This is a genomic window from Pantoea sp. UBA6567 (genome assembly GCF_002434165.1).
In the GTDB taxonomy this organism is placed as follows: domain Bacteria; phylum Pseudomonadota; class Gammaproteobacteria; order Enterobacterales; family Enterobacteriaceae; genus Pantoea; species Pantoea eucrina.
On record NZ_DJJN01000003.1, the window covers coordinates 288,356 to 345,085 of the forward strand.

Sequence of the window (56,730 nt, forward strand, 5' to 3'; positions counted from 1 at the left end):
TCCAGCGTGCAAACGCCTTTTGACGCCAGGCGATAGGCCAGCGCACGATCCAGGCCTTCAAGATTCAGCAAGTCCTCAGCGGGCTCCTGATTACCAAGGCTTTCTTCTTTCGCTAATGCCAGGGTGGTTAACGCATTTTTGGCTCGTTCACGCAGGGCTTCAATGGTCTCTTCGTCGAGGCCGTCAATTTCCAGCAGCTCGTTCATTGGCACATAGGCCAGTTCTTCCAGCGAAGAGAAGCCCTCTTCCACCAGTATGGTGGCGAACTCTTCGTCGATGTCGAGATGTTTCGTGAACATATCGATTGCTGCGTGGGCTTCAGCCTGATGCTTAGCCTGCAGATCGTCGACGGTCATCACGTTCAGCTCCCAGCCGCTCAGCTGGGAAGCCAGACGCACGTTTTGGCCATTACGGCCGATCGCCTGAGCCAGATTACCGGCCTCAACAGCGATATCCATGGTGTGATTATCTTCATCCACCACGATTGACGCCACATCGGCAGGCGCCATGGCGTTAATTACAAACTGTGCCGGATTATCATCCCACAGCACGATATCGATACGCTCGCCGCCCAGTTCACTGGAAACAGCCTGCACGCGTGCGCCGCGCATACCGACGCAGGCACCTACCGGATCGATACGTTTATCGTTGGTTTTTACCGCAATTTTAGCGCGTGAACCCGGATCGCGGGCAGCCGCTTTAATTTCGATAACTTCTTCACCAATTTCCGGCACCTCAATGCGGAACAGTTCGATCAGCATTTCAGGTTTGGAACGGGTAACAAACAGCTGAGCACCACGCGCTTCAGGACGCACGGCATACAGCACGCCGCGAATACGGTCGCCCGGACGGAAGTTCTCACGTGGCAGCATATCTTCACGTACGATCACCGCCTCGGCGTTGCTGCCCAGGTCCAGCGTGATGTTGTCGCGATTCACTTTCTTCACCTGACCGGTGATGATGTCGCCTTGCTGCTCGCGGAACTGGTCCACAACCATTGCGCGCTCAGCTTCACGTACTTTCTGAACGATAACCTGCTTCGCAGTCTGTGTAGTGATACGGTCAAAGGTGACAGATTCAATCTGATCTTCAACGTAATCGCCCAGATTGAGCGCTTCATCTTCGAAGCGAGCCGCGTCCAGCGTGATTTCACGCGTAGGCTGAGTAACTTCATCAACGATTACCCAACGACGGAACGTGTCGAAATCGCCGCTGCGACGATCGATACTGACGCGCACGTCGATTTCCTGCTCATACTTCTTTTTGGTCGCAGTGGCCAAAGCGCTCTCCAGCGCTTCGAAGATTTTCTCACGCGGCAGAGCTTTTTCATTAGAAACGGCTTCTACTACAGCTAAGATTTCTTTATTCATCCTGGTTAGCCTCAATCCGGACTTTTAAAAGTGGGGGACCAGGTTCGCTTTCTGAATATTGCTCAGTGCGAACACTTCATCGTTACCCTCGACGGTCACAGTGATCATCTCGCCTTCCACCGACTTGATGATGCCCTGCCATTTGCGACGGTTCTGTACCGCCATCCGCAGGACCAGGCTGACTTCCTCACCCGCAAAGCGCGCATAGTGTTCTGCAGTGAAAAGTGGACGATCGAGACCCGGCGAGGAAACTTCAAGGTTGTAAGCCACCGTAATTGGATCTTCCACATCCATCACAGCGCTCACCTGGTGGCTAACATCGGCGCAATCATCAACATTGATACCCTCTTCGCTATCAATATAGATGCGCAAGGTTGATGTGCGACCACGAACGAATTCAATACCGACCAGTTCGTAGCCAAGCGCTTCTACCGGAGCAGAGATCAACTCTGTCAATTTTTGCTCTAATGTGGACAAGCCCACCCCCAAGACATAAAAAAAGGGCCTAAAGCCCAGTGTTACGATTTCCTGATAACAAAAAACCCCGAAAAATCGGGGCTTTTTATGACTGGACCCTGTATGCCGCAGTGCGGCTTCGGCGCACAATCCAGAAGAATTTTTTTCAAAAACTCACTGATAGTGCGTCCGTCGATGCATACAGTATATTTGAAAAAGAACTCTAAGGGAAAGTGGTTGCGGGGGCCGGATTTGAACCGACGACCTTCGGGTTATGAGCCCGACGAGCTACCAGGCTGCTCCACCCCGCGTCCGAAAACGTGGCGAATATTACGCCGATCTTGCGAAAATAGCAAGTTTTACTGAGAATTGGTACCGAGGACGGGACTTGAACCCGTAAGCCCTTTCGAGCACTACCACCTCAAGGTAGCGTGTCTACCAATTTCACCACCTCGGTACTGCACTGACTGCGACGATAGTATAGTCGCTTAAGCGTTGACGATTTACTGCTTACTGCGGGATATCATTGCCCGGGGTTGCCGGTTTAGCTGGCTGAGTCTGCTGTTCAGACTGAGCTGGCGCAGTGAGGTTTTCCCACTCGCTTCCTTTGGAAGTCTTATTGCTGTTCAGGTTACCCAGAATCAGACTGATAATGAAGAACAGCGAAGCCAGTATCGCGGTCATACGTGTCATAAAGTTACCTGACCCGTTTGAACCAAACAGCGTACCGGAAGCGCCTGCACCGAATGAGGCTCCCATATCAGCGCCTTTGCCTTGCTGCAGCATGATCAGACCAACCAGGCCAATCGCCACAATAAGGAAAACAACTAACAGAGCTTCGTACATAATCAACCTGTTTCCTTGCGCGTAACCGCACAGTTAAAGCTTCAACCAATACAGACGGGTAGTCTCGTCATTACCCATCAGAAGCGGGTGTGAATACTAACCAAAGGCGCCTGGCTCTGCAAGTGCAATTTTAGCCATAAAATTCAATTGCAGAAAAAAGCGCCAGCATGATGATTTACCAGGCGAAAAGGCATCCCGCCTGCCGCCTGGCCGGGTTTAAACTGCTTTTACCGCTGCGGCAATATTATGCGCCAGCGCGGTTACCTGCGCTTCATCTTCGCCTTCCACCATCACGCGGATCAGCGGCTCCGTGCCTGATTTACGCAGCAGTACCCGCCCGCGCCCTGCCAGCGCCTGCTCTGCTTCGGCAGCCGCAGCTTTCACTCTTTCACTCTCCAGCGGATCGTGGCTGCCGGTAAAGCGCACGTTAACCAGGATTTGCGGCAGCATTTTCATACCGCTGCACAGATCGTGCAGACTCATGTGGTTGCGCACTATGGCAGTAAGCACTTGCAAACTGGCTACAATTCCGTCGCCGGTACTGATTTTATCCAGCAGAATAACGTGCCCGGAGTTCTCAGCCCCCATGCGCCAGCCTTTCTCCTGCATTTTTTCCAGTACGTAGCGGTCGCCCACTTTGGCACGGGTGAACGGAATGCCCAGCTGTTTCAGGGCCAGCTCCAGCCCCATATTACTCATCAGCGTCCCGACCACGCCGCCGCGCAGCTGTCCCTGACGCAGCGCTTCGCGCGCAATGATATAGAGAATCTGGTCGCCATCCACTTTCTGTCCCAGATGATCCACCATCATGATGCGATCGCCATCTCCGTCATAGGCGAGACCAAGGTTAGCCTGCTCTTCCAGGACGCGCTGCTGCAGCTGACGCAGGTCAGTCGCTCCGCACTCCTTGTTGATGTTCATGCCGTCCGGCTGCACGCCAATCGCGATGACCTGCGCACCCAGCTCACGCAGCACGTTAGGGGCGATGTGATAGGTGGCACCATTCGCGCAATCGACCACAATTTTCAGACCGTTGAGACTCAGCTCGCCGGGGAAAGTGCCTTTACAGAATTCAATATAGCGACCGGCGGCATCCACGATACGGCTGGCACGCCCCAGTTCAGCAGATTCCACGCAGGTCAGCGGTTTTTCCAGCTCGCGCTCAATCGCTTCTTCCACATCATCCGGCAGCTTGGTGCCTTCGGCTGAGAAAAATTTAATGCCGTTATCATCAAACGGATTGTGAGAGGCGGAGATCACGATCCCCGCTTCCGCACGAAACGTTCGCGTCAGGTAGGCGATTGCCGGGGTTGGCATCGGTCCGGTAAAAGCTGCCGAGAGGCCTGCTGCTGCCAGCCCCGCTTCGAGCGCCGACTCCAGCATATAGCCAGAAATGCGCGTGTCTTTGCCAATCAGTACTTTTCTTGAACCTGAACGCGCCAGCACTTTGCCTGCGGCAAAACCCAGCTTCAGTACAAAATCGGGCGTGATCGGCGCTTCGCCTACTTTGCCGCGGATGCCATCTGTACCAAAATATTTACGCTCACTCATGCCTGTTATCCTTTTGCTCTCTGGGTCGCTTCCACGATGCGCATCGCTTCAACTGTCTCTTTCACATCATGCACGCGAATAATCTGGGCGCCCTGCATCGCAGCAATGACTGCGCAGCTCAGGCTGCCGGTAAGACGCTGTGCCGGGCCGACATTAAGCAGCTGACCAATCATCGATTTACGCGACATTCCCACCAGCAGCGGTAAGCCGTAATGATGAAAATGGCTCAGGTGGGCCAGCAGCTCATAGTTATGGCTGAGATTCTTACCGAAACCAAAGCCCGGGTCGAGCAGCAGTTGCGCTTTTTTGATGCCCGCCGCCTCACAGCGCGCAATTTGCGCAGCGAAGTAAGCGTCCACTTCGCTGATCACATTGTTATACGTGGGTGTCTGCTGCATGGTGCGGGGTTCACCCTGCATATGCATCAGACAAACCGGTAAACCGCTCTCTGCCGCCGCATCGAGCGCGCCAGGCTCTGAAAGCGAGCGAATATCATTGATGATGTGAGCACCCGCTCTCGCTGCTTCACGGATGACGTCAGGCTTTGAGGTATCTACTGAGATCCAGACTTCAAACCGCTGTGCAATGGCCTCCACGACCGGGATAACCCGCTCCAGCTCCTCCTCAACGCTGACCTCGTCCGCTCCGGGCCGGGTCGACTCGCCGCCGACATCGATGATTGTCGCGCCCGCATTTACCATCTCATTGGTATGCGTCAGCGCGTTTACCAGAGAGTTATGCGCGCCGCCGTCAGAAAAGGAGTCGGGCGTTACGTTCAGAATACCCATTACATGGGGGAAGGAGAGATCGAGAAAGGAATCACGCGCGTGGAGTTTCATGGCAGGTATGGTCCTGAAGTGGTCAAACGTTAAATGTAAAAAACCCCGGACTGGCCGGGGTTTTTGCTGAGGTGATGGCCTCTTATTTATTGAACTGCTCAGACATGGTATTACCCGGATTCGGCGTACGCGGTTCATCAACCGGACGTGGCGCCTTTGGCGTACCGTTGCTGTCAGAGTTGTTGCTGCCGGGATCTTCCCAGCCAGCTGGCGGTCGCACATCGCGGCGCGCCATCAGGTCATCAATCTGCGGAGCATCAATGGTTTCATACTTCATCAGCGCATCTTTCATCGCATGAAGAATATCCATGTTCTCGCCCAGAATACGACGTGCACGCTGATAGTTGCTGTCGATCAGGTGTTTAACTTCCTGATCGATGATGCGCGCAGTCTCATCTGACATATGCTTGGCTTTCGCTACGGAACGGCCAAGGAACACTTCACCCTCTTCTTCCGCATAGAGCAGCGGGCCAAGCTTCTCTGAGAAGCCCCACTGCGTCACCATGTTACGAGCCAGATTGGTCGCCACTTTGATGTCGTTAGATGCACCGGTAGAGACATGTTCTGCGCCGTAGATGATCTCTTCAGCCAGACGACCGCCATAGAGCGTGGAGATCTGACTTTCCAGCTTCTGACGGCTGGCGCTGATAGCATCACCTTCCGGCAGGAAGAACGTCACGCCCAGCGCACGGCCGCGCGGAATGATCGTAACTTTATGTACCGGATCGTGTTCTGGCACCAGACGGCCGATAATCGCATGCCCGGCTTCATGGTAAGCGGTTGACTCTTTCTGCGCTTCCGTCATCACCATGGAGCGGCGTTCTGCACCCATCATGATTTTGTCTTTGGCTTTTTCGAACTCGACCATCGACACTACGCGCTTGTTGCCACGAGCGGCAAAGAGTGCGGCTTCGTTGACCAGGTTTGCCAGGTCAGCTCCCGAGAAGCCCGGTGTACCGCGTGCGATAATAGCCGCATCGATGTCGGTTGCCAGCGGCACACGGCGCATATGCACTTTCAGGATCTGTTCACGACCGCGCACGTCCGGCAGGCCAACGACAACCTGACGGTCAAAACGGCCCGGACGCAGCAGCGCAGGGTCGAGTACATCCGGACGGTTGGTTGCGGCGATAACAATAATGCCTTCATTGCCTTCAAAACCATCCATCTCAACCAGCATCTGGTTCAGCGTCTGCTCACGCTCATCGTGACCACCGCCTAAACCGGCACCACGCTGACGTCCTACCGCATCGATCTCATCGATAAAGATGATGCACGGCGCAGCTTTTTTCGCCTGTTCGAACATGTCACGCACGCGGGATGCGCCCACGCCGACAAACATTTCTACGAAATCGGAACCGGAAATAGTGAAGAAAGGCACTTTCGCTTCGCCGGCGATAGCTTTAGCCAGCAGCGTTTTACCTGTACCCGGCGGGCCCACCATCAGGACGCCTTTCGGGATTTTACCGCCCAGCTTCTGGAAACGGCTTGGTTCACGCAGATACTCTACCAGCTCACCTACCTCTTCTTTCGCTTCATCACAGCCAGCGACGTCGGCAAAGGTGGTCTTAATCTGGTCTTCCGTCAGCATGCGGGCTTTGCTTTTGCCGAAGGACATCGCGCCCTTACCACCGCCGCCCTGCATCTGACGCATAAAGAAGATCCATACGCCAATCAGCAGCAACATCGGGAACCAGGAAATGAAGATAGAAGCCAGCAGGCTTGGCTCTTCAGGCGGTTCACCCACTACTTTGACGTTTTTGGTCAGCAGGTTATCGAGTAACTTGGGATCGTTGACAGGAATGTAGGTGGTATATTTATTACTGTCTTTTTTGGTTACGTTAATTTCACGCCCGTTAATACGTGCCTCGCGGACCTGATCCTGGTTCACTTCCGACAGGAAGGTTGAATAATCAACCCTACGGCCATTCGACTCGCTGGGCCCAAAGCTCTGGAATACTGACATCAGCACGACCGCGATGACTAACCAGAGAATCAGGTTTTTCGCCATGTCACTCAAGGGATTAACCTCATATTACAACGGTGTTAACAGACAGCGTAGGGTACTATATATCCTTCATACCTGGAATCGCAGCATGGATGAATTTGCTGGTTTACCCTGAAACTCAGAATCAGGCCGGGATAAACGCACTATTCAGCTTGCTTTGACGCCGGTATTCGGGCCTACAGTTTGCGCCCTGTCGCCACAATATACACTTCACGTGAACGTAACCGCGAAGCGTCTGGCTTACGAATTTTCACTTTCGTAAATAGGGAGCGAATTTCCCGGAGGTATTCATCGAAGCCATCTCCCTGAAACACTTTCACAACAAAACTGCCGCCGGGAGCCAGTACATCCCGACACATTTCCAGCGCCAGTTCAACTAAATACATTGAACGAGGAATATCCACAGCTGGCGTACCGCTCATGTTGGGTGCCATATCTGACATCACCACCTGAACTTTCTGGTCCCCTACCCGCTCAAGCAGCGCTTTCAGCACGGCCTCGTCACGGAAGTCACCCTGCATAAAATCCACGCCGACAATCGGATCCATCGGCAGCAGGTCGCAGGCAATCACCCGCCCGCTATTGCCAATCTGCTGTACCACATATTGTGACCAGCCGCCGGGTGCCGCGCCTAAGTCCACCACGGTCATACCGGGTTTAAACAGCTTGTCACCCTGCTGAATTTCATCAAGTTTAAACCAGGCGCGCGAACGCAGCCCTTTTTTCTGTGCCTGAAGCACATATTTATCGCTAAAGTGTTCCTGAAGCCAGCGACTGGAACTGGCCGAACGCTTTTTACCCGTCATAATTTTTCCAGTTAAATCGTCATCGTAGCGATAAATCAGCGCGCAATGGGTAGCGATGATTTGGCGATATACCCGAGATGGCGGTAGAATGACCCGTTTTCAATCCCTGAGTAAGCAAAAAATACGATGAATCTGAGTACCAAACAAAAACAGCACCTGAAAGGCCTGGCCCACCCACTGAAGCCGGTGGTCATGCTGGGCGGCAACGGCCTTACTGAAGGCGTGCTCGCCGAAATCGAACAGGCGCTTGACCATCACGAACTGATTAAGGTGAAAATTGCCTCAGAAGATCGCGAAACCAAGCAGCTGATCGTCGAGGCCATTGTGCGTGAAACCAAGGCCAGCAATGTGCAGGTTATCGGCAATGTGCTGGTGCTGTACCGCCCGGCGAAAGAGCGCAAAATCACGCTGCCTCGTTAAGCTCTATACTAAGCGCGGCGCAGCGGGCAGAGAAAGTGCCACGCTCACGCATGCGATAAAAGGCCGCCATGCGGCCTTTTTCCTTTCTTTACATTGTGCCCGGCATAACAGCAGCGGGTGCTTACAGATATTCAACCTTCAGCACTTCATACTCCACGTCACCGCCTGGCGTTTTCACAATGGCTACGTCATCGGCCTCTTTGCCCACCAGACCACGCGCCATTGGCGAGTTAACTGAGATCAGATTTTGTTTAAAATCTGCTTCATCGTCACCCACAATGCGGTAAGTAAACTCTTCGTCGGTATCTACATTCAGCACAGTTACCGTGGCACCGAAAATGACGCGACCGGTTTTTGGCATAGATGTGATGTCGATCACCTGCGCATTAGAAAGTTTAGCTTCAATCTCCTGAATACGCCCTTCGCAAAACCCCTGCTCTTCACGCGCAGCATGGTACTCGGCGTTCTCTTTCAGGTCGCCATGCTCACGAGCTTCAGCGATGGAGGCGATGATGCGCGGACGCTTTACGGTTTTCAGTTCGTTCAGCTCTTCACGCAGCTTCTCAGCGCCTTGTAACGTCATCGGAATCTGATTCATTTTGGCTCCTCGTCTCTATCCTGGTTAACGGTGTCATCCTGACTGGTGACAGCAGAATAATCGCTTCTGCGGCACACGGCCCCTTTTCAAAAGCAAAAGAACCCTGACCCGGAAAGCTTTCCGGGTCAGGGATCGGTTTTGCATTTTGATACGTATTTTACCCCAGAGTTCCCTGTGGGTCATCGTTTACTTTGCCCTGCCCGGGGACGTAGTATTGACGCCCCATCCGTCAGTTACCGCGAGATTATGCGATTTTCACGACTTGTTACCGGATTAACCTGCGCGGTAATGCTGCAGGCACAAGCGGCCCCCGTTGAAGAATACATGCAGTATTTACCTGACGGCGCGAACCTGGCGCTGATGGTACAGAAAGTGGGCGCATCAACCCCTATTATTGACTACCACGGAAAACAGATGGCTTTACCGGCCAGCACCATGAAAGTGATCACGGCGCTGGCGGCACTTCTGGAGCTGGGACCCGACTTCCGCTTTCAGACCACGCTTGAGACACGCGGTGCTATTACCGACGGCACGCTGAACGGCGATCTGGTGGCCCGCTTTGGCGGCGATCCTACGCTGAGCAGGCAGAATCTGCGCAATATGGTCGCCGCGCTGAAGCAGCAGGGTATCACGCACATCAAAGGCAACCTGGTGATTGATACCTCCGTATTTGCCAGCCACGATATGGCTCCCGGCTGGCCATGGAACGATCTGACCCAGTGCTTCAGCGCACCACCTGGCGCGGCGATTGTCGACAAAAACTGTTTCTCGGTTTCGCTTTACAGTGGCAAAACCGCTGGTGAAACCGCCTTTGTGCGTATTGCGTCTTACTATCCGGCCCATATGTTCAGCCAGGTCCGGACGCTTGCCCCTAACAGCGGCGAAGGTCAGTACTGCGAGCTGGATGTGGTGCCTGGTGAGCTTAACCGCTATACGCTGACAGGCTGTATGCGCCAGCGGGCAGAACCGCTGCCGCTCGCCTTTGCGGTTCAGGATGATGCCGCCTGGTCAGGTGAAATCCTGAAAGGGATGCTGCGTGCGGCTGATATTGATTATAGCGGTCATCTGGTACGCCAGACGCAGGTTACGTCGCCGGGTACCGTGCTCGCCTCGACCCAATCCGCGCCGCTGCATACGCTACTGCGCATGATGCTGAAAAAGTCGGACAACATGATTGCGGACACCGTGTTCCGCACCATCGGCCATCACTACTTTAACGTGCCGGGTACGTTTCGTGCCGCCTCTGACGCCGTGCGTCGTATTCTGCGCGAAAAAGCGGGTATTGATATGGGCAACAGCATTCAGGTTGATGGTTCCGGCCTGTCGCGTCACGATTTGATCTCGCCAGAGACAATGATGCAGGTGCTGCAGTACATTGCTAAAAACGACGCCACGCTCGACTATATCTCTATGCTGCCACTGGCCGGCTACGACGGCACGCTGCAGTACCGTGGCGGGCTCCATGAAGCGGGCCTCGATGGCAAAGTCTCAGCAAAAACCGGTTCTCTGCAGGGCGTCTATAATCTGGCAGGGTTTATTACCACGTCCAGCGGTGCGCGCGTTGCCTTTGTGCAGTTTCTGTCAGGCTATGCCGTGCCCCCGGAAAATCAGAAAACGCGGCGTATTCCGCTGGTTCGCTTTGAAAGCCGCCTCTACACGGACATTAACAAGAACAACTAATGAAATTGTTGATTGTTGAAGATGATGCGCTGCTGCAATCGGGCCTGGCACAGGCGCTGGGCGCTAAGGGTTATGCAACAGATTGCGCCAGCAGCGCCGCAGAGAGTAATGCGCTATTGCGCAGCGGTCAGTATACGCTGATCGTGCTGGATCTTGGCCTGCCGGATCGCGACGGCGCTTCGCTGCTGCGCCAGTGGCGGCGCGAGGGCGTTGCGATCCCGGTGCTGATCCTTACGGCGCGTGATGCGCTGGAGGATCGCGTGGAGGGCCTGGATGCCGGCGCGGATGATTATCTGATCAAGCCTTTTGCACTGGCAGAACTGCAGGCGCGGGTTCGGGCGCTGATCCGCCGCTATCAGGGGCAGAGCGATAACCAGCTGCAACAGGGCGATCTGACGCTCAATCTCAGCACGCAGCAGGTGCTGCTTGAAAATCAGTCGGTGGATATTACGCCTAAAGAGTTTGCGCTGCTGACGCGCCTGCTGATGCGCATCGGACAAAATGTGCATCGCGAAACGCTGCAGCAGGATCTTTATAGCTGGAACGACGATCCTGGATCGAACACGCTGGAAGTGCATATTCATAATCTGCGCCGCAAGCTGGGAAAAGATCGGATTAAAACGGTTCGCGGTGTGGGTTACCGGCTGGAACTGCGCGAATGAACAGTATGCGGCAGCGCTTACTGATCATGCTGGCGCTGATCCTGCTTATCTGTCAGGTCATGAGCGTGATCTGGCTCTGGCACGAGAGCCGGGAGCAGATCAGCTTTCTTGTCAATGAGACGCTTTCGGCTCAGGCGCGCAATCAGCGGGTTGAGAATGAGATCCGCGAAGCGATCGCTTCGCTGCTACTGCCCTCACTGGTGATGGTATGCCTGACGCTGCTGCTCTCGTTCTGGGCGATTAACTGGATTATTCGCCCGCTTAAGCTGCTGCAGGATAGCCTGGCGCATCGTTCCGCCGACAACCTCACTCCCCTGCCGGTGTATGCGGATATGGATGAAATTGTTGCCGTCACCGGCGCGATAAATCAGCTGTTTTCCCGTCTGGACCACACGCTGCAGCAGGAGCGGCTTTTTACTGCCGATGCTGCCCATGAACTGCGTACGCCCCTCGCCGGGCTGCGGCTGCATCTGGAACTGCTGCAGCAGCAGCAGGTGCCGCAGAGTGAAATGCTGATTAGCCGTATCGATCAGCTGATGCACACCGTAGAGCAGCTGCTCATGCTGTCACGTGCCGGCCAGGCGCTGGCGGGCGGACACTATCAGCAGCTGTGGTGGCTGCAGGATATCATGCAGCCGCTGAAACCAGAGATGGACGAGCTGCTGCTACAGCGTCAGCAGCGGCTGCGCTGGCCAGAGGGGAGTGATATCCCGCAGCAGGGCGAAGCGGTGCTGTTGCGCCTGATGCTGCGCAATTTGCTGGAGAACGCCTCGCGCTATAGCCCGGAAAACAGCGAGGTGCAGGTTAAGCTATACCGGGATGCGCAGCAGGTAACGGCAGAAGTATGGGATGAAGGGCCGGGTATTGATGCCGGAGCCGCAGAGGAGTTAACCCAGGCCTTTCGCCGTCGCGATCAGCGCTACGGCGGCAGCGGACTGGGTCTGAATATTGTGCTGCGTATTGTACAAATGCACCGCGGTACGCTGACGCTGGAAAACCGTGAAGACCGCAGCGGACTGATTGCCCGCTGTACGCTGCCGTATCAGCTCAACGGCTAGCTCTGCAGATAAAAAAAGCGGCCCGAAGGCCGCTTTTAGCTGCGATTAACGCTGATAGATAATTTCGACGCCTTCGTCGTCTTCATCATCCCAGTCGTCATCCCAGTCATCATCTTCTTCCACTTCCTGAGCGGTCTCCAGCGCTTCACGATGGTAATCATCCCACATGAACGCGACCTTCTCAGGCTGCTTCTCTTCCAGTTCTGCTTCTTTAGGATTAGCAATGATAAAGCTCATCACATCCCAGCAGAGTTCATTAACGCCGGTACGGCTGGCGGCAGAGATAAGATAATATTTGTCATCCCAGCCGAGCGCCTCTGCAATCGCTTTAGCGCGGCTTTCAGCTTCTTCCTGACTCAGCAGGTCAGTTTTGTTAAACACCAGCCAGCGCGGCTTCTGATAGAGCTTCTCGCTATATTTTTCCAGCTCGCCAAGAATGATGCGGGCGTTTTCAACCGGATCGGTTTCGTCGATAGGCGCAATGTCGATCAGGTGCAGCAGGACGCGACAGCGCTCAAGATGCTTCAGGAAACGAATGCCCAGCCCGGCGCCTTCCGCTGCGCCTTCAATCAGCCCCGGGATATCGGCCACGACAAAGCTTTTTTCGCTGTCCATGCGCACAACGCCCAGGCTGGGAACCAGCGTGGTAAACGGATAGTCCGCCACTTTTGGCTTCGCTGCAGAGACGGCGCGAATAAAGGTCGATTTACCCGCATTCGGCAGACCCAGCATGCCGACATCGGCCAGCAGCATCAGCTCCAGCTGCAGATCGCGTTTCTCGCCTGGCGTACCCATGGTTTTCTGGCGCGGGGTGCGGTTAACCGAGGATTTAAAACGCGTGTTACCAAGACCGTGCCAGCCGCCTTTCGCTACCATCAGCTTCTGCTCATGGCGCGTCATATCGCCCAGCGTTTCACCGGTGCCCTGATCGATTATGCGCGTACCGACCGGCACTTTGATGGTGACATCTTTACCACGTTTGCCGGTGCAGTCGCGGCTCTGACCATTCTGACCGCGCTCAGCGCGGAACGCTTTTTCAAAGCGATAATCGATCAGGGTATTGAGGTTTTCATCTGCCAGCAGATAGACGTCACCGCCATCACCGCCGTCACCGCCGTCCGGGCCGCCTTTAGGAATATATTTCTCGCGGCGGAAGCTAACGCAACCGTTGCCGCCATCGCCTGCGACCACAAGGATCGTCGCTTCATCAACAAACTTCATTCTATTTCTCCGTCACACTGTCGTCTGTCGCTGCAGAGAGCGGCAGACGGGTCCGCCAGGGTCTTCTGTGCTGACCGGCGGCGGATAATGCAAATCTGGTAATATGAGATGTACAGAAAGTGTACAACAAACCGCGCAGCTCAGTTAGCGGGGATTCGATAACCGGCGGCAGAATGTAAAAAGCCCCGCAAAGCTGCGGGGCCTTTCCTTCGTGTGTTCAGACGATTATCGTCTGCAGCACGACAACCTTACTCAGCAACGATGCTGATATATTTGCGGTTGTTCGGGCCTTTCACTTCGAATTTAACTTTGCCGTCTGTGGTAGCAAACAGGGTGTGGTCACGACCACAGCCTACATTGGTACCGGCGTGGAACTTGGTGCCACGCTGACGAACGATGATGCTACCTGCCAGAACAGATTCACCACCGAAACGCTTAACACCCAGACGTTTTGCGTTGGAGTCGCGACCGTTACGGGTCGAACCACCAGCCTTCTTATGTGCCATTTGTCAGATCTCCTCTTACGCGCTGATCGTCGTGATTTTCACATCAGTGAACCACTGACGGTGACCAGCTTGCTTACGGTAGTGTTTACGACGACGAAACTTAACAATCTTGATTTTTTCGCCGCGACCGTGAGCAACAACTTCTGCCTTGATCATTCCGCCTGAAACCAGTGGCGCGCCGATTTTCACGTCTTCGCCATTTGCAATCATCAGAACCTGGTCGAACTCAATGGTTTCGCCGGTTGCGATGTCCAGCTTTTCCAGGCGAACGGTCTGACCTTCGCTTACTCGGTGTTGTTTACCACCACTTTGGAAAACCGCGTACATATAAAACTCCGCTTCTGCGCTTGCCTTTCTGTGTAATCAGGCGGCGCGATAATATTCACAATAGGGCGCGAATTCTACGCAAATATCCAGCAGAAAACAAGCGCACTTTGCACTCTCCTGCAGAAAAAAAGCGCAGAGTGAATGCAACCGTTTCTCATCCTGAATTTTCAAGTACAATCAGTAACAGATTACCTGAACTCACGCTGGGTAAAAGCGCCTACCATGCAAAAAACGAGTCAAAGCTGAACAGACGAATGAACCTAGAACAAATTAACGAACTAACCGCGCAGGACATGGCGGCCGTCAACCAGACCATCCTCGACCAGCTGAATTCAGATGTCTCACTGATCAACCAGTTGGGCTACTACATTGTCAGCGGCGGAGGTAAACGCATTCGTCCGATGATTGCCGTGCTTTCAGCGCGTGCGCTCAACTATCAGGGTTCGCTGCATGTTACGAACGCAGCACTGATTGAATTTATCCACACGGCAACACTACTGCATGATGATGTGGTGGATGAGTCTGACATGCGTCGCGGCAAAGCGACTGCGAATGCGGCGTTTGGTAATGCCGCCAGCGTGCTGGTAGGTGATTTTATCTATACGCGCGCTTTTCAGATGATGACCAGCCTCGGATCCTTAAAGATCCTCGCGCTGATGTCAGAAGCGGTGAATGTGATCGCAGAAGGCGAAGTGCTGCAGCTGATGAACTGTAACGATCCTGACATCACTGAAGAGAGCTACATGCGCGTGATCTACAGTAAAACGGCGCGTCTGTTTGAGGCTGCTTCTCAGGCCTCAGCGATTCTGGCAGAGGCTTCGCCTGCTCAGGAGAAAGCGCTGCAGGATTATGGTCGCTACCTTGGCACCGCTTTCCAGTTAATTGACGATTTGCTCGACTACAGCGCAGATGGCGAGACGCTGGGTAAAAATACCGGTGACGATCTCAGCGAAGGGAAACCGACGCTGCCCCTGCTGCATGCCATGCATCATGGCACCCCCGAGCAGGCCGCTATGATCCGCAGCGCGATAGAGGAAGGCAACGGACGCCATTTGCTGGAGCCGGTGCTGGCCGCTATGCAGCAGACGGGTTCACTGGAATGGACGCGCAAACGCGCTGAAGAAGAAGCGGATAAAGCGATTGCTGCGCTACAGCTGCTGCCTGAGAGTCCGTGGCGTACTGCGCTTGAAGCGCTGGCGCATATGTCAGTGCAGCGCGACTTTTAATCCCGGACGGAGCCGCCCGGCTCCGTTTTTTATTTTCCCGCCGTTTCCTGCGCCGTTTGCATAAGTTTGCACGCTTTTTGCGAATACCCGCCAGATTTTGCTACCTGGGTGTAACAATTACTGGAAATTAATGGAACCTTTTTGCTATATAGAGCCGTTAATTTCCAGTTTTACCCTTCACTGCCACAGCAGCGATTACGCATTACATGGATATGGAGAACAAGTTATGCAGACAAGGAAAGAGGATTGGCATCCTGCAGATATTATCGCAGCGCTACGCAAACGTGGTACTTCACTGGCGGCTCTGTCACGTGCGTCAGGACTTTGCTCCTCAACGCTCGCCAATGCGCTGTCACGCCCCTGGCCCAAAGGCGAGTGGCTTATCGCTATGGCGCTTGAGGTACATCCGGCAGAAATCTGGCCAAGCCGCTATTACGATCCTGACACCCTGCTTCTGCTGGATCGCAAAAAGCGGATCCGATCGCCCGATAGTCTGAAAAAGATCCCGGAAAAAAAATAAAAAAAAACCAGCCACGCTGCTGTGACTGGTTCTGGTCCATCATACTGACTGGCTTATTCGCCGCTGATACGCTCAATGTTCGCGCCCATCGCTTTGAGCTTATCTTCGATATGCTCATAGCCGCGATCGATATGGTAAATCCGGTCAACAACCGTAGTGCCTTCAGCAATACAGCCTGCCAGTACCAGACTCGCCGAAGCACGTAAATCGGTCGCCATAACCTGTGCACCCGAGAGCGTTTCCACACCGTGACAAATCGCCGTGTTGCTCTCGATTTCCGCATGCGCACCCATACGGATCAGTTCCGGGATGTGCATAAAGCGGTTTTCAAAGATGGTTTCTGTGATCACGCCCGTGCCTTCCGCCAGCAGATTCAGCAGAGTGAACTGCGCCTGCATATCGGTTGGAAAACCCGGATGCGGTGCAGTGCGGATATTCACCGCTTTTGGCCGCTTGCCGTGCATATCAAGACTAATCCAGTCATCACCGGTTTCAATCTCTGCACCCGCGTCGCGCAGTTTAGCCAGTACCGCATCCAGCGTATCCGGCTGTGCATTGCGGCAGATGACTTTGCCGCGCGAGATAGCCGCAGCCACAAGGAAGGTGCCGGTTTCGATACGATCCGGCAGCACGCGATAGACACCGCCACCCAGACGTTCCACACCTTCAATCGTAATTTTGTCCGTGCCTGCGCCAGAAATTTTTGCACCCAGCGTATTGAGGAAGTTTGCCGTATCAACAATCTCCGGCTCGCGCGCCGCGTTCTCGATTACCGTGGTGCCGGTTGCCAGCGTTGCCGCACTCATAATGGTTACGGTAGCGCCGACGCTGACTTTATCCATGACGATGTGCGCGCCTTTCAGGCGGCCATTGACTGAGGCTTTAACATAGCCCTCTTCCAGCTTAATTTCCGCGCCGAGCTGTTCCAGACCAGTGATATGCAGATCGACCGGACGGGCACCAATCGCGCAGCCGCCTGGCAGTGATACCTGACCCTGACCAAATCGTGCCACCAGCGGCCCGAGCGCCCAGATAGAAGCACGCATCGTTTTAACCAGATCGTAAGGAGCGCTGAAGACGTTAACTTCGCGCGCATCAACATGCACCGAACCGTTACGCTCTGTGCGTGCACCCAGCAGGCTCAGCAGCTTCATGGTGGTATCAATATCACGCAGCTGCGGGACATTCTGAATTTCTACCGGCTCTTCTGCCAGCAGCGCGGCAAACAGAATCGGCAGCGCTGCATTTTTTGCGCCGGAAATGGTCACTTCACCACTTAAGCGGGTGGGGCCTTGCACACGAAATTTGTCCATTAACACGGCTCTCAATTATCTATCAACAAAACAACCAGACTGGTACTCAGAATCCGTTAAGTTTACGGTCGCGAGCCCACTCGGCGGGAGTATAAGTCTTGATGGAAACCGCATGAATGCGATTATCCGCAATGTATTCCATCAGCGGCGCATAAACAGCCTGCTGTTTTTTTACCCGGCTCAGTTCGCCAAACATTTCGCCCACGGCGATCACCTGGAAATGGCTGCCGTCGTTGCTCATCACGTGGACTTCATCTAATGACAGCGCCTGCATCAGGACTGCCTGAACTTCACTATTTTCCATGGTTTATAACTTCACTTGATAATAATAAGGCGGATATCTTAGAGGAAAGCGGCTGAGTCTTAAATATGCAAAAGCCCCTGAACGCATCAGGGGCCTGGTTTTTCAGCCGTCAGATCAGACGCTTTTCTCCGCAGAAACAATAATCTGCTGAAGATTATAAAGCGTAATAAGAGAATGGAGTTTATCTGTCACACCCGTGAACAGCGGCGTACTTCCCTGCGCGCGTACCATCTCGCGCAGATGCACCAGCAGCGCCAGCCCGGCCGAATCGACCCGCTCCAGAGCCGCCACATCAATGACGTTTATATTCTGCATAACCGTTTCACGCTGCTGCCATAGTGTCAGCAGCGTATCCCGGTCAAGCTTGCCGCTCAGTACCAGCGTATCAGTACTGCGCTGCCAGCGTAACGATTCACTCATTATTGCTGTTTATCCAGTGTAATAGGTTGTGCCGCATAGGTTTTCAGCTGTGCAGTCAGGCCATCAATGCCTTTAGTGCGCAGCAGATCGCTCCACTCATTCTGCTTGGTGGTGATCATACTGATCCCTTCGGCAATCATATCGTAAGCCTGCCATTTTCCGCTCTGGCTGTTTTTACGCCACTGAAAATCGAGACGCACCGGCGGACGGCCGTTAGGATCAACAATGGTGACGCGAATAGCCACAATATTGGCATCGCCCAGCGGTTTTTCCGGCTGAATCTGGTAAGTCTGACCGTGATACAGCGCCAGCGCCTGCCCGTAAGCCTGGGCCAGGTAGTCACCGAATGCGGCAAAGTAGGCGTCGCGCTGTGCCGGCGTCGCTTCACGATAGTAACGGCCTAAAACCAGCGCGCCGGCATATTTAATCTGCACATAGGGCAGCAGCTCCTGGCGCACAATATCGCGCAGATAGTTGGGATCCTGCTTGATTTTCGGCTGTTCATTTTTCAGCCGGGTAAAAGTTTTGGCTGCGGCTTCATTCATCAGCTTATACGGGTTGCTCTGATCCGTATCCGCTGCTGTGGCGGCCAGGGGAGCGATTGCCAGCAGGGCAACCATCAGAAAACGTTTCAACATCGTGTTTTACCTCTCTGGATTATTCCGTTGTGGCAGGCGCAGGTGCACGCTCGCCATCCTGTGACTGATTCTCTTTGCTGCCGTCGCCGCTTTTGTAAAGGAACTGACCAATCAAATCCTCAAGCACCAGGGCAGATTTGGTGTCGCGCAACGTTCCGCCATCTTTCAGCATAGCTGAACCGAGATCCGGATCGTCAAAGCCCAGATTCAGCGCCAGAAACTGTTCGCCCAGCAAACCCTGCGTACGAATAGCCAGAGAACTGGTATCCGGGATTTTGTCGACATACTGTTCGCTGATATCCATGGTCACGCGCGGCGACAGGCTTTTCTCATCCAGTGAAATATCCGTTACGCGGCCAATGACGACGCCGCCAATTTTCACAGGTGAACTGATTTTCAGGCCGCCAATATTGTCAAAGGTAGCGTAGAGCTTCCACGTGGGCTCGGTGCCCAGCGATTTGAGATCGGCCACGCGCAGACTGAGAAACAGCAGCGCCACCAGCGCCGCCAGCATAAATACCCCTACCCAAATTTCATTTTTCTTGCTTTGCATTGCATCAGTTCCCAAACATCAGTGCGGTCAGCACAAAATCAAGCCCAAGCACCGCCAGTGAAGCGTGTACGACGGTACGCGTTGTTGCCCGGCTGATACCTTCCGACGTCGGAATCGCATCGTAGCCGTTAAACAGCGCAATCCAGGTTACCGTAATGGCAAAAACTGCGCTCTTGATCAGGCAGTTAAGGACATCATTATGAAAATCTACCGCGCTTTGCATCGCGGACCAGAAAAAGCCGGGATCGATACCTTTCCAGCCAACGCCAACCAGTGCACCACCGGCAATACCGACGGCCGTAAAAATCAGCGTTAACAGCGGCATACTGATAAAACCCGCCCAGAAGCGTGGCGAGACCACGCGGCGCAGCGGATCCACCGCCATCATCTCCATACTGGAGAGCTGCTCTGTGGCTTTCATCAGACCAATCTCTGCCGTCAGCGCCGAGCCGGCTCGTCCGGCAAACAGCAGCGCCGTGACAACCGGCCCCAGCTCACGCAGCAGCGACAGCGCCACCAGCATGCCAAGGCTGGTCTCCGCGCTGTAGGTGGTCAGCACCAGATATCCCTGCAGTCCCAGCACCATGCCGATAAACAGACCAGAAACCACAATAATCAGCAGCGAGAGTACGCCAACGCTATAAAGCTGCCTGATCAACAATGGAGCATGGCGGCGAAAAGCGGGTTTTCCCACCAGCGCATGAAACAGCATCAGACCGGCGCGACCAAAGGTCGCACAGCTGTTTATTCCCCGACGCCCGAACGACGCCAGTGCCTGTAACACCATGAGTTTACTCTCTCCCTGTCCGGGTCAAATCACTAAGATAGTCGCCGGCGGCGAAACGAAACGGCACCGGACCATCAGCATGCCCATCAATAAACTGGCGTACGCGCGGATCGGCGTTCTCCTTCAGCTGCCGGGTGCTGCCTTCAGCAATGATTTTTTGCCCGGCAACAATATAGGCGTGATCGGCGATGCTCAGGACTTCAGGCACATCATGCGATACCACAATACAGGTCACGCCCAGCGAGTGGTTCAGCTCATCAATCAGCTTGACCAGCACGCCCATAGTTATTGGATCCTGCCCCACAAACGGCTCATCAAACATAATGAGTTCCGGTTCCAGCGCAATGGCACGTGCCAGCGCAGCACGTCGCGCCATCCCGCCGGAGAGCTCTGCCGGCATAAGTTTTGCCGCGCCGCGCAGTCCGACCGCTTCAAGCTTCATCATCACCGTGCTGTGCAGCAGTTCCGGCGGCAGCTGAGTGTGCTCGCGCAGTGGCCAGGCGACGTTTTCATAGACGTTAAGATCGGTAAAGAGCGCGCCTGACTGAAACAGCATGCTCATTTTCTTACGGGCTTCATAGAGCTTGCGCCGTGACAGGCTGGGAATATTCTGGCCCTGAAACCAGATTTCGCCGTGGTCAGGCTGCAGCTGACCGCCAATCAGGCGTAACAGCGTTGTTTTTCCGATGCCGGAAGGTCCCATAATCGCGGTCACTTTGCCCGCCGGAACCGTAAGTGAAATATCATCGAATATCGTGCGATCGCCACGGGTGAAACTCACACCGCGCACCTCGACCAGATTCGTTTGCTGCTGAGTCATTATTACCTCGTTAAGCGGGTCGGGCGTACTAAATGGGGTGGATGGTAGCCTGGTAAACCGCAATTCACGATAGTTTTACAGAAACTTACCGGTTCAGTGTGGCGAAAACGGTCATTAAATTTACTTTTGTCGCTCAGAGAGTCAAAATCAGCGGCTGACTCTCCCCGCATCTCAGGTTTTTTTGCCGGCCAGGGTCCGCCGGCACCGTATCCATCAAGGATTTTTCATGTTTGTAGCTACCGCCCTGTTGTTTATCGGATTGCTGTTACTGGTTTACGGGGCCGATCGACTGGTCTTCAGCGCCGCCATTCTGTGCCGCTCATTCGGTATTCCGCCGCTGATTATCGGCATGACGGTAGTCAGTATCGGCACATCGCTACCGGAGCTGATTATTTCGTTTTCAGCTGCGCAACATGGACAGATGGATTTGGCCGTAGGCACCGCGCTGGGCTCAAACATTACGAATATCCTGTTAATTCTGGGTGGCGCCGCGCTGCTTCATCCTTTAACCGTACACTCCAATTTGATTCGGCGCGAACTTCCGCTGCTGCTGCTGGTCTCTTTGCTGAGCGGCATTATGCTGTTTGATAATTACCTGAGCCGGCTGGATGGTGTGGCGCTGTTGCTGATGGCGCTGTTCTATCTGCTGATCGTGATCCGCATTGCCCGCCGCGCCGGACATGACAACAGCGATACACTCACCCGGGAACAGCTGGCAGAACTGCCGCGCGATGAAGCGGGTAACACGGTAGCCTTTCTCTGGCTGGCGGTCGCGCTGATTATATTGCCGATGTCGACCCGTATGGTCATCGACAATGCCACCGTCTTTGCTGATTACTTTGGCGTAAGCGAGCTGGTGATGGGGCTGACGCTTATCGCGGTAGGGACCAGCCTGCCGGAGCTGGCCACGGTTGTCGCGGGTGCGCTGAAAGGTGAAGATGATATGGCGATTGGTAATCTGATCGGCGCCAATATTTTCAACCTGGCGATTGTTCTTGGCCTGCCCGCGCTGTTTCATCCGGGCGAAATCAATCCGCTCGCGTTTAGCCGTGATTACTGGGTCATGCTCGGCGTCAGCGTAGTGTTTGCCCTGTTTTGTCTGCTGCGTAAGCGGCGCGTCGGCCGGATAGCCGGCGCGCTGTTACTGAGCGGATTTCTTCTCTGGGTGCTATGGCTGTGGCTCAGCCCCACCCTTCTTACTGGCTATTAAGGATGCACTGATATGTCACAGCAGCATGCAGAGTTTGATTTTCAGCAGGCGGGTAAAAAGGTTCTGCGCATCGAACGTGAAGGACTTGAACAGCTTGATCAGTATATCAATGACGACTTCAGCCGCGCCTGCCAGCTGCTTTATGCCTGCCAGGGAAAAGTCGTGGTGATGGGCATGGGCAAGTCAGGACATATCGGTAAGAAAATGGCCGCGACCTTTGCCAGCACCGGCACCGCCTCCTTTTTTGTGCATCCGGGTGAGGCGAGCCATGGCGACCTCGGCATGGTGAGCGCCAGCGATGTGGTTATCGCCATCTCGAACAGCGGCGAGTCGGCAGAGATCCTGGCGCTGATCCCGGTGCTGAAGCGACAGAAAGTGCAGCTGATCTGTATGACCAGCCGCCCGGAGAGCGCCATGGGCCGCGCGGCAGATGTTCACCTGTGTGTGAAAGTGCCGCAGGAAGCGTGCCCGCTGGGACTGGCGCCAACGTCCAGCACCACGGCAACGCTGGTGATGGGCGATGCGCTGGCGGTGGCGCTGCTTGAGGCGCGCGGTTTTACGCCAGAGGATTTTGCGCTGTCGCATCCTGGCGGCGCGCTGGGTCGTAAACTGCTGCTGCACGTCAGCGACATTATGCACAGCGGCGATGAAATTCCGCACGTCACGCGCGAGGCGTCGCTGCGTGATGCCCTGCTGGAGATCACGCGCAAAAACCTCGGTCTCACGGTGATCGTTGATGACTTAATGAAAATTGAAGGGATTTTTACCGATGGCGATCTGCGCCGTATTTTTGATATGGGCGTCGATTTTCAGTCAGCGCGTATTCAGGACGTCATGACGCGTGGCGGCATCCGCGTCCGGCCAAATATGCTGGCGGTAGAGGCCTTAAATCTGATGCAAAATAAAAATATCACTGCCGTCCTGGTAGCCGATGAAGATCGGCTGCTGGGCGTCGTCCACATGCATGACATGCTGCGCGCTGGCGTAGTCTGAACAGGAAATGTAAATGAACGCTGAAAATGCGCTGGTTGCCACCTGCTATGGTCCGGTATCAGCTGAAGTCATGGCACGGGCAGCGCAAATCCGCCTGCTGATTTGTGATGTCGATGGCGTCATGTCAGACGGCCTGATCTATATGGGAAACAGCGGTGAAGAGCTGAAGGCGTTTAATGTGCGGGATGGCTACGGCATACGTTGCCTGCTGACCTCCGGCATCGAAGTCGCTATTATAACCGGCCGTCGCGCTAAGCTGCTGGAAGATCGCTGTGAAACGCTGGGCATTACGCATCTTTACCAGGGACAATCAGATAAGCTTTTGGCGTGGCGCGAACTTCTGGATAAACTGTCACTGGACAGCACGCAGGTTGCCTATATTGGCGACGATCTGATCGACTGGCCGGTCATGGCGCAGGCGGGTCTGAGTGTTGCCGTAGCGGATGCACATCCGGTCTTGCTGCCGCGTGCAGACTATGTCACACGCATCGGCGGCGGACGCGGTGCGGTACGCGAAATATGCGACCTGATATTACTGGCGCAGAATAAATTTGAGGATGCCAGAGGGCAATCAGTATGAGTAAAAGCAGGCGTTGGATAACGCTGATTCTGGCTCTGGTCGCGCTGATATTGATCGGCTGGAACCTGACGAATCAGGATGAGAGTGCCACGCCGTTGGCTTCAAACGATCAGGAGCCAACCTACACCAGCGCGAACTCTAATACCGTGGTATACAACCCAACGGGTGCACTGGCCTACAAGCTTGTCTCCGATAAAGTGACCTATTTTTCAGCTGATGAAGTCAGCTGGTTTGATCGTCCCGTTATGACAACCTTTGATGAAAACAAAGTGCCAACCTGGTCAGTACGGGCGGACAAAGCAAAGCTAACGAAAGATCGTATGCTTTATCTGTATGGCCACGTTGAAGTGCATACGCTGACGCAGGATTCTCAGCTGGAACGCATTATCACTGATAACGCGCAGGTCAATCTGGTGACCCAGGATGTCATGTCTGACGACCAGGTGACGCTATTTGGCCGCAGTTTTAACTCCACGGGCATGAAGATGCGCGGCAATTTGCGGACAAAAAACGCCGAACTGCTTGAAAAGGTCAAAACCTCTTATGAAATTCAAAATGAACAAAAATAGCGTTAACGCGCTGCTGCTGGGATCGCTGCTGATTGGCAGCCTGCCCGCGCTGGCTGTCACCGGCGACTCAGAAAAACCGGTTAATATCGACTCCGTTAATCAGGCGCTGGATCTGCAGGGCAACGTGGCGACCTTTACCGGCAATGTTATTGTCACGCAGGGCACGATTAAAATTACAGCGGATAAAGTCGTGGTAACCCGTCCCGGCGGCGACAGCAACAAAACTATTGTTGATGCCTATGGCAATCCGGCTACGTTTTATCAGATGCAGGACAACGGCAAGCCGGTTAAAGGCCATGCCGCTAAGCTGCACTATGAGCTGGCCAACGATTTTGTCGAGCTGACCGGTAATGCTTTCATTGAACAGCAGGACAGCAACATCAAAGGCGATCGCATCACCTATCTGGTGAAAGAGCAGAAAATGCAGGCCTATAGTCAGGGTCAAAGCAAACGCGTCACCACGGTGCTGGTTCCTTCACAGCTGCAGGATAAAAACGGTTCCGCTGCGAGCCCTAAAAAGAGTAACTGACCGATGGCAACTTTAGTCGCTGAAAATCTGGCCAAAGCGTATAAAGGCCGCCGCGTAGTGGAAGATGTCAGCCTGCAGGTTAAATCGGGCGAGATTGTCGGACTGCTGGGTCCTAACGGCGCCGGTAAGACCACGACATTTTATATGGTGGTCGGCATTGTCCCGCGCGATGCGGGCCGCATTATTATCGATGATGAGGATATCAGTATCCTGCCCCTGCACGCCCGTGCGCGTCGTGGTATCGGATACCTGCCGCAGGAAGCCTCTATTTTCCGGCGGCTGAGCGTGTATGACAATCTGATGGGCGTGCTGCAGATCCGCGACGATCTGACCGAAGAGCAGCGCCAGGATCGCGCCAATGAGCTGATGGAAGAGTTCCATATTGAGCATCTGCGCAACAGCCTGGGCCAGGCGCTCTCCGGGGGAGAACGTCGCCGCGTTGAAATTGCACGCGCGCTGGCAGCGAATCCAAAGTTCATTCTGCTGGATGAGCCGTTCGCCGGGGTTGACCCCATCTCCGTTATCGATATCAAAAAGATCATCGAACATTTGCGCGACAGCGGCCTCGGTGTCCTGATCACCGACCATAATGTGCGTGAAACGCTGGCCGTCTGCGAACGCGCCTATATTGTCAGCCAGGGCAATCTGATTGCACACGGCACGCCGGATGAAATTCTGGCAGATGAGCAGGTTAAGCGGGTTTATTTGGGCGAAGAGTTCAGACTCTGATAAGGTGTCGATTAACCCGATATTCGCTTAGGACATTCAAGCCGGATTATGAAGCAAGGTTTGCAACTCAGGTTCAGCCAACAGCTGGCGATGACCCCCCAGCTGCAACAGGCCATTCGCCTGCTGCAGCTCTCTACGCTTGAACTCCAGCAGGAGCTCCAGCTGGCGCTGGAGAGCAATCCGCTGCTTGAGCAGACCGATATTCATGATGAAGTGGACGCACGCGAAACGCAGGAAAGCGATACGTTAGATACCCGTGAGGCGCTGGAACAGAAAGAGATGCCTGACGAGCTGCCGCTGGATGCGTCGTGGGATGAAATTTATACCGCCGGCACCCCTTCCGGCACCGGAACAGATTATCAGGATGATGAACTGCCGGTGTATCAGGGAGAAACCACGCAGTCGCTGCAGGATTACCTGATGTGGCAGGTGGAGCTGACCCCGTTTACCGATACCGATCGCGCTATTGCGACATCGATTGTTGATGCGATCGACACGACCGGTTATCTCACCGTGACGCTGCAGGAAATTTGCGACAGTATCGGCGACGATGAGCTGACGCTGGATGAGGTAGAGGCGGTTCTCAAGCGCGTCCAGCGGTTTGATCCGGTTGGCGTAGGCGCGCGCGATCTGCGCGACTGTCTGCTGGTTCAGCTATCGCAATATGCGGCTGACGCTCCTATGCTAAAAGAGGCGCGCCTGATTGTCAGTGAACATCTCGATCTGCTGGCTAATCACGACTTCCGCAGCCTGATGCGGGTGACCCGCCTGAAAGAAGAGGTGCTGAAAGAGGCGATGCTGTTGATACAGTCGCTCGATCCGCGCCCCGGACAATCGATTAATACGGGTGAACCGGAATACGTTATTCCGGATGTAATGGTGCGCAAAGCGGGCGCACGCTGGATAGTGGAACTGAACGCTGAAAGCCTGCCGCGTCTGCGGATCAACCAGCACTATGCCGCCATGGGCGGTTCAGCGCGCAGCGATAGCGACAGCCAGTTTATTCGCAATAATCTGCAGGAAGCGCGCTGGCTCATTAAAAGCCTGGAGAGTCGTAATGACACTCTGCTCAAGGTTACCCGCTGTATCGTTGCGCAGCAGCAGGCGTTTTTTGAGCAGGGCGAAGAGTATATGCGTCCGATGGTGCTGGCAGATATCGCGCAACAGGTCGATATGCACGAGTCCACCATCTCACGCGTGACCACGCAAAAATATCTGCACAGTCCGCGTGGTATTTTTGAGCTGAAATATTTTTTCTCCAGCCATGTCAGCACGGAAGGCGGCGGCGAAGCCTCGTCTACGGCCATTCGTGCGCTGGTAAAAAAACTGGTCGCGGCAGAAAATCCCGCAAAGCCCTTGAGCGACAGCAAACTGACCGCCATGTTATCTGAACAGGGTATTATGGTAGCGCGACGTACGGTTGCGAAGTATCGCGAGTCTTTATCTATACCGCCATCAAACCAGCGTAAACAGCTGGTCTGACCGAACTCAGAAGGAAGACCTATGCAGCTAAACCTTACCGGACTCAATGTCGAAATCACTGACCCGCTGCGCGAATTTGTGAACAGCAAATTTGGCAAACTTGAACACTATTACGATCGCATCAATCAGGTTTATATTGTTCTGAAAGTGGAGAAAGTGACTCAGATTGCAGAGGCAACTCTGCACGTTAACGGCGGTGAGCTGCACGCCACAGCGGAAGCGGAAGATATGTACGCGGCCATTGACGGGCTGGTTGATAAGCTGGCACGTCAGCTGACCAAACATAAAGACAAACTGAAAAAACACTAACCTTCACGTTTGCAGAGCGCTGACCCGTTCAGCGCTCAGGGAAAAATGGGGCGGAAGAGCGCCCCGTTTTATCATCTGCGCAAGCGCCAGCAGGGCTTTTCGCTCTGTGGCTATGTGAACTCGCAAGTGAAACCACGATGAACAACGATCTGACACTGGAATTGAGCTCGGTTCTGACGCCTGACTGCACCCGCAGCGGCGTACACTGCCAGAGTAAAAAACGCGCGCTGGAGATTATCAGCGAACTGGCGGCTAAGCAGCTCAATCTGCCGCACCAGACGCTTTTCGAAGCGATTCTGACCCGCGAGCGTATGGGCAGTACCGGCATTGGCAACGGCATTGCTATTCCGCATGGCAAACTGGAAGAGGACACGCTGCGGGCGGTGGGGGTGTTTATCAGCCTCGATCAGCCAATTGCTTTTGACGCCGTGGATAATCAGCCGGTCGATCTGCTGTTCGCTCTGCTGGTGCCTGCCGATCAGTGTAAGACGCACCTTCATACCCTGTCGCTGGTCGCAAAACGCCTGGCAGATAAGACGGTCTGCCGTCGCCTGCGTGCGGCCCAGAGTGATCAAGAGCTCTACGCCATTATCACAGAAGCTCAGGAAGCGCATTCGTAATCAGTACATAGCGTTACCGGTCTGCAGGCCGGATAAAACAGGGGAGAATAGTGATGGTGCTGATGATCGTCAGTGGTCGATCAGGCTCAGGTAAATCAGTTGCGCTGCGTGCCCTGGAGGATATGGGCTTTTACTGTGTCGACAATCTGCCGGTAGTCCTGCTGCCTGAGCTGGCGAATACGCTGACAGAGCGGAATATTTCGGCGGCGGTGAGTATTGATGTACGCAACATGCCGGAGTCGCAGGAAGTCTTTGAGCTGGCGTTAAATAATCTGCCTGACTCTTTCTCTCCTCAGCTGCTGTTTCTGGATGCCGATCGCAATACGCTGATCCGGCGCTACAGCGACACCCGTCGCCTGCATCCGCTCTCCAGCAAAAACCTGTCGCTGGAAAGCGCCATTGATGAAGAGAACGATCTGCTGGAGCCGCTGCGCTCGCGTGCCGATCTGATTATTGATACCTCAGAGATGTCAGTGCATGAGCTGGCTGAGATGCTGCGCACCCGCCTGCTGGGCAAGCGCGAACGCGAACTCACGATGGTGTTTGAGTCGTTCGGTTTCAAACACGGTATCCCGATCGATGCCGACTACGTGTTTGACGTGCGCTTTTTGCCTAACCCGCACTGGGATCCCAAGCTGCGTCCGATGACGGGCCTCGATCGACCGGTGGCGGCGTTCCTGGATCGGCATACAGAAGTACATAATTTTATCTACCAGACGCGCAGCTATCTTGAGCTATGGCTGCCGATGCTGGAAACCAACAACCGCAGCTACCTTACTGTGGCGATCGGCTGTACCGGTGGCAAACATCGTTCCGTGTATATCGCCGAGCAGCTGGCTGACTATTTCCGTTCGCGCGGTAAAAACGTGCAGTCGCGTCATCGCACACTGGAAAAGCGTAAATCATGACCGTAAAGCAAACTGTCGAAATCCGTAACAAGCTGGGTATGCATGCGCGCCCGGCGATGAAGCTGTTTGAGCTGGTGCAGAGCTTTGACGCGGATGTTCTGCTGCGCAATGAAGCGGGCACCGAGGCTGAGGCGAGCAGCGTTATTGCGCTGCTGATGCTGGATTCAGCAAAAGGCGGTCATATTGAAATTGAAGCCAGCGGACCGCAGGAAACTGCGGCGCTGGCCGCCGTTATTGAGCTGTTTGAATCAGGCTTTGACGAAGAGTAAAGGTTTTAGTGTAGCCGGTAGCGATTCAGGAAACCCTCCCCTCCCAGCTGGCGCATCTGACGCATGATCCACTGCTGACGCTGGCGAACATAGCCTGAAGGCGCATCCGCGCGAAAACGGATCGGATTAGGCAATACTGCAGCCAGCAGGGCAGCCTCTGCGATAGTCAGGCGGCTGGCGGGCTTATGGAAATAGTGCTGCGCTGCGGCTTCAGCGCCAAAAATACCGGGACCGAACTCAGCGATATTAAGATAGACCGTCAGAATACGACGTTTACTCCAGACGGTTTCAATGCCAACCGTCATCCCCGCCTCCAGCCCTTTACGTAGCCAGCTACGTCCGTCCCACAAAAAGAGATTTTTCGCGGTCTGCTGAGAAAGCGTTGACGCGCCACGCATCCGCTCGCCGCTGCTGTTGTCGAGCACCTGCTGAATAGCGCCAACGTCAAAACCCCAGTGCTCAGGGAATTTCTGATCTTCGGCGGCAATCACGGCCAGCGCCATCCACGGGGAGATGTTATCCATGCTGACCCACTCTGAATGTGCGACATAACTGATATCTCCGTGCAGCCAGGCGCCTGCCTGACGTTCCGCCATAACTGCGGAAAAAGGCACGGGTAAAAAAGCGAAAACGGCAATTCCTCCGATCCAGAGTACTGCCCATGCCAGCAGACATTTAACCATCAGCGACCTGAAAAGGCTGAACCCTTTCCCTCTGTATTTTTTCATTACCTCTTCCTGTATCCCTTCCCTGTATTAATTAATCACTCTGGTCATGATTGCGTCCAGTGCTCATTGTTATACCTGCCTGCATGCTGCCAGCCGGTTTCCGGAGCTGAAAAAGCGTTCAGGCCAGCCGCGGCTCTTCTGCTGATACCCTGAAACATCAAAGACTTCCATCTTTAAGGAATCGGTTCCATGCATAAAAATCGCGCAAAGCAAACTTCAGACCGCCGTTAACCTGTACTAATAGTCATGTTAATAAAACTTTCATATGGCTTAACATTTGCAAAGAATAGCTTAGCGTTTCCTGACTATCGTCTGCTATGAGATCGGTTTCAGACACATATTATGCTGCCAGAAAGCCGAATCCCCCGGTAATTGTCCGTAAATCAAATTTTACACTCTGACCAGCCTGTTTTTCAGAACGACCGATCTGGAAGTTTAACCGCCTGCTTTCCAAAACGTTTCGGATAAATGTGATGCAATACGGCTATTTTTATTACAAAACAATAGCATAAAGACTATTTTCCTGATAACAATCCGTCCCCGGATAGCTATCCGGGCTTTCGCCGCTTCCCTCAATCCTGATGGCGAAAAATCAGCCAAAACCGGTTGATATTGATTAAATAACAAACAAATCAGCGGGGAAATTGATTCCCCGCTTGACAGTGTTGTCAAATTAATGTTTTCTGTAGCGGAACGTTGTTCAACATCACACAATTTAATGAATCTTGTCGCGCAGGCTGGCAAATTTGCTAAGGTGATTTTGTAACGTTAACCAATACCTGACTGCTGCTTTTTACTTCAATTAACCATAACAGCAGCAGTCACTTTTTCCCTGGTGTTGGCGCAGTATTCGCGCACCCCGGTTTCGACCGGGGTCATTTTTTTTAGCGCTTCTGATTTTCCCGCCCGGCAACCCATTCACGCAGTACGGCAACATCCTGTCGCCACTCCTGCTTCAGTTCATCGATCCACTCCTGCACATTGTCCCACCAGGCCGGCAGTTCCGGTGACTGGATCTGTTTTGCCAGCTGCTGCAGATGCAGCAAGCCTACCGATCCCGCGGCACCTTTAATTTTGTGCCCCTCTTCGGCAATGCCTTTTTGATCGCGCGCCATCATATTGGAATCAAGCACATCAAGATAACCAGGCATCATCTGTTCAAACATTGTCAGGCTCTGTGTAATCAGGCCAGGCCCGACCAGCTCGATATACTGCTCCAGCATCGCCACATCCAGCAGCATGCGCGACTGCGTATCCGCGACAGGCATATCTGTCTCTTCTTCCTCGCCCTGATAATCCCAGAATTTTTTGATCACTGCCGTCAGCGCCGGTACCGCCAGCGGTTTACTGAGTACTTCATCCATTCCGGCATCGAGATACTCTTTTTTATCTTTAAGTACGTTGGCCGTCAGCGCGACCAGCGGCGGCAGCTGCACGCCCTTATGCTGCTGATGGATAGCGCGCGCAACGTCCAGTCCGGTCATATCCGGCAGCTGAATATCCAGCAGCACCAGGTCAAACTCCTGCGGATCAAACAGGCTTAGCGCGTCATGGCCATTCATGGCGACCTCAACGCTGCAGCCGAGCTTCTCCAGCACCGAGCGGGCGACAATCACATTCAGTTCAATATCTTCCACCAGCAGTACGTGCAGCGCCGGCAGCGGCAGGCTGTCATCCAGGCCGGTATCTTCCACTTCGTCAGCCACGCGCGGCGCGTTAATCTCAACCACAAAGCAGGAGCCTTTACCCGGCGCGCTGCTGACGGTGATATCTCCGCCCATCGCCTGCGCCAGGCGGCGCGATACCGCCAGCCCGATACCGGTACCGGTCGCGGGTTTGCCGCCGTGCTGATCTTTAACCTGATAATACATGGCAAAGATTTTGTCCTGCTCCTCCTGCGGAATACCCATTCCTGAATCCTGCACTTCAAAGCGCAGCGTTTCATTCGCGCTGTACGCGACCCGCACGACAATCTCTCCCTCGCGGGTGAATTTCACGGCGTTTCCAATCAGGTTCCACAGGATCTGCCGTAAGCGCGTGCCGTCAGCCAGAATTTTATGCGGCAGCGGCAGCGCGGGCTGCATAACAAACTTCAGATCTTTCGGCTGGGCCAGCAGGCCGGATAAGTTTTCGAGATCGGCAAGGAAACCGGTGAAATCGAGCGGTTGGTTATCCAGCTGAACTTTGCGCCGCTCGATTTTGTCCACTTCGATCACATCGTTAAAGATATTGCCCAGCGTAATGGCTGAGACGTGAATCGTTTTCAGGTACTTCAGCTGCTCCTGGCTGAGCTCGGTATCCAGCAGAATACGGCTCAGACCCACGATGCCGTTCAGCGGCGTGCGTAGCTCGTGGCTGATCGTTGAAATAAAGGTGGTTTTCTCCCGGCTGGCGTTCTCCAGCGCATCCTGATAGCGCTTACGCTCCGTGATATCGCGTCCGAATCCCATCAGGCCGCTGCGCTTGCCCACCCGATCGTAATAGGGCACTTTACGGATTTCAAAACAGGCTTTGCGCCCGTCCGGATACTGCAGCCACTGCTCATAGGTGAGCGATACGTTATGGCGAAACACCTTTTCGTCTGTTTCCAGTACCTTGGTCGCTGCCTCATCATCATAAATATCGCGCGGCGTCAGTCCGATCAGCTGTTTTTCACTTAGGCCGGTCAGCAGCTCCATGGCGCGGTTGCAGCCGGAGAACTGTTTGTCGATATTACGGTAGAAGACCAGATCGGGCGATGCATCCAGAAATGAGCGCAGGAAAGAGGATTGCTGCTCCAGCTCAATCTGCGCCTGCTCGCGGCGCGCCATCTCTTCACGCAGCTTATCCATCACCTGTTTACGCGCCTCTTCTGCGCTGATGCGATCGCTGATCTCCTGATTCAGCTGCGTGATGGTCTGTTTCATCTGCTGATTAAGCTCGAGATCGCGCGTGCGCATCTCTTCCAGCTTATCAACCAGCTTCGTTAGCCGCTGACGCGACTCCTCCAGCTGATCGACCACGACTGACAGGAAATAGACCGCCCAGGGCGTAATCAGCAGACCAAAGAAGACCGAGCGCACCACGTCGATACTTTCCACGTGCCCGCGCAGTACCATAGTGACCGCCATCTGGACAATCATCGCCAGCACCACCAGCGCCGACGCCAGCAGCAGTGAAAAGCGCACCAGACCGAGTTTGACCATCAGGTCGACATAATATTGAGCTAACAGACGAATTTGTTTCATGGCAGATCCCCTGAACGAATGGCGCCATCATAACGTAATTAGCCTGCGTCTGCCCGGGCTGACCGGGATATTGCGCCCGCCTGACGCCCCATCATAGTGCATCCGCGCCCGGCTTGAACGTTATCTGGCGCGCGCTGAGTAAAGCACTTGACTAATTTGCACAGGTGAATAATCTGAAAGGCCGTCTGCGCGCAGCTAAGCGTCAGACCTTATTGCTCTCTTTCGCCTGTGGCAGCTGATTTCTCAGCATACTGCCACCCCTCCTTATTGCATACTGATTCACATTTAACGAAATTTTACTCAGTTACCTTCTGATTAGTTTTGCTTATACAGACCTATATTTAATTCAAAACAGACGCCATAAGAAAAACAGATACATGACATGCCGGTCTGCACAGCTACGATATTTTATGCTGCTATAAGCAGCACTGCCAGCAGGGTAAAGTAATATCGCCGCCTGCAGATAGTGAGACGGCTCACACTTAGCAGGGGTTTAAATCGGCGCTTATTGACATAAATTTACTGTTAAAAAACATAAAATTCATAAGGTTAACCTCTTTTTTCTGCAGATATAGGGCTCAGCGCTCTCTATTTGACCTCTGTGCGCTTTCCCGATAAGTTGAAATTCCGCTGGATGCTTTCCAGTCGGGACTGTGTCTCGACATATCTATGCAGCAAGAAGACTCCCTCTGGATGCAAGTTATCTCCCGTTAGAGACCGGATTGAAGAGCAACTCATCAAGGACGTTATACCCGGATCCTGAGAGTCATTGCTCGGTGTGGCGACGCCCGCGTACAGCGCGGAAAAAACCAGTGAAACAGCACGCGTCAGCGCTCTGTGCCTGAAACAGAACAGGCAATGTCTAAAGCAGTTTAAGGAGACTCTCAATGTCCACGCAAAAACCTCATTCCTATGGTTTGTACGACCCGGCCGCAGGCAGCGATAGCTGTGGTGTAGGTTTTATTACCCGCAAGGACGGCGAGCAGACACATGACATTCTGCAGATGGCGCACAGCGCACTCTGCACCGTGCCGCATCGCGGCGGGATGTCCGCAGAGGGTGTCGGTGATGGTGCCGGCGTTAACGTCGATCTCTCGCTTAACTTTTTCCGTAAATTAACCGGCCAGGCGCTGGAAGCTGGCCAGTTTGGCGTAGGCAACTTTTTTGTCCCGAAAGATGCCGCGCTGCGGGCTAATGCCGAACGTCTGGTTGAAGAGACGCTGGCCGCATGGAATTTCCCGGTGCTGCTGAAGCGCGATATGCCGCTGGATAATAGCGTAACCCGCCCTGCCGCCGTGGCGTTTCAGCTGCCGATTGTGCAGTGGGTGTTTGCCGCTCCGCCTGCGCTGACGAATCAGACTGACTTCGAACGTCAGATCTACCGGGTGCTGCTGGATATCGAAGCGCGCGCGTTCACCGAAAGTGAGTTTGGCGGCCTCTATCCGCTCTCACTCTCTTCCCGCACGCAGGTGTTTAAAGCGCGTCTGAACTCGAATGAAGTGATCCCTTACTTTAAAGACCTCACCGACAGCGATCACCAGGTGCGCGGACTCTTTTTCCATACCCGCTTCTCGACCAATACCGATCCCCATACCACTATGGCACAGCCGTTCCGCCTGATGGCGCATAACGGCGAGCTGAATACCGATCGTAAAAACCGCATTGCTGAAGCGGCGCTGATGCTGGCGCGCGGTAAAAAAATTGTCCGCCCTAAAGGCCAGTCTGACAGCTCGCGTCTTGACCAGAGCATCCACAGCCGCCTGATGGAAGACGATCTCGACCTGATCACCGCCGTGGTCTCCATGATGCCCCCGGCGTGGGAGAACGACAGTTCACTCTCCGCTGACGTGCGTGCGATGCTGGAGTACTTTTCGCTGTATGAAGAGAAAAATGATGGTCCGGCCGCGCTGATTTTCGGCAACGGCGAGGTCATCGGTGCCCGTCTGGATCGCCTGGGCCTGCGTCCGCTGCGTTCAGTGGAAACTGCCGACTATATCGGTGCCATGTCAGAAGCGGGCCAGATTGCCTTTCCGCCAGAAAGCGTACTGCGTCGCGGCCGCATCGAAGCGGGCGGTATGCTCTATTACGATCACAAAGAGAAGCGCGCCTATACCACGACCGAAGCGCTGGAAAAACTGGCGGCCGCAAAAGATTATCGTGCCCTGCTGCAGGCGGCGCGCGTCGAGCTGCATGAGCTGCCGGAAATTCCGGCCGAGAAGCTTGGCTCTCCGCTGCGCTATCGCGGCGATCTCAAAACCTACCAGCGTTTTGTCGCCTACTACTACAACCAGGAAAGCTTCAAGTTCATGATGGATCCGATGCTGCAGACCGGTGCGGAGAAGATCTCCGCAATGGGTTACGGCAACGCCATCAACGGCCTTTCCGATCATGAAGGCGGCATGGCGCACTACTTTTCGCAGCGCTTTGCGCAGGTGACCAATCCGCCGCTCGACTCTATCCGTGAAGCTGACGGCATGACGCTGCGCGTGGCGCTGGGCGCAAAACCCCATCTTGGCCGTAGCAAAGGGCAGCAGATTATTGTTCCCAGTCCGATCCTGACCCACCTTGATATGCTGCGCCTGCGCGAGCAGAACGTGGCACCTTACGCGCGCTTTGAAATGCTCTATGAGCCGGTGACCGGCAAAGATATCGTCAGCCGCGCCGCTAATGCCAGCGCGCTGGAAAAAGCGATAGATAATCTGGCTCAGCAGGTGGTGGATTTCGCCCGTACGCAGGGCGGCATTGCCGTGATCACCGATCGTCACGTATCAACCACGCATGCCGCCATGCCGATGCTGCTGGTGATCTCCGCCATTAACCAGCGTCTGGTGCAGGAAGGGCTGCGTCTGGATGTCTCTCTGGTGGTTGAGAGCGGTCAGAGCATCTCGTCGCACCATATCGCTGCCACGCTCGGCTTCGGTGCTTCCGCCGTCTATCCGCTGGGCGTACAGATGCGCGCAGAAGAGAAATTTGGTGAAGGCGAAGAGGGTAATAAGGCGTTCAGGCGCTATGCCAAAGCCGCTGAGAAAGCGCTGATGAAGACCATGGGTAAAGTGGGCCTCTGCACCGTCGAGAGCTACAGCTGCGGTGAGTTTTTTGAGCCTAATTTTCTCGATACTGAAGATCCGGTGCTGAAAAAATATTTTCCGAATATCAAAACCCCGGTGGGTGGCGCAGGCTTCCCGGCGATCGCCCAGATGGCAGTAGACTGGCATCAAAGCGCGCTGAAAATCCAGGGTGAAGCGGAAGTGCCGCTGCTTGGCCTGTTCAAAGAGCGTGCGGAAGGTGCCGGTCACTCCTACGGCACCATCGCCGTGCGAACCTTTATCGATATGACTGAACAGCCGATCCGCTTTGCCGATAAGGCGCGCGAAGAGGATAACTTTATCCGTCTGATGACGCTCGCCAGGCTGGAAAACGCGTTTGGTATTAAAGCGGACGCATTCAAAGAGAGCAGCTTTGAACGGATCCCGAATGCGGTCATCGATACCTTTGCCATTACGCCGGATTACCGTCAGTTCTCCAGCCTGATGCATGCTGAGCGCAAACGCCGTCCGGCAGCGCTGCGTGACATTCTTGCCCTGCCCTGCGATCTGACCCACGTTGACAGTGAAGCGGAGTTTGGCCGCAAGCTGGGCCGCTATTCGCTGGTGAACAATGGTTTCGCCATCCGTGGCCTGCAGTGTCAGACGGTGGCGGGCAGCCTGAACCAGTTTGAACTGCGCCTGATCGACGCGATTGCCGGTCTGAAACCGGAGCAGGAGCGTCTGGCGGCGCTGGCGCGTGCGCTCAGCACCCGCTTCCGGGATGACATTGAGAGCAGCAGCGTGGAAGAGAGCGTGCTGCGCATTACCGCCTATGGTAAGGCCGCAGAGTACCTGGCAAAAATTTTCACGGCGCAGCCTTCGCTGCCGCTGGAGGAGATTCAGCCGGCACACGAAATCACCCGCACCTTCGCTTCCGGTGCAATGAGCCACGGAGCGCTGGTTGCGCCTGCGCATGAAGCCGTCGCGCACGGCACCAATATGGTGGGCGGCATGAGTAACTGCGGTGAAGGCGGCGAGCACTATTCGCGTCACGGCACCATCCGCGCCTCGCGCATTAAACAGCTGGCTTCAGGACGTTTTGGTGTCTGGGCGGCCTACCTGGCCGATCCGATGCTGGAAGAGCTGGAGATCAAAATTGGTCAGGGTGCAAAACCTGGCGAAGGCGGTCAGCTGCCGGCGCCTAAAGTCACGGTAGAGATTGCTGCCGCACGCGGCGGCACGCCGGGTGTGGAGCTGGTGTCGCCTCCGCCTCACCATGACACCTACTCCATTGAGGATCTGGCACAGCTGATCCACGACTGCAAAGCCGCGCGCGTGCGCGTTATTGTCAAACTGGTCTCTTCAGAAGGTATCGGCACCATTGCGGTGGGCGTAGCCAAAGCCGGCGCCGACGTCATTAACGTGGCGGGCAACACCGGCGGAACCGGTGCGGCATCGGTAACCAGCCTGAAATATACCGGCCGCGTGGCAGAAATCGGTATTGCTGAAGTTCATCAGGCGCTGTGCGCCAATGGCCTGCGTGACAAAGTACAGCTCCGCTGCTCCGGCGCGCAGCAGACCGGCAGCGACGTGATTAAATCCGCGCTGCTGGGCGGCGATAGCTTTGAGTTTGGTACCACGGCACTGATGATGCTGAAGTGCGTGATGGCGAAAAACTGCAACGTGAAGTGCCCGGCGGGCTTAACCACCAATGCCGAAGCCTTTGATGGCGATCCGCGTCAGCTGGCGCAGTACTTCATCAACGTGGCGCAGGAAGTGCGCGAGTTTCTCGCCCGCCTCGGCCTGCGCTCGCTGCGTGAGGCGCGCGGCCGGGCCGATCTGCTGCACCTGATGGATCATCCGCTGGAAGTGGGCAAACTCGATCTGCGCGCCATGCTGACGGTAGTACCGGAACAGAAAATCGCGCATCCGGTCTATCTGGAAAAAGATTTTACGCTCGACGACGGCTGGGTAACGGAAGTGACGGCGCAGCTGGTTGAGCAGGCGGGCCGTGAGGTTACTCTGGGCAACGGCGTGACGCTGAATAACCGCAATAAAAGCGTTGGCGGACAGCTGGCTATCGATATCGAGCGCCTGCTGAACCATACGCTACCGGCTGAGCAGCGCCTCCTGCTGCCGGCGGTGCTGAAGGACGATCGCGGGCGCCACTACCTGGCGCCACGCACGGTGCAAATCCATACCCAGGGCGCAGCCGGACAATCATTCGGGGCGTTCTGTAACGACGGCATGCTGATGCAGCACTACGGCACCTGTAACGATGGCGTAGGCAAAGGTCAGTGCGGCGGTGAGCTGGTGGTGATGTCACCAGGCGGCGGCGCACAGGATAGCGATGGCAACGTGCTGATCGGCAACTTTGCGCTGTTTGGTGCCACCGGCGGCCGGCTGTTTGTGCAGGGCCAGGCGGGCGATCGCTTCGCGGTACGTAACTCCGGCGCCACCGCCGTGGTAGAAGGCGTGGGCGATTTCTGCTGTGAATATATGACCAACGGCGCCATCCTTAACCTCGGCACCTTTGGCAAAGGCTTTGGCAACGGCATGAGCGGCGGCTTCGCTTATCAGTATGACCCGTACGGCAACCTTGCCGGCCATGCGGCGGGAGACTCCGTACTCTTTGGTTCCATTGCGGATGATAACGAGATGGCGCGCGTGCATAAGCAGGCGGTACTGACCATGCTGAACTGGCATCTGGAAGCGACCCGCTCGCCACGCGCCGCCTGGCTGCTGGCGAACTGGGAGAGCGAATGTCAGCACTTTGTGTATGTTATGCCGCGTTCGCTGCTGCTCTACCAGGATGGTGGTGAGATCCTGAAAGCAAAATCGCGCAAAGATCTGCTGGAAGAGCTTTCAACCTCGCTGGCTGCGCACCAGGTAGCCAAATTTAAAGCGGCGTGGCGCAGCGGCAAAACCATTGCTGACGGGGCCGTACCCGCCTACGGTGCGACTGATACGCAGGAGATGTTTATCCTGCTTAACAACTACACCGTGCTGAGCTTTGCGCAGCAGCTGGCGCTGGGCAAGCTGCCGAAAGGCACCGCAGTGGAAGATCCGGCGGTTGAAAAAGCGGTACGCAATCTGCTGATGACCGAGGATTTTGCGCTGGTCAGTAAGCTGCAGCGGCACGCCCGCGCGGCAATTGAGAGCTACAGCGATGATGAGCTGGCAAGCCTGATCGCGGCAAAACGCATGGCTGATTACAAAGCGGCATTAACGCAGCGTAATATCCGCTCTATGGATAGCCTGGCGACCTATGGCTGGATCATCTATCAGGATGCGCGCCATCGCGAGGTGCTGGGCCACCTGCCGGACTTTGAAGAGCTGTTTGCGCGTGCGGCGCTGCCGGAAATTGCCGCTGCGGTCGGAAAACTGTCCTGATCGCGTCAGCCCGGCATTTGAGCCTTAAGAGTGAACATTACTAACAGGATTGAGTACCCGTATCATGAAGATTCCTTACATTCCTGAAGACGCACCGTTTAACGGTGAGCAGAAATACTGGCTGGCGGGTTTTCTCGCCGGTCTCCACTCGCGCCTGTTAGTGCTGGAAGATAAGCAGACGGCGCCTGCCGCTGGCGCCAGCGCAACTACGCAGCTGCACATTCTGTACGGCTCCCAGACCGGCAATGCCGAAGCGCTGGCCCAGACCGCGGCTAAAGCGGCTCGTGCCAAAGGTCTGGTCCCGGTGGTGCAGGCGCTGGGTGAGGTCGATCTCGAAGTCTTCACCACCATGCGTCATGTGCTGATTGTGACCTCAACCTATGGTGAAGGTGAGATGCCTGACAACGCGCAGCTGTTCTGGCAGGCGATTTCAGCCAGCACCGCACCGCGCCTGGAGCAGATGCACTTTGCCGTGCTGGCAATTGGCGATACCGGCTACGACGGTTTCTGCCAGGCGGGTAAATTCATCGATATGCGTCTTGAACAGCTGGGTGCGCGCCGCGTGGTGGATCGCATCGACTGCGATATCGATTTTGAAGAGCCATCCGATGCCTGGATTGGCAGCGCGATGCCGCAGTTTGCCGCCAGCGCCGGCAGCAGCGGCACCGTGCTGGAGAGCGCACCGGAAGCGCCGGTGATCCCCGGCAGCAATAAGCAGAATCCTTATGCGGCTGCGCTGACCACCAATAAACGCCTCTCCGGCGAACAGTCGGCCAAAGATATCCGCCACTTTGAATTTGATCTCAGCGGTAGCGGTCTGAAATATGAAGCGGGCGATGCGCTGGGGATTATTCCGGTCAACGACGCCGCGCTGGTCACGCTGCTGCTGACTGAGCTGAAAGCGGACTATGAAACACCGGTACCGGGCTTCGATCGCAATCTGGGCGATCTGCTGACCTATCAGTTTGAGATCGCCGAGCCGTCACGCAAGCTCATTGAGTGGATTGGCCAGCACACCGCCAACCAGGAGCTGCTGCATGTGCTGCAGCACGACGATAAAGATACGCTGGCCAACTGGCTGTGGGGCAAAGACAGCCTCGATCTGCTGCAGCTGGAGCTGAAGCGCAGCCTGTCGGTGCCGGAATTTGTGGCGATGCTGCGGCCGCTGCAGCACCGCGCTTACTCCATCTCCTCCAGCGCCAAAGCGCATCCCAATCAGGTGCACCTGACCATCGCCTCTGTGCGCTATCACAGCGGCGGACGCGAGCGTAAAGGCGTCTGTTCCACTTATCTGGCAGAGCGCGTACGCCGTGGCGAGAAGCCGGCTATTTTTATTTCGCCTAATAAAGCGTTCCGCGTGCCGGCTGATGGCAATGCACCGCTGATCATGGTCGGACCGGGTACCGGTATTGCGCCGTTTCGCGCGTTTCTGCAGGAGCGTCAGGCAACGGAAGCAAAAGGCAAAAACTGGCTCTTTTTCGGCGATCAGCATCAGGAACATGACTATATCTACAGTGATGAGCTGCACGGCTGGCAGCAGAGCGGTCTGCTGACGCACCTCGATCTCGCCTTCTCGCGCGATCAGGAAGAGAAAATTTATGTTCAGAACCGGATGCTGGAGAAAGGCGCTGAGCTCTACGCCTGGCTGCAGGAAGGCGCATACTTTTACGTCTGCGGTGATGCATCGCGCATGGCGAAAGATGTCGACGCCGCGCTGTATGAAGTGGTACGTCAGGCTGGCGGTCTGTCCGGTGAACGTGCCGCAGCGTATATCGACCAGCTGAAGAAAGAAAAACGCTATCTGCGCGACGTCTACTGAGTGACAGCATAAAAAAACGGGCCATCAGGCCCGTTTTTTCTGCGCGAAAAGATTACTTAACAACGCGCAGTGAAGGACGTCCGCCGCGCGGCGGTGGCTCGTCATCAGGAGAATGATCCTCATCCTGAGCATCATCCGGACGATCGCCATCGATAACGGACATGACCGTCTCTTCCTGACCCGCTTCCTGATCGTCCATCGCCTGATCGTAGACCGGCTCCGGTTCGAACATGGTGCCCGCACCATTTTCACGCGCGTAGATTGCCATTACAGCAGCCATCGGCACAGAAACCTGACGCGGCACGCCGCCAAAGCGCGCGTTGAAGCGCACTTCGTCATTGGAGAGATCGAGATTGCCTACCGCACGCGGCGCAATATTCAGCACGATCTGTCCGTCGCGCGCATACTCCAGCGGGACCTGTACGCCAGGCAAATTGATATCCACCACCAGATGCGGCGTCAGCTGATTATCCAGCAGCCAGTCGTAAAATGCCCGCAGCAGATAGGGGCGACGCGCGGTGAGTTGCGACATTTCCATACTTAGCCCCGAGCCTGCAGGCGCATTTCCCGCTCAGCTTCCGTCAGTGAGGCGAGGAAGGAGTCGCGTTCAAATACGCGTGTCATATAACCTTTCAGCTCTTTCGAGCCGGCACCGCTCAGATCAACGCCCATCTGCGGCAGACGCCACAGCAGCGGCGCCAGGTAGCAATCCACCAGGCTGAACTCTTCGCTCATAAAGAACGGCGTGCGCGCAAACAGCGGCGCAATCGCCAGCAGCTCTTCACGCAGCTGTTTGCGCGCGGCATCTGCCTCAGCGCCGCTGGTGGTTTCGATGGTACGCAGCAGGCTATACCAGTCCTGCTCGATGCGGTGCATCATCAGGCGGCTTTCACCACGCGCAACCGGGTAAACCGGCATCAGCGGAGGATGCGGGAAACGCTCATCCAGGTACTCCATGATGATGCGTGATTCATACAGCGTCAGTTCACGGTCAACCAGCGTAGGTACGGTGCGATACGGGTTGAGGTCAATCAGATCCTGCGGCAGATTATCTGGTTCAACCTGCTCGATCTCCACGCTGACGCCCTTTTCAGCCAGTACGATACGTACCTGATGGCTGAAAATGTCAGTCGGACCAGAAAACAGCGTCATTACCGAACGTTTGTTGGCAGCGACAGCCATGAAAACCTCCAAGTTTGTTCACAAAAATATACTGCGAATAGCCAACCACACGGCGACTCACCCGATCATCAGACTCGCACACTGCCGGGCAGCGCTGATATCCGGCTCATGTCCGGAGCGGAGCGTCAGTTCAGGCCGCGGCTCGCGGGCGCAAAGTGTCAGTGAGTTTACCAGATTTTAAGCAGCTTGTGGGGCGGGGTTGCGCATTTGCGGGCAAATAGCCGGGAAAGCTCGCGTTTTTACACTGCTTTACCGGGATAACAGCCAATAAAAAACCCGCCGAAGCGGGTTTTTTGAGCCAATTGACACTGCCGAAGCAGTAAGCAATTAACGCTTGGAGAACTGAGGACGACGACGTGCTTTACGCAGGCCGACTTTCTTACGTTCAACCTGACGAGCATCACGGGTAACAAAGCCCGCTTTGCGCAGTTCTGCACGCAGAGATTCGTCGTATTCCATCAGAGCGCGGGTGATACCGTGACGGATCGCACCAGCCTGACCAGAAATACCACCACCTTTAACGGTGATGTACAGATCCAGTTTACCAACCATATCAACCAGCTCCAGCGGCTGACGCACGACCATGCGTGCAGTCTCGCGACCGAAGTACTGCTCCAGAGAGCGCTGGTTAATTACGATGTTACCGCTACCCGGCTTGATAAAGACGCGAGCGGCAGAGCTTTTGCGGCGACCAGTGCCGTAGTTTTGAGTTTCAGCCATTGCCTATAATCCCGATTAAATGTCAAGAACTTGCGGTTGCTGCGCCGCGTGGTTGTGCTCGTTGCCTGCGTAAACTTTCAGTTTACGGTACATAGCACGACCCAGTGGGCCTTTTGGCAGCATGCCTTTAACCGCGATTTCAATCACACGCTCAGGACGGCGGGCAATCATCTCTTCGAAGGTCGCCTGCTTGATACCACCGATGTGACCAGTGTGGTGATAGTAAATCTTGTCGGTACGCTTGTTGCCGGTTACAGCAACTTTGTCCGCGTTCAGAACGATGATGTAATCACCGGTGTCAACGTGCGGAGTATATTCCGCTTTGTGCTTACCACGCAGACGGCGCGCCAGTTCAGTCGCCAGGCGACCCAAGGTTTTGCCAGTTGCGTCAACAACATACCAGTCACGCTGTACGGTTTCTGGTTTAGCTGTAAAAGTTTTCATTGAAAAGCTTACCCAAATAAAAGTTACACGTTGGTGAAATCCCAAACGCTAAGTTAACGATTGAGGCTCACGCGACCATTTCGCCCAGCAAGCCCACCCCCTCAGGTAGAGTTACCGGATCACACAGCTTTCCGGGAAAAGAAATGCTGTGCTGTAACGTGGGGTCGCAAGATTATAGAGAAGTCAGATTTAAAAATCGAACCTTTTTGCGACAAAATTCACGATTTCTGCCCGGGCGTCACGGCAGATGCGGCAGCCGGAGATACTCCTCGCTCTGCATCTCCTGCAGGCGTGACAGGCAGCGCTGATACTCGAACTTCAGCCGGGTTCCCTGATAAATTTCAAACAGCGAGGTTTCCGCTGCCACCACCAGTTTGACGTGGCGTTCGTAAAATTCATCCACCAGCGCCAGAAAGCGGCGCGCCTGATCTTCAGTTTTATAAATCATCACCGGCACATCAAACAGCAGCACGCTATGGAAACGCCGCGATAGCTCAATGTAGTCGTGCTGGCTGCGCCCCGCCCCGCACAGCGTCAGGAAATCAATGGCGAGCACGCCTTCATGTACTCCACGGGTGGGCATCTCCCGGTGATTGATCTCCAGCACCGGCGCATCATCGGGCGCTCCGCCCGCCAGCGCACGAAACATGCGCGTCATCTCCGCCTGTGTGGCGTCATTAAGCGGATGGTTCCACAGATGTGCTGACGTCAGCGTACGCAGGCGATAGTCGATGCCGGCATCCACGTTCATCACCTCACAGTGCTGTTTAATCTGCTCAATAGCGGGCAGGAAGCGCGCGCGCTGCAGACCGTTGCGGTAGAGATCGTCCGGCGGAATATTGGAGGTGGCGACCAGGGCGATACCGCGTGCGAACAGTGCCTCCATCAGCGTACCCAGCAGCATGGCATCGGTAATGTCGGAGACAAAAAACTCATCAAAGCAGAGGATATCGGTCTCTGCTTTAAAACGGTCAGCCACAATCTGCAGCGGATCGCTTTGTCCCTGCAGCTGCGTCAGCTCTTCATGTACCCGCAGCATAAAACGATGAAAGTGCAGCCGCAGTTTGCGATCGCCAGGAATTGACTGAAAAAACAGGTCCATGACCCAGGTTTTTCCCCGGCCCACGCCGCCCCACATATAGAGACCGCGTACCGGTGCTTCCGGCGCTGGCTTCTCTTTGCCGACCAATCGGGAGAGGCGTCCCAGCAGACCGCGGCCGCTATTCTCACGCGGCTGCTGACGGGCAATCAGCCCTTGCTGGATAGCGTCTAAGCGGGTTATAGCTTCACGTTGTACGTCGTCCGGGCGGAACTCGCCCTGCGACAGCGCCTGCTCATAGCGCGCAAGCGGAGATGAGGTTTGCATGGTTCTCTCAGAATCCCTGAAAAGTCCGATTCACGTGTCGGTTGCTGAAAATTAGGCCGCTCTACACTAAGCGATACAGTCCGATAGTTCCACTTCCTGCAGATTAACGGGTATAGTGACTTATAGTGAAGCTGAAGTTGAAGTTGAAGCAATGCCCTACGAAGCAACGGAAATTACACGGGAGTTATTATGACCTGGGAATACGGGCTGATTGGTTTAGTGATTGGCATTATTGTCGGCGCAGTCGCTATGCGTTTTGGCAACAAAAAATTGCGCGAACAGCGCAGCATGCAGTATGAACTGGAAAAATCAAAAGCGGAGCTGGCAGATTATCGCGAAGAGCTCACCAACCATTTTGCCCAGAGCGCAGAGCTGCTGGACAATATGGCGCGCGATTACCGCCAGCTTTATCAGCACATGGCAAAAGGATCCAACGATCTGCTGCCTAATCTGCCGGGTGAAAAAAATCCGTTCGCCTATCAGCTGACGGAAGCGGAAGCGGATAACGATCAGGCGCCGGTGCAGATCCCGCGCGACTACTCTGAAGGCGCTTCCGGGTTACTGCGCGGCAGCGATCGCACTACCCCGCCCCGCAGTTAATCTTTTCAGGGCACCGCCTCATGCGGTGCCCTTTTTGTTTCGAACACTTGCAGTAAACGATTGTCACACTTTCTGTACTCCCCTATTCGCAGCGAGAGCCTGATAACCCATGAAAAAACAAACAAAACTATTAAGCGCACTGGCGCTGAGTATCAGCATGAGCCTGGCCGCAACGTCAGGCGCGATGGCCGCGCTTCCGGCACAGATTCAGGGGCAGGCGCTGCCAAGCCTGGCACCGATGCTGGAGAAAGTGCTGCCAGCGGTGGTCAGCGTACACGTAGAGGGCAGCGACAGTGGTCAGCAGGCGCAGGAGATCCCGGAACCGCTGAAGCGTTTTTTCGGCCAGGCGCCAGGTCAGTCGCAGCCTCAGCCATTTGAAGGCCTCGGTTCCGGCGTCATTATCGATGCGGCAAAAGGCTATATTCTGACGAATAATCACGTTGTAAACGGCGCGGACAAAATCAGCGTCCAGCTCAGCGACGGCAACGAATATGATGCCAAACTGATTGGCCACGACGAGCAGACAGATATCGCTCTGATTCAGGTTGAAGGGGCTAAGAACCTGACGCAGGTGAAAATCGCCGATTCTGATGCGCTGAAAGTCGGCGACTTTGCGGTAGCCATCGGTAACCCGTTTGGTCTGGGTCAGACAGCCACCTCCGGGATCATCTCGGCACTCGGCCGCAGCGGTCTTAATCTTGAAGGACTGGAGAACTTTATTCAGACGGATGCGGCGATTAACCGCGGTAACTCCGGCGGCGCGCTGGTCAACCTGAACGGTGAGCTTATCGGTATTAATACCGCGATTCTGGCATCAAGCGGCGGCAATATTGGTATCGGCTTTGCCATCCCCAGTGATATGGCGATTAACCTGGCGCAGCAGCTGATTCAGTTCGGCGAAGTGAAGCGCGGTCAGCTGGGTATCAAAGGCACCGAAATGACGGCGGATATTGCGAAAGCGTTCAACGTTGACGCGCAGCGCGGCGCATTTGTCTCTGAAGTGTTGCCAAAATCGGCCGCGGAGAAAGCGGGGATAAAATCGGGCGATATCATCACCTCTATCAACGATAAGCCGATCGCCAGCTTCGCCGAGCTGCGCGTTAAAGTAGGCACCACGCCGCCAGGCCAGCAGGTGAAAATCGGTCTGCTGCGCGACGGTAAGCCGGTCAGCGTGACCGTTACGCTGGAGCAGAGCGCGCAGAGCACCGCCAGCGCGCAGCTGATGTCTCCTGCTTTGCAGGGCGCGCAGCTGAGCGACGGAGCCACCAAAACAGGTGATAAAGGCGTTAAAGTCGACGCCATCGAAAAAGGCACGCCGGCTGAGCAGGTCGGTCTGCAGAAAGATGATGTGATTGTGGGCGTAAACCGTACCCGGGTGCAGAGCCTTGCTGAGATGCGTAAAGTGCTGGAAGGCAAACCGCCGGTGCTGGCGCTGAATGTGGTACGCGGCGACGAGAGTATCTACCTGCTGCTGAGATAATCCCCCCGACAGGCGGACAAGCAGGTGTGTGTCCGCCTTTCTCATGTTATTCTGCCCTGCGATCTCACCTGGCTTGAAATAACACCATGTTTCTTAAACTTTTGCGTGCAGTGGTGATGGGCCTGATCGTAGCAGGCTTGCTGCTTGTTGCGATCCCGGCGCTGCGGATGGGCAGCGACGTCACTTTTGATCATGAAAGCAGCGCTGACGAAACCCCTTTCAGTTTTAATCCGGGGGTGCGCCGCGCCGTGCCCGCCGTAGTCAATGTCTACAACCGCAGCGCCCACGGTAACAATAATCGCGGTATCACCACGCTCGGCTCGGGTGTGATCATGAACGCGAAAGGGTACATCCTTACCAACAAACACGTTATCAATAACGCCGATCAGATCATCGTGGCGCTGCAGGATGGCCGCTTTTTTGAAGCGACCCTGGTGGGCTCCGACGCCATGACCGATTTAGCCGTGCTCAAAATCAGCGCCTCAGGCCTGCCGGTTATCCCCATTAACCCTGCGCGGCTGGCGCACATTGGTGACGTCGTGATGGCGATTGGTAACCCTTATAACCTTGGGCAGACGGTCACACAGGGCATTATCAGCGCGACCGGGCGCGTCGGCCTGAGCTCTTCCGGCCGGCAAAATTTTCTCCAGACCGATGCCTCAATTAATCAGGGCAATTCAGGCGGCGCGCTGATCAATTCGCTGGGCGAGCTGATGGGTATCAACACGCTGACCTTTGATAAAAGCAACGACGGAGAAACACCGGAAGGTATCGGCTTCGCTATTCCTACCGCGCTGGCGGCCAAAATCATGGATAAGCTGATCCGCGACGGGCGGGTGATCCGCGGCTATATCGGCATTACCGGACGTGAACTGCCGCCGCTGCACGGCCAGGGCAGCAATCTCGATCGCGTACAGGGAATAATTGTTAACAGCGTCGCACCGGGCGGTCCGGCCGATAGCGCCGGGATCCAGGCCAACGATGTGCTGCTGCAGGTTAATGGCAAGCCTGCGCTTTCCGCGCAGGAGACGATGGATCAGGTGGCGGAGATCCGCCCCGGTTCAGTGATTGATGTGCAGGTGCTGCGCAATGAGCAAAAAATGACGCTGCCGGTTACGATCCAGGAGTTTCCGGAAGCTGCCGCCCCCGTCACCACCGCCCAGTAAGCCGCGGCGCCAGCCGGCGCCGCGCTTAACCTGACGTTCTCAGCTTCTGTCGACCGGAAACGCGATCACATCGCTCAGCGCGCTGGCTTTCAGCGCCAGCATAATCAGGCGATCCACGCCCAGCGCCACGCCGGAACAGGCTGGCATACCATGCGCCAGCGCATCCAGCAGATAGTGGTCAATCGGATGCTGCGGCAGCCCGCGCGCCGCACGACGACGGTTATCCTGTTCAAAACGCTGACGCTGCTCACGGCTGTCGGTCAGCTCGCGAAAACCGTTCGCCAGCTCAACCCCTTTGTAATAGACCTCGAAGCGTTCAGCAACGCGATGATCTTCCGTGCTGATCTCCGCCAGCGCAGCCTGACTTGCCGGGAAGTGATAGACAAAGCAGGGTTTGTCGTTGCCAATTTTCGGCTCTACGCCCAGCATAAACAGCAGCTGCAGCAGCGTATCGCGATCCTCTTCACGCTGCGCCAGCTCCCCCTCGCCGAGCTTTGTCGCGGCTTCGCGCAGCTGCGTTTTATCCGCAGAGAGCGGATCAATCTCCAGATGACGGATAAACGCCTGCTGATAGGAGAGGGATTCTGCAGTGTCGCACTCCAGCACCTGCTGCAGCAGATCGTCCACCTCGTTCATCAGGCGATACATATCGTAGTGCGGGCGGTACCACTCCAGCATGGTGAATTCAGGATTGTGATGACGCCCCGCCTCTTCATTACGGAAGCAGCGACCCATCTGGTAGATCGGCCCGCTGCCAGCGGCCAGCAGCCGTTTCATATGGTATTCCGGGCTGGTCATCAGCCAGAGATCGCGGCCTTCGCTGGCGCCGGGTCCGACAAAACGCGTCTGAAACGGCACCAGATGGATATCGGTAATGGTGGCCTGGCTCATCGCCGGGGTATCCACTTCCAGCACGCCGCGATCGGCAAAGAAACGCCTGATTTCCGCCAGAATCGCGGCGCGTTTCAACAAATTGGCAATGGGTGCGCTCGGCTGCCAGCTTGCCGTTTCGCTCATGGTGATGACTCCTCATACAAATAAGGGGTGGAAGTCTACCCGGAACAGAAGCAGCAAACAACGAGGCGTAGCGGAAGAGAAGCTGGCAGATCAGAGGAAAAGAAGAGCGGTGCGAAAGCTTTCGCACCGGCAGATTTTACTGGGTGCTGCGCTGAATTGCCTGACCACCCGCTTCGACATCCTCACCGACGCCGCGCGTGGTGTTACAGCCGCTCAGTACCGAAGAGAGCACCAGCACAGAGAAAATTGCGACAATACTTTTCTTAAACATAGCCATATCCTTGTTGGTTGCAGTAAAAGTACAGCTTTTAAAGCATAGTCTGCTTCTGCAACCCTGGTAGCTGCGCCCCGGAAAAATTCACGCCGCCATCGCGTTTCGCGGCCATAAAAAAAGGCGCATCACCGATGCGCCTGATTGAGTACTGATGTCGTGCTTATTTTACGCGGGAAACGTATTCACCCGAGCGGGTGTCAACTTTCACCACTTCGCCAATCTGAACGAAGAGTGGCACTTTGATCACTGCGCCGGTAGACAGGGTCGCTGGCTTGCCGCCGGTTCCGGCGGTATCGCCTTTCAGGCCCGGATCGGTTTCGGTGATTTCTGCTTCGATGAAGTTTGGCGGCTGAACGGCAATCGGTTTATCGTTCCACAGGGTTACGATACACTCTGCGTTGTCCTGCAGCCACTTGGTCACGTCATCCAGTACTTTGGCTTCAACCTGGTACTGTTCAAACGACTCAGGGTGCATGAAGTAGAAGAAGTCACCGTCGTTGTAAGAGTACTGCAGCGTCATATCACGAACGTCTGCGCCTTCGGCAGAGTCGGTAGATTTGAAGGTCTTCTCAACGCGAGAACCGGTCAGCAGACGACGCATTTTAACGCGTGCGAAAGCCTGGCCTTTACCCGGTTTTACGAATTCACTGGATTCGATGGCATACGGTTCGCCTTCGAACATGATTTTAAGACCGGAACGAAAATCGTTGCTAAGATAAGTCGCCATAAAGGCCCTCTGTAGATATTAACTGGTAATAGCCAAAAAAATGGCACACATTGTAACCCTAAATTCCCCTGTCAGAGAAGATTGGTTGCAGCAACTTGCTGATGTTGTCACCGATCCTGCTGAATTACTGCAACTTTTAGGCCTTGAACATCATCAGGAATTAGCTGCCGGCCACGCTGCACGCCAGCTTTTTGCCCTGCGCGTGCCGCGCGCCTTCATTCAGCGCATGCGCCACGGCGATGCCGGTGACCCTCTGCTGCTGCAGGTGCTGACCAGCCGCCAGGAGTTTACCGATGCGCCGGGCTACACTACCGATCCGCTCGATGAGCAGAGCAGCGTGGTGCCGGGCCTGCTGCACAAGTATAAAAACCGCGCGCTGCTGCTGGTCAAAGGGGGCTGTGCGGTAAACTGCCGCTACTGTTTCCGCCGTCACTTTCCTTATCAGGATAATCAGGGCAACAAGCGTAACTGGCAGGCGGCGATCGACTACATTGCCGCGCACCCGGAGCTGGATGAGATTATCTTTTCCGGCGGCGATCCGCTGATGGCTAAAGATCATGAGCTGGCCTGGCTGATTGCGGCGCTGGAGCAGATCCCGCATCTGAAGCGCCTGCGTATTCACAGCCGGCTGCCGGTGGTGATCCCGGCGCGCATTACGGAAACGCTGTGCCAGCTGCTGGCTGACACCCGCCTGCAGGTGCTGCTGGTAAGCCATATCAATCATGCGCAGGAGATTGATGAGGCGCTGCGCGCGCGTCTGCAGCTGCTGAAGCGATCGGGCGTGACGCTGCTGAATCAGAGCGTGCTGCTGCGCGGCGTTAATGATAATGCGGATGCGCTGGCTGAGCTAAGTAATGCGCTGTTTGATGCCGGCATTCTGCCCTACTATCTCCACGTGCTCGACAAAGTTCAGGGCGCTGCCCACTTCTTTGTTTCAGACGCCGAAGCGCGCGCGCTGATGCGTCAGCTGCTCAGCCGGGTCTCCGGCTATATGGTTCCCAGACTGGCGCGTGAGATTGGCGGTGAGCCGAGCAAAACCCCGCTGGACCTTCAGCTGCGTCAGGAGTAACGCTCGCTCTCCGGTGCGCATGAATGCGCACCCTACAAAGACGTGCCGCAATTGATGCGCACCCTGCAAGCAGACGTGCCGCAACTGATGCGCACCCGGCGTGCTTATGTAGGGTCGCCATTAATGGCGACCACAGCGGCTCGTAACCCCCACATTCCGCTGCAAATAAAAAAAGCCGCTCTCGCGGCTTTTTTATTGCTGCTCTGCTATTACGGACACTTGTAAACCTGGCCGGTCATTTTGCTGTCGAGCGGCGCGAACGCAGAAAGCAGATTCTGCGTCGGGCTGGTGGCACCATAAATAACGTTGCCGCCCATTTCAGCCGCCCGGTTGCGCAGATCGTTGGCAGCACCGCGCAGCGCGCTATTTTCGCCGCCCGCCCCGCTCAGCCAGTTGCTCTGTGAGCCGGTGACGTTGCCCAGAAGCTGACATTGACTTGCTGGCTGCTCATCGACAAACGTGACGCGTTCGCCAGCGGCGCTCAGCTGATTTGAGCTGCTGCAACCCGCCAGCAGCATGATGCCCGCTGCCAGTCCGGGCAAGAGGTTAATCCGCATTGTAATCCCCATTTTATTATCATCAGTGTCGGGCGGCAGCGTAGCAGAAAAGCGCACTTTTTTTCTGAACATTCATTGCCCTGAACCCACAAAGCCGAAAGATCGCGTCCCTACTTATACCCTGTTCGCCAGCAAAAGAAAAACCCCCGACCGTTTCCGGTCGGGGGTTTCGCAGATAGCTTACGCTGTCGGGGACAATTACATCATGCCGCCCATACCGCCCATGCCACCCATACCGCCTGCGCCCGCGCCTAAATCAGGTGCGTCGCCTTTAGGCAGATCGGTAACCATGCACTCGGTAGTGATCATCAGACCAGCTACAGAGGCCGCGTACTGCAGCGCAGAACGGGTTACTTTGGTCGGGTCCAGGATACCGAAGTCGATCATGTTGCCGTACTCTTCGGTCTGCGCGTTGTAACCGTAGTTACCGTCGCCCGCTTTCACGTTGTTTGCCACAACGGAAGGCTCTTCACCGGCGTTGGAAACGATCTGACGCAGCGGAGCTTCCATTGCGCGCAGCGCAACTTTAATACCGACGTTCTGGTCTTCGTTCTGACCACGCAGATCGGTCAGCTGAGCCGCAACGCGAACCAGCGCGACGCCGCCGCCCGCTACCACGCCTTCTTCTACCGCAGCACGGGTAGCGTGCAGGGCATCTTCAACGCGCGCTTTCTTCTCTTTCATTTCCACTTCAGTAGCGGCGCCTACTTTCAGTACGGCTACGCCGCCTGCCAGTTTCGCTACGCGCTCCTGCAGCTTCTCTTTATCGTAATCGGAGGTCGCTTCTTCGATCTGCTGACGGATCTGCGATACGCGGCCAGAGATAGCACCCTGATCGCCCACGCCATCGATGATGGTGGTGGTATCTTTGTTGATCACGACGCGCTTAGCCTGACCCAGATCTTCCAGCGTGGATTTCTCCAGCTCCATACCGATCTCTTCAGAGATCACGGTACCGCCGGTCAGGATAGCGATATCCTGCAGCATCGCTTTACGACGGTCGCCAAAGCCTGGCGCTTTAACCGCAGCCACTTTCACGATACCGCGCATGGTGTTCACCACCAGCGTTGCCAGTGCTTCACCTTCCACATCTTCCGCGATGATCAGCAGTGGTTTGCCCGCTTTCGCAACGGCTTCCAGTACTGGCAGCATTTCACGAATGTTGGAGATTTTCTTGTCAGCCAGCAGAATGAACGGGCTTTCCAGCTCAACTGCGCCGGTTTCTGGCTTGTTGATGAAGTAAGGAGAGAGGTAGCCGCGATCGAACTGCATACCTTCCACTACGTCCAGCTCGTCCTGCAGACCGGTGCCTTCTTCAACGGTGATAACGCCTTCTTTACCCACTTTTTCCATCGCCTGGGCGATCAGGGTACCAACGCTCTCATCGGAGTTAGCAGAAATAGTACCAACCTGCGCGATTGCGCGGGTGTCCTGGCAAGGTACAGACAGCGCTTTCAGCTGCTCAACAGCAGCGACAACGGCTTTATCGATACCGCGCTTCAGATCCATCGGGTTCATGCCGGCCGCAACGGCTTTCAGGCCTTCGTTAACGATAGACTGTGCCAGTACGGTTGCGGTGGTGGTGCCGTCGCCTGCTGCATCGTTTGCTTTAGACGCGACTTCTTTCACCATCTGCGCACCCATGTTCTCGAACTTATCTTCCAGCTCGATTTCACGCGCAACAGAAACACCATCTTTAGTGATGGTCGGTGCACCAAAAGATTTATCCAGAACCACGTTACGGCCTTTCGGGCCCAGGGTAACTTTTACTGCATCTGCCAGTACGTTCACGCCACGCAGCATTTTTACGCGTGCGTCATTACCGAATTTTACGTCTTTAGCTGCCATTTCAAATTTCCCTTAAATTCGTTTCGTTCAGTGAATTACGCGTAAATTACGCTTCGACAATCGCCAGGATGTCGCTTTCAGAGATGATCAGAACTTCTTCGTTGTCGATTTTCTCGGTTTTTGCACCGTAGCCTTCGCTGAAAATCACCAGATCACCCACTTTCACGTCCAGCGGCTTGATCTCGCCGTTGTCCAGGATGCGGCCATTGCCAACAGCCAGAACTTCACCACGGGTTGATTTGCCAGCTGCAGAGCCGGTCAGAACGATACCGCCTGCTGATTTAGCTTCAACTTCTTTACGCTTGACGATAACGCGATCGTGCAACGGACGAATTTTCATTTGGTAGCTCTCCTTTGAGAAGTCCAATCATTCATTTTTGGGTTGAACGCCGGGCTTGAGGGTTCCGGCCTCGTGCAGGAAGAGATAGGGGCAGACAAGAGAGTTTCAAGGGGAAAAAAATAAAAAAATTTTTGTTTGTGCTACAAACGCTTAAAAAGAATACAAATAAGGCGGCTTGCGCCGCCTCGCTTACCTCAGCGATCTTTATCGTGACCGATGCGATCCTGATCTTTACGCTCAAATTCACCATCCATTGTTACGCCGCTGTCGGGTCCCTGCCCCGGACCGCGCCAGACGCGCAGATGCGGCATCAGCCTCAGCGTCAGGAGCTTTTGCACTGGCGGCAGCAGCAGCAGCAGGCCGAGAAAATCGGTAAAGAAGCCGGGCAGCAGCAGCAGCACACCGGCGATGATCAGCGAGACGCTTTTAATCATCTCCGCTGCCGGGCTTTCGTTACGCGCAAGCTTCTCCTGCATCAGCATAAAGTTTTTCATGCCCTGATTTTTCACCAGCGACACACCGATACAGGAGGTAAAAATTACCAGCAGCATCGTCAGCAGCACGCCCAGCGCATGTGCCACCTGGATAAACAGCGTGATCTCAATCCACGCCAGGACAAAAAAGAGTAAAAACGGTAACCAGCGCACTGGTGTCTCCTGTGAGTTGGGCCGCCTCGCGACAGGCCAGGCGGCAGAAACAGAGCGATCGTAACGATCATAGGTAGTGAGATGGGCACCCGCGCGGTGGATTTCAACCGCACCGGCCAAATAATTCCTTTTGACATAAAAGTGAGAGATACATCACATATCGTTATTACCACTTGCCGGGCAAATGTCCGTAAAGTGATCTGTGTACGAGCATTTCTGCCGTGACAGAATATGATCGTGCCCGCCAGCCCGAAGATGGATAAAATGTCGGCACTGGTATTCCACGACAATATAATTGCTTCACCTGCGTGTTATTCGCTCTCCATCCATGCCGGATGCGTGGCGGTATCAGAGCAGCAATAATAAGAAGGTAATCATGGCGAACAACATTCGTATCGAAGAAGATCTGTTAGGCATGCGCGAAGTGCCGGCGGATGCTTACTACGGTGTTCATACTCTGCGTGCGATTGAAAATTTCTATATCAGTAGCAGCAAAATCAGCGACATTCCTGAATTTGTCCGCGGCATGGTGATGGTTAAAAAAGCAGCCGCGCTGGCTAACAAAGAGCTGCAGACGATCCCGCGCAACATTGCGAATACCATTATTCAGGCCTGCGATGAGGTGCTGAACAACGGCAAATGCATGGATCAGTTCCCGGTAGATGTTTACCAGGGCGGCGCCGGCACCTCGGTGAACATGAATACCAACGAAGTGCTGGCAAACATCGGCCTGGAGCTGATGGGTCACCAGAAAGGTGAGTATCAGTATCTCAACCCCAACGACCACGTTAACAAATGCCAGTCAACCAATGATGCCTACCCGACCGGCTTCCGGATTGCGGTTTACGCCTCTATTCTCAAGCTGCTGGATGCGATTGCCCAGCTGAGCGAAGGCTTCCAGCGCAAAGCCGTGGAGTTTGAAAACATTCTGAAGATGGGCCGCACCCAGCTGCAGGATGCGGTGCCGATGTCGCTGGGCCAGGAGTTCCACGCGTTTAACGTGCTGCTGAATGAAGAGACCCGCAATATTCTGCGCACCGCCGAGCTGTTGCTGGAAGTGAACCTTGGCGCAACCGCAATCGGTACGCGCCTTAATACGCCGGATGGCTATCAGCAGCTGGCCGTGCAGCGCCTGGCAGAAGTCAGTAATCTGCCGGTGGTGCCGGCGGAAGATCTGATTGAAGCAACGTCCGACTGCGGCGCCTACGTGATGGTGCATTCAGCGCTGAAGCGTCTGGCGGTGAAGCTGTCAAAAATCTGCAACGACCTGCGTCTGCTCTCTTCCGGTCCGCGCGCCGGCCTGAACGAAATCAACCTGCCGGAACTGCAGGCGGGCTCCTCGATCATGCCAGCCAAAGTCAATCCGGTGGTGCCGGAAGTGGTGAATCAGGTCTGTTTTAAGGTTATCGGCAACGATACCACGGTGACCATGGCGTCTGAGGCGGGTCAGCTGCAGCTTAACGTAATGGAACCGGTGATTGGCCAGGCGCTGTTTGAATCCGTCAGCATCCTGACCAACGCCTGCTATAACCTGCTGGAAAAATGCGTTAACGGCATTACGGCGAACAAAGCAGTCTGCGAAGCGTACGTATTCAACTCTATCGGTATTGTCACCTATCTCAACCCCTACATCGGCCATCACAACGGCGATATCGTGGGTAAAGTCTGTGCTGAAACCGGCAAAAGCGTACGTGAAGTGGTGCTGGAACGCGGCCTGCTGACCGAAGCGGAGCTGGATGATATCTTCTCCGTCCAGAACCTGATGCATCCGACCTATAAAGCGAAACGCTATACCGACGAAAACGAACAGTAATCTGTTTCCGATCACGTCGTCCCGGGCACGCCTGTATACAATACGGCGTGCTTTTTTTATATGTGGCGACTACAACATTCAGGGGGCACGTTCTGCAGCCTGAGGAGAGAAACGGATGATAGCAGTGGAACTGGCAGTAGTATTCATGGCGATCTGGCTC

General features: G+C 55.1%; 57 protein-coding genes and 2 tRNA genes (2 of these 59 only partly in view). 25 read left to right on the plus strand and 34 right to left on the minus strand.

The features are described 5' to 3' along the window. The 9 genes from nusA to rlmE all read right to left on the minus strand — a co-directional run. A protein-coding gene (nusA, locus tag B4M48_RS02545) for a transcription termination factor NusA (RefSeq protein ID WP_039382278.1) crosses the window boundary here: on the minus strand, positions 1-1,370 show its 5' portion. The gene continues 118 nt to the left of window position 1, outside the view; the window shows 1,370 of its 1,488 coding nt (coding positions 1-1,370); its start codon is at positions 1,368-1,370; its stop codon lies off the left edge, out of view. 24 nt (positions 1,371-1,394) lie between these two features. Next, complete coding sequence (gene rimP / locus B4M48_RS02550; RefSeq protein WP_039382276.1) at positions 1,395-1,847, minus strand: ribosome maturation factor RimP; 453 nt, start codon at positions 1,845-1,847, stop codon at positions 1,395-1,397. 213 nt (positions 1,848-2,060) lie between these two features. Beyond that, a tRNA-Met gene (locus tag B4M48_RS02555) sits at positions 2,061-2,137 on the minus strand. 59 nt (positions 2,138-2,196) lie between these two features. Beyond that, a tRNA-Leu gene (locus B4M48_RS02560) sits at positions 2,197-2,283 on the minus strand. 53 nt (positions 2,284-2,336) lie between these two features. Continuing rightward, positions 2,337-2,672, minus strand: a complete 336-nt coding sequence (gene secG, locus B4M48_RS02565; protein ID WP_039382274.1) for a preprotein translocase subunit SecG — start codon at positions 2,670-2,672, stop codon at positions 2,337-2,339. A gap of 216 nt (positions 2,673-2,888) precedes the next feature. Next, entirely contained in the window at positions 2,889-4,223 is a 1,335-nt protein-coding gene (gene glmM / locus B4M48_RS02570) for a phosphoglucosamine mutase (protein WP_039382272.1), read from the minus strand. 5 nt (positions 4,224-4,228) lie between these two features. After that, complete coding sequence (folP, locus tag B4M48_RS02575; protein ID WP_039382270.1) at positions 4,229-5,062, minus strand: dihydropteroate synthase; 834 nt, start codon at positions 5,060-5,062, stop codon at positions 4,229-4,231. Between the two features lie 82 nt (positions 5,063-5,144). Further along, positions 5,145-7,073, minus strand: a complete 1,929-nt coding sequence (ftsH, locus tag B4M48_RS02580) for an ATP-dependent zinc metalloprotease FtsH (RefSeq protein ID WP_039382268.1) — start codon at positions 7,071-7,073, stop codon at positions 5,145-5,147. Between the two features lie 173 nt (positions 7,074-7,246). Then, a complete protein-coding gene (gene rlmE / locus B4M48_RS02585) occupies positions 7,247-7,876 on the minus strand; it encodes a 23S rRNA (uridine(2552)-2'-O)-methyltransferase RlmE (protein ID WP_039382266.1) in 630 nt (209 codons plus the stop codon). A 126-nt stretch (positions 7,877-8,002) separates the two neighbouring features. Here rlmE and yhbY point away from each other — a divergent pair, with 126 nt between their 5' ends. After that, complete coding sequence (gene yhbY, locus B4M48_RS02590; protein WP_039382264.1) at positions 8,003-8,296, plus strand: ribosome assembly RNA-binding protein YhbY; 294 nt, start codon at positions 8,003-8,005, stop codon at positions 8,294-8,296. Positions 8,297-8,417: 121 nt separating this feature from the next. Here yhbY and greA read toward each other — a convergent pair whose 3' ends face one another. Further along, positions 8,418-8,894, minus strand: coding sequence for a transcription elongation factor GreA (gene greA / locus B4M48_RS02595; protein WP_039382260.1), 477 nt, complete (start codon positions 8,892-8,894; stop codon positions 8,418-8,420). 246 nt (positions 8,895-9,140) lie between these two features. Here greA and dacB point away from each other — a divergent pair, with 246 nt between their 5' ends. From dacB to pmrB, 3 genes are read left to right on the plus strand one after another with little or no spacing between them, the layout of a single operon-like run. Next, positions 9,141-10,574, plus strand: a complete 1,434-nt coding sequence (dacB, locus tag B4M48_RS02600) for a serine-type D-Ala-D-Ala carboxypeptidase (protein WP_039382258.1) — start codon at positions 9,141-9,143, stop codon at positions 10,572-10,574. Continuing rightward, positions 10,574-11,236, plus strand: coding sequence for a two-component system response regulator PmrA (pmrA, locus tag B4M48_RS02605; RefSeq protein WP_071669139.1), 663 nt, complete (start codon positions 10,574-10,576; stop codon positions 11,234-11,236). Before dacB ends, pmrA begins: the two co-directional genes overlap by 1 nt. After that, positions 11,233-12,294, plus strand: coding sequence for a two-component system sensor histidine kinase PmrB (gene pmrB / locus B4M48_RS02610; protein ID WP_039382254.1), 1,062 nt, complete (start codon positions 11,233-11,235; stop codon positions 12,292-12,294). The genes pmrA and pmrB overlap by 4 nt, the downstream gene beginning before the upstream one ends. A gap of 45 nt (positions 12,295-12,339) precedes the next feature. Here pmrB and cgtA read toward each other — a convergent pair whose 3' ends face one another. The 3 genes from cgtA to rplU all read right to left on the minus strand — a co-directional run bounded on the left by cgtA (position 12,340) and on the right by rplU (position 14,348). After that, positions 12,340-13,515 (minus strand): Obg family GTPase CgtA, encoded by a 1,176-nt coding sequence (gene cgtA / locus B4M48_RS02615; protein ID WP_039382251.1) that lies wholly within the window; start codon positions 13,513-13,515, stop codon positions 12,340-12,342. A 248-nt stretch (positions 13,516-13,763) separates the two neighbouring features. Further along, a complete protein-coding gene (gene rpmA, locus B4M48_RS02620; protein ID WP_039382249.1) occupies positions 13,764-14,021 on the minus strand; it encodes a 50S ribosomal protein L27 in 258 nt (85 codons plus the stop codon). A gap of 15 nt (positions 14,022-14,036) precedes the next feature. After that, positions 14,037-14,348 (minus strand): 50S ribosomal protein L21, encoded by a 312-nt coding sequence (rplU, locus tag B4M48_RS02625; protein ID WP_039382246.1) that lies wholly within the window; start codon positions 14,346-14,348, stop codon positions 14,037-14,039. 254 nt (positions 14,349-14,602) lie between these two features. On the opposite strand from rplU, the gene ispB reads away from it, so the two are divergent. Together ispB and B4M48_RS02635 are read left to right on the plus strand one after the other, a co-directional pair. Then, entirely contained in the window at positions 14,603-15,574 is a 972-nt protein-coding gene (gene ispB, locus B4M48_RS02630) for an octaprenyl diphosphate synthase (RefSeq protein ID WP_039382243.1), read from the plus strand. 226 nt (positions 15,575-15,800) lie between these two features. Next, entirely contained in the window at positions 15,801-16,094 is a 294-nt protein-coding gene (locus B4M48_RS02635) for a helix-turn-helix domain-containing protein (protein WP_039382241.1), read from the plus strand. A 53-nt stretch (positions 16,095-16,147) separates the two neighbouring features. On the opposite strand, the gene murA is transcribed toward B4M48_RS02635, so the two are convergent. The 7 genes from murA to mlaF all read right to left on the minus strand — a co-directional run bounded on the left by murA (position 16,148) and on the right by mlaF (position 20,929). Further along, on the minus strand, positions 16,148-17,407 hold the full coding sequence (gene murA / locus B4M48_RS02640; RefSeq protein WP_039382238.1) for a UDP-N-acetylglucosamine 1-carboxyvinyltransferase: 1,260 nt from the start codon (positions 17,405-17,407) through the stop codon (positions 16,148-16,150). Positions 17,408-17,453: 46 nt separating this feature from the next. Continuing rightward, positions 17,454-17,711: a BolA family iron metabolism protein IbaG gene (gene ibaG / locus B4M48_RS02645; protein WP_039382236.1), complete on the minus strand. Its 258-nt coding sequence runs from the start codon at positions 17,709-17,711 to the stop codon at positions 17,454-17,456. A gap of 114 nt (positions 17,712-17,825) precedes the next feature. Further along, complete coding sequence (gene mlaB / locus B4M48_RS02650) at positions 17,826-18,131, minus strand: lipid asymmetry maintenance protein MlaB (protein ID WP_039382234.1); 306 nt, start codon at positions 18,129-18,131, stop codon at positions 17,826-17,828. Next, complete coding sequence (gene mlaC / locus B4M48_RS02655) at positions 18,131-18,769, minus strand: phospholipid-binding protein MlaC (RefSeq protein ID WP_039382232.1); 639 nt, start codon at positions 18,767-18,769, stop codon at positions 18,131-18,133. The genes mlaB and mlaC overlap by 1 nt, the downstream gene beginning before the upstream one ends. A 19-nt stretch (positions 18,770-18,788) precedes the next feature. Then, positions 18,789-19,322, minus strand: a complete 534-nt coding sequence (mlaD, locus tag B4M48_RS02660; protein WP_039382230.1) for an outer membrane lipid asymmetry maintenance protein MlaD — start codon at positions 19,320-19,322, stop codon at positions 18,789-18,791. A gap of 4 nt (positions 19,323-19,326) precedes the next feature. Further along, positions 19,327-20,109: a lipid asymmetry maintenance ABC transporter permease subunit MlaE gene (gene mlaE / locus B4M48_RS02665; RefSeq protein ID WP_039382227.1), complete on the minus strand. Its 783-nt coding sequence runs from the start codon at positions 20,107-20,109 to the stop codon at positions 19,327-19,329. 4 nt (positions 20,110-20,113) lie between these two features. Next, the gene (mlaF, locus tag B4M48_RS02670) at positions 20,114-20,929 is read right to left on the minus strand and encodes a phospholipid ABC transporter ATP-binding protein MlaF (RefSeq protein WP_039382224.1); all 816 of its coding nucleotides are present in this window, start codon (positions 20,927-20,929) and stop codon (positions 20,114-20,116) included. A 226-nt stretch (positions 20,930-21,155) separates the two neighbouring features. On the opposite strand from mlaF, the gene B4M48_RS02675 reads away from it, so the two are divergent. From B4M48_RS02675 to npr, 11 genes are all read left to right on the plus strand, one after another. Continuing rightward, on the plus strand, positions 21,156-22,139 hold the full coding sequence (locus B4M48_RS02675) for a calcium/sodium antiporter (protein ID WP_071669140.1): 984 nt from the start codon (positions 21,156-21,158) through the stop codon (positions 22,137-22,139). 12 nt (positions 22,140-22,151) lie between these two features. Continuing rightward, entirely contained in the window at positions 22,152-23,132 is a 981-nt protein-coding gene (gene kdsD, locus B4M48_RS02680) for an arabinose-5-phosphate isomerase KdsD (protein WP_039382218.1), read from the plus strand. A gap of 13 nt (positions 23,133-23,145) precedes the next feature. Next, positions 23,146-23,712, plus strand: coding sequence for a 3-deoxy-manno-octulosonate-8-phosphatase KdsC (kdsC, locus tag B4M48_RS02685; RefSeq protein ID WP_039382215.1), 567 nt, complete (start codon positions 23,146-23,148; stop codon positions 23,710-23,712). Next, positions 23,709-24,281, plus strand: coding sequence for an LPS export ABC transporter periplasmic protein LptC (lptC, locus tag B4M48_RS02690; protein WP_065650292.1), 573 nt, complete (start codon positions 23,709-23,711; stop codon positions 24,279-24,281). Before kdsC ends, lptC begins: the two co-directional genes overlap by 4 nt. Beyond that, positions 24,256-24,810 carry a lipopolysaccharide ABC transporter substrate-binding protein LptA gene (gene lptA / locus B4M48_RS02695; protein WP_039382207.1) on the plus strand — a complete coding sequence of 185 codons (555 nt, stop codon included), beginning with the start codon at positions 24,256-24,258 and terminating at the stop codon, positions 24,808-24,810. The genes lptC and lptA overlap by 26 nt, the downstream gene beginning before the upstream one ends. Before the next feature lie 3 nt (positions 24,811-24,813). Next, the gene (lptB, locus tag B4M48_RS02700) at positions 24,814-25,539 is read left to right on the plus strand and encodes an LPS export ABC transporter ATP-binding protein (protein ID WP_039382204.1); all 726 of its coding nucleotides are present in this window, start codon (positions 24,814-24,816) and stop codon (positions 25,537-25,539) included. Between the two features lie 48 nt (positions 25,540-25,587). After that, on the plus strand, positions 25,588-27,021 hold the full coding sequence (gene rpoN / locus B4M48_RS02705) for an RNA polymerase factor sigma-54 (protein ID WP_286876972.1): 1,434 nt from the start codon (positions 25,588-25,590) through the stop codon (positions 27,019-27,021). A gap of 21 nt (positions 27,022-27,042) precedes the next feature. Continuing rightward, positions 27,043-27,330 (plus strand): ribosome hibernation promoting factor, encoded by a 288-nt coding sequence (hpf, locus tag B4M48_RS02710; RefSeq protein ID WP_039382198.1) that lies wholly within the window; start codon positions 27,043-27,045, stop codon positions 27,328-27,330. A gap of 137 nt (positions 27,331-27,467) precedes the next feature. After that, positions 27,468-27,950: a PTS IIA-like nitrogen regulatory protein PtsN gene (gene ptsN, locus B4M48_RS02715; RefSeq protein WP_039382195.1), complete on the plus strand. Its 483-nt coding sequence runs from the start codon at positions 27,468-27,470 to the stop codon at positions 27,948-27,950. Positions 27,951-28,003: 53 nt separating this feature from the next. Next, entirely contained in the window at positions 28,004-28,858 is an 855-nt protein-coding gene (gene rapZ / locus B4M48_RS02720) for an RNase adapter RapZ (protein ID WP_039382191.1), read from the plus strand. Further along, positions 28,855-29,127, plus strand: a complete 273-nt coding sequence (gene npr / locus B4M48_RS02725) for a PTS phosphocarrier protein NPr (protein WP_039382188.1) — start codon at positions 28,855-28,857, stop codon at positions 29,125-29,127. The genes rapZ and npr overlap by 4 nt, the downstream gene beginning before the upstream one ends. A gap of 5 nt (positions 29,128-29,132) precedes the next feature. On the opposite strand, the gene mtgA is transcribed toward npr, so the two are convergent. After that, positions 29,133-29,810 carry a monofunctional biosynthetic peptidoglycan transglycosylase gene (gene mtgA, locus B4M48_RS02730; protein ID WP_370513617.1) on the minus strand — a complete coding sequence of 226 codons (678 nt, stop codon included), beginning with the start codon at positions 29,808-29,810 and terminating at the stop codon, positions 29,133-29,135. Between the two features lie 929 nt (positions 29,811-30,739). Then, complete coding sequence (arcB, locus tag B4M48_RS02735) at positions 30,740-33,082, minus strand: aerobic respiration two-component sensor histidine kinase ArcB (RefSeq protein WP_039382181.1); 2,343 nt, start codon at positions 33,080-33,082, stop codon at positions 30,740-30,742. An 887-nt stretch (positions 33,083-33,969) separates the two neighbouring features. Here arcB and B4M48_RS02740 point away from each other — a divergent pair. Then, positions 33,970-39,501: a glutamate synthase-related protein gene (locus B4M48_RS02740; RefSeq protein WP_288655878.1), complete on the plus strand. Its 5,532-nt coding sequence runs from the start codon at positions 33,970-33,972 to the stop codon at positions 39,499-39,501. Between the two features lie 64 nt (positions 39,502-39,565). Next, positions 39,566-41,320 carry a sulfite reductase subunit alpha gene (locus B4M48_RS02745; protein WP_039382173.1) on the plus strand — a complete coding sequence of 585 codons (1,755 nt, stop codon included), beginning with the start codon at positions 39,566-39,568 and terminating at the stop codon, positions 41,318-41,320. Positions 41,321-41,372: 52 nt separating this feature from the next. Here the strand turns inward: B4M48_RS02745 and sspB are convergent, their stop codons facing one another. The 5 genes from sspB to zapE all read right to left on the minus strand — a co-directional run bounded on the left by sspB (position 41,373) and on the right by zapE (position 45,032). Beyond that, on the minus strand, positions 41,373-41,858 hold the full coding sequence (gene sspB / locus B4M48_RS02750; RefSeq protein ID WP_039382169.1) for a ClpXP protease specificity-enhancing factor: 486 nt from the start codon (positions 41,856-41,858) through the stop codon (positions 41,373-41,375). Between the two features lie 2 nt (positions 41,859-41,860). Then, positions 41,861-42,502, minus strand: a complete 642-nt coding sequence (gene sspA, locus B4M48_RS02755) for a stringent starvation protein SspA (protein ID WP_039382163.1) — start codon at positions 42,500-42,502, stop codon at positions 41,861-41,863. Positions 42,503-42,829: 327 nt separating this feature from the next. Then, on the minus strand, positions 42,830-43,222 hold the full coding sequence (gene rpsI, locus B4M48_RS02760; RefSeq protein WP_039382160.1) for a 30S ribosomal protein S9: 393 nt from the start codon (positions 43,220-43,222) through the stop codon (positions 42,830-42,832). A 15-nt stretch (positions 43,223-43,237) separates the two neighbouring features. After that, positions 43,238-43,666, minus strand: a complete 429-nt coding sequence (rplM, locus tag B4M48_RS02765) for a 50S ribosomal protein L13 (RefSeq protein ID WP_039382157.1) — start codon at positions 43,664-43,666, stop codon at positions 43,238-43,240. A 238-nt stretch (positions 43,667-43,904) separates the two neighbouring features. Further along, positions 43,905-45,032 carry a cell division protein ZapE gene (zapE, locus tag B4M48_RS02770; RefSeq protein ID WP_039382155.1) on the minus strand — a complete coding sequence of 376 codons (1,128 nt, stop codon included), beginning with the start codon at positions 45,030-45,032 and terminating at the stop codon, positions 43,905-43,907. Between the two features lie 189 nt (positions 45,033-45,221). Here zapE and zapG point away from each other — a divergent pair, with 189 nt between their 5' ends. The 3 genes from zapG to degS all read left to right on the plus strand — a co-directional run bounded on the left by zapG (position 45,222) and on the right by degS (position 48,278). Then, positions 45,222-45,632 (plus strand): Z-ring associated protein ZapG, encoded by a 411-nt coding sequence (gene zapG, locus B4M48_RS02775; protein ID WP_094110668.1) that lies wholly within the window; start codon positions 45,222-45,224, stop codon positions 45,630-45,632. A 109-nt stretch (positions 45,633-45,741) separates the two neighbouring features. Then, entirely contained in the window at positions 45,742-47,112 is a 1,371-nt protein-coding gene (degQ, locus tag B4M48_RS02780; RefSeq protein ID WP_150034771.1) for a serine endoprotease DegQ, read from the plus strand. Positions 47,113-47,198: 86 nt separating this feature from the next. After that, complete coding sequence (gene degS, locus B4M48_RS02785) at positions 47,199-48,278, plus strand: outer membrane-stress sensor serine endopeptidase DegS (protein WP_039382147.1); 1,080 nt, start codon at positions 47,199-47,201, stop codon at positions 48,276-48,278. A 39-nt stretch (positions 48,279-48,317) separates the two neighbouring features. Here degS and epmA read toward each other — a convergent pair whose 3' ends face one another. The 3 genes from epmA to efp all read right to left on the minus strand — a co-directional run bounded on the left by epmA (position 48,318) and on the right by efp (position 50,296). Continuing rightward, the gene (gene epmA / locus B4M48_RS02790) at positions 48,318-49,295 is read right to left on the minus strand and encodes an elongation factor P--(R)-beta-lysine ligase (RefSeq protein WP_039382145.1); all 978 of its coding nucleotides are present in this window, start codon (positions 49,293-49,295) and stop codon (positions 48,318-48,320) included. Between the two features lie 136 nt (positions 49,296-49,431). After that, entirely contained in the window at positions 49,432-49,566 is a 135-nt protein-coding gene (locus B4M48_RS02795) for an entericidin A/B family lipoprotein (RefSeq protein ID WP_039382142.1), read from the minus strand. A 163-nt stretch (positions 49,567-49,729) separates the two neighbouring features. After that, positions 49,730-50,296, minus strand: coding sequence for an elongation factor P (efp, locus tag B4M48_RS02800; RefSeq protein ID WP_039382139.1), 567 nt, complete (start codon positions 50,294-50,296; stop codon positions 49,730-49,732). A gap of 40 nt (positions 50,297-50,336) precedes the next feature. Here efp and epmB point away from each other — a divergent pair, with 40 nt between their 5' ends. After that, positions 50,337-51,365: an EF-P beta-lysylation protein EpmB gene (gene epmB, locus B4M48_RS02805; RefSeq protein WP_039382136.1), complete on the plus strand. Its 1,029-nt coding sequence runs from the start codon at positions 50,337-50,339 to the stop codon at positions 51,363-51,365. Between the two features lie 209 nt (positions 51,366-51,574). Here epmB and B4M48_RS02810 read toward each other — a convergent pair whose 3' ends face one another. The 4 genes from B4M48_RS02810 to B4M48_RS02825 all read right to left on the minus strand — a co-directional run bounded on the left by B4M48_RS02810 (position 51,575) and on the right by B4M48_RS02825 (position 54,757). Beyond that, positions 51,575-51,922 (minus strand): DUF4156 domain-containing protein, encoded by a 348-nt coding sequence (locus tag B4M48_RS02810; protein WP_039385686.1) that lies wholly within the window; start codon positions 51,920-51,922, stop codon positions 51,575-51,577. 198 nt (positions 51,923-52,120) lie between these two features. Then, positions 52,121-53,770, minus strand: a complete 1,650-nt coding sequence (gene groL, locus B4M48_RS02815) for a chaperonin GroEL (RefSeq protein WP_039382134.1) — start codon at positions 53,768-53,770, stop codon at positions 52,121-52,123. Between the two features lie 46 nt (positions 53,771-53,816). Continuing rightward, on the minus strand, positions 53,817-54,110 hold the full coding sequence (locus B4M48_RS02820) for a co-chaperone GroES (RefSeq protein WP_039382130.1): 294 nt from the start codon (positions 54,108-54,110) through the stop codon (positions 53,817-53,819). A gap of 194 nt (positions 54,111-54,304) precedes the next feature. Next, complete coding sequence (locus B4M48_RS02825; protein WP_039382127.1) at positions 54,305-54,757, minus strand: FxsA family protein; 453 nt, start codon at positions 54,755-54,757, stop codon at positions 54,305-54,307. A 376-nt stretch (positions 54,758-55,133) separates the two neighbouring features. Here B4M48_RS02825 and aspA point away from each other — a divergent pair, with 376 nt between their 5' ends. Both aspA and B4M48_RS02835 read left to right on the plus strand, forming a co-directional pair. Further along, positions 55,134-56,570, plus strand: a complete 1,437-nt coding sequence (gene aspA / locus B4M48_RS02830; protein ID WP_039382126.1) for an aspartate ammonia-lyase — start codon at positions 55,134-55,136, stop codon at positions 56,568-56,570. Positions 56,571-56,685: 115 nt separating this feature from the next. After that, on the plus strand, positions 56,686-56,730 hold the start of the coding sequence (locus B4M48_RS02835) for an anaerobic C4-dicarboxylate transporter (protein WP_071669144.1). The gene runs 1,257 nt beyond the window's last position; the window shows 45 of its 1,302 coding nt (coding positions 1-45); its start codon is at positions 56,686-56,688; its stop codon lies beyond the right edge, outside the window.

Coding starts and splice junctions, on each gene's coding strand:
- sspA (WP_039382163.1), bottom strand. CDS start 42,502: ATGGCTGTCGCTGCCAACAAACGTTCGGTAATGACGCTGTTTTCTGGT.
- zapE (WP_039382155.1), bottom strand. CDS start 45,032: ATGCAAACCTCATCTCCGCTTGCGCGCTATGAGCAGGCGCTGTCGCAG.
- mlaF (WP_039382224.1), bottom strand. CDS start 20,929: ATGACTCAGCAGCAAACGAATCTGGTCGAGGTGCGCGGTGTGAGTTTC.
- dacB (WP_039382258.1), top strand. CDS start 9,141: ATGCGATTTTCACGACTTGTTACCGGATTAACCTGCGCGGTAATGCTG.
- sspB (WP_039382169.1), bottom strand. CDS start 41,858: ATGGAAATGTCGCAACTCACCGCGCGTCGCCCCTATCTGCTGCGGGCA.
- B4M48_RS02745 (WP_039382173.1), top strand. CDS start 39,566: ATGAAGATTCCTTACATTCCTGAAGACGCACCGTTTAACGGTGAGCAG.
- pmrB (WP_039382254.1), top strand. CDS start 11,233: ATGAACAGTATGCGGCAGCGCTTACTGATCATGCTGGCGCTGATCCTG.
- rpsI (WP_039382160.1), bottom strand. CDS start 43,222: ATGGCTGAAACTCAAAACTACGGCACTGGTCGCCGCAAAAGCTCTGCC.
- murA (WP_039382238.1), bottom strand. CDS start 17,407: ATGGACAAATTTCGTGTGCAAGGCCCCACCCGCTTAAGTGGTGAAGTG.
- mlaD (WP_039382230.1), bottom strand. CDS start 19,322: ATGCAAAGCAAGAAAAATGAAATTTGGGTAGGGGTATTTATGCTGGCG.
- pmrA (WP_071669139.1), top strand. CDS start 10,574: ATGAAATTGTTGATTGTTGAAGATGATGCGCTGCTGCAATCGGGCCTG.
- npr (WP_039382188.1), top strand. CDS start 28,855: ATGACCGTAAAGCAAACTGTCGAAATCCGTAACAAGCTGGGTATGCAT.
- epmA (WP_039382145.1), bottom strand. CDS start 49,295: ATGAGCGAAACGGCAAGCTGGCAGCCGAGCGCACCCATTGCCAATTTG.
- lptC (WP_065650292.1), top strand. CDS start 23,709: ATGAGTAAAAGCAGGCGTTGGATAACGCTGATTCTGGCTCTGGTCGCG.
- B4M48_RS02810 (WP_039385686.1), bottom strand. CDS start 51,922: ATGCGGATTAACCTCTTGCCCGGACTGGCAGCGGGCATCATGCTGCTG.
- B4M48_RS02795 (WP_039382142.1), bottom strand. CDS start 49,566: ATGTTTAAGAAAAGTATTGTCGCAATTTTCTCTGTGCTGGTGCTCTCT.
- B4M48_RS02635 (WP_039382241.1), top strand. CDS start 15,801: ATGCAGACAAGGAAAGAGGATTGGCATCCTGCAGATATTATCGCAGCG.
- ftsH (WP_039382268.1), bottom strand. CDS start 7,073: ATGGCGAAAAACCTGATTCTCTGGTTAGTCATCGCGGTCGTGCTGATG.
- yhbY (WP_039382264.1), top strand. CDS start 8,003: ATGAATCTGAGTACCAAACAAAAACAGCACCTGAAAGGCCTGGCCCAC.
- rpmA (WP_039382249.1), bottom strand. CDS start 14,021: ATGGCACATAAGAAGGCTGGTGGTTCGACCCGTAACGGTCGCGACTCC.
- rlmE (WP_039382266.1), bottom strand. CDS start 7,876: ATGACGGGTAAAAAGCGTTCGGCCAGTTCCAGTCGCTGGCTTCAGGAA.
- kdsC (WP_039382215.1), top strand. CDS start 23,146: ATGAACGCTGAAAATGCGCTGGTTGCCACCTGCTATGGTCCGGTATCA.
- B4M48_RS02675 (WP_071669140.1), top strand. CDS start 21,156: ATGTTTGTAGCTACCGCCCTGTTGTTTATCGGATTGCTGTTACTGGTT.
- mlaC (WP_039382232.1), bottom strand. CDS start 18,769: ATGTTGAAACGTTTTCTGATGGTTGCCCTGCTGGCAATCGCTCCCCTG.
- mtgA (WP_370513617.1), bottom strand. CDS start 29,810: ATGGTTAAATGTCTGCTGGCATGGGCAGTACTCTGGATCGGAGGAATT.
- glmM (WP_039382272.1), bottom strand. CDS start 4,223: ATGAGTGAGCGTAAATATTTTGGTACAGATGGCATCCGCGGCAAAGTA.
- greA (WP_039382260.1), bottom strand. CDS start 8,894: ATGAATCAGATTCCGATGACGTTACAAGGCGCTGAGAAGCTGCGTGAA.
- zapG (WP_094110668.1), top strand. CDS start 45,222: ATGACCTGGGAATACGGGCTGATTGGTTTAGTGATTGGCATTATTGTC.
- rapZ (WP_039382191.1), top strand. CDS start 28,004: ATGGTGCTGATGATCGTCAGTGGTCGATCAGGCTCAGGTAAATCAGTT.
- folP (WP_039382270.1), bottom strand. CDS start 5,062: ATGAAACTCCACGCGCGTGATTCCTTTCTCGATCTCTCCTTCCCCCAT.
- kdsD (WP_039382218.1), top strand. CDS start 22,152: ATGTCACAGCAGCATGCAGAGTTTGATTTTCAGCAGGCGGGTAAAAAG.
- arcB (WP_039382181.1), bottom strand. CDS start 33,082: ATGAAACAAATTCGTCTGTTAGCTCAATATTATGTCGACCTGATGGTC.
- B4M48_RS02740 (WP_288655878.1), top strand. CDS start 33,970: ATGTCCACGCAAAAACCTCATTCCTATGGTTTGTACGACCCGGCCGCA.
- degQ (WP_150034771.1), top strand. CDS start 45,742: ATGAAAAAACAAACAAAACTATTAAGCGCACTGGCGCTGAGTATCAGC.
- lptA (WP_039382207.1), top strand. CDS start 24,256: ATGAAATTCAAAATGAACAAAAATAGCGTTAACGCGCTGCTGCTGGGA.
- epmB (WP_039382136.1), top strand. CDS start 50,337: ATGGCACACATTGTAACCCTAAATTCCCCTGTCAGAGAAGATTGGTTG.
- mlaE (WP_039382227.1), bottom strand. CDS start 20,109: ATGGTGTTACAGGCACTGGCGTCGTTCGGGCGTCGGGGAATAAACAGC.
- B4M48_RS02820 (WP_039382130.1), bottom strand. CDS start 54,110: ATGAAAATTCGTCCGTTGCACGATCGCGTTATCGTCAAGCGTAAAGAA.
- lptB (WP_039382204.1), top strand. CDS start 24,814: ATGGCAACTTTAGTCGCTGAAAATCTGGCCAAAGCGTATAAAGGCCGC.
- secG (WP_039382274.1), bottom strand. CDS start 2,672: ATGTACGAAGCTCTGTTAGTTGTTTTCCTTATTGTGGCGATTGGCCTG.
- degS (WP_039382147.1), top strand. CDS start 47,199: ATGTTTCTTAAACTTTTGCGTGCAGTGGTGATGGGCCTGATCGTAGCA.
- groL (WP_039382134.1), bottom strand. CDS start 53,770: ATGGCAGCTAAAGACGTAAAATTCGGTAATGACGCACGCGTAAAAATG.
- ptsN (WP_039382195.1), top strand. CDS start 27,468: ATGAACAACGATCTGACACTGGAATTGAGCTCGGTTCTGACGCCTGAC.
- rplM (WP_039382157.1), bottom strand. CDS start 43,666: ATGAAAACTTTTACAGCTAAACCAGAAACCGTACAGCGTGACTGGTAT.
- ibaG (WP_039382236.1), bottom strand. CDS start 17,711: ATGGAAAATAGTGAAGTTCAGGCAGTCCTGATGCAGGCGCTGTCATTA.
- rpoN (WP_286876972.1), top strand. CDS start 25,588: ATGAAGCAAGGTTTGCAACTCAGGTTCAGCCAACAGCTGGCGATGACC.
- hpf (WP_039382198.1), top strand. CDS start 27,043: ATGCAGCTAAACCTTACCGGACTCAATGTCGAAATCACTGACCCGCTG.
- rplU (WP_039382246.1), bottom strand. CDS start 14,348: ATGTACGCGGTTTTCCAAAGTGGTGGTAAACAACACCGAGTAAGCGAA.
- ispB (WP_039382243.1), top strand. CDS start 14,603: ATGAACCTAGAACAAATTAACGAACTAACCGCGCAGGACATGGCGGCC.
- efp (WP_039382139.1), bottom strand. CDS start 50,296: ATGGCGACTTATCTTAGCAACGATTTTCGTTCCGGTCTTAAAATCATG.
- aspA (WP_039382126.1), top strand. CDS start 55,134: ATGGCGAACAACATTCGTATCGAAGAAGATCTGTTAGGCATGCGCGAA.
- cgtA (WP_039382251.1), bottom strand. CDS start 13,515: ATGAAGTTTGTTGATGAAGCGACGATCCTTGTGGTCGCAGGCGATGGC.
- mlaB (WP_039382234.1), bottom strand. CDS start 18,131: ATGAGTGAATCGTTACGCTGGCAGCGCAGTACTGATACGCTGGTACTG.